Raw genomic sequence first — 57671 nt, 5'->3', positions numbered from 1 at the left:
ACCGAACCGGTCCGGTTGATCAACGAGAACATGGCGCGGTCGCTCGCCGACGGCGGCAGACTCGCCGAGCTACTCGCCGCGCTGCAGCGGGTCGTCGGGGAACCCCCACCCGCACAATCGGATTCGGCGGCATCGGACACCCCGCCATCCGAGACACCGGAGAACCCGGAACCGAGCGCACTGCCCGGTTCGGAGAAGCTCGCCGACAGCATGTGCCTGGCGATCGACCCCGACCTCGTCGTCACGGTGCGCGCGATGTCGCTGGGGTACGAGGTGTCCGACAATCCCGCCGATCCGCGGTCGACGACCCGGCCCGGTAACGGCGTGGACGCCGCCGGTCGCTGGCTCACCGGCCTGCGATGGATCGCGCAGCGGATGTGCGTGGTGGCCCTGCCGTACGCGCAGGCCGATCTGACCTCCCTGACCCGGATCGGCAACACCGGCCTCACCGAGGCCGCGCTGCGGTCACCGGCCGACATCATCGACACCGTGCTCGGCGTCCGGAGCGTGCGCGGTCTCTCGATCCCCGCCCTGGGGGCAATCGACGCCGACGGCGCCGCCGCCCTCACCGAGGCCGAGATGACCGCGACCGCGGTGTCGTCGAACTCCGTCGCGCCGGTCGGTCGCCGCGACGCCGCCGGCCGCTACCGGATCGGTGACCTCGCCGCCCAGACCTACGACGCACCTGTGACCGCCTCGTTCGCCGCGCTCGGTACGGCGCCGTCTACCCCCGCTCTGACGCCTCCGAGTCAGCGCATCGACCTGTCCGACGAGTCCGAGGGAAGCAGGCGCCAGAGCGCGATCGGTGCCCTCGCCTATCCCGCGATCGCCGCGCCGGAACCCGGTCCGACCGCACCCGGGGCACGCCCGTCGCCCGACCCGGTCGTCGGCAGATCGGCGTTCCTGATGCCCCCGACGTACTGGTCGCCCACGTCCGCCGACGCCGAGGCCCTGTTCACCACCGCACGGCTGCTCCTCGAATCGGGTGCCGCGACACCGGCTCCGCTGTCGACGCTGGCCGCCGACCTCGGTTCCGCGCCCGAGCAGGCGCGGCTGATCGACCCGCCCGGGGTCGGTCCGGTGGGCGAGGTGGGCTCGGTGCTGACGAGCGACGCGACCGGATCGATACGACGTAATGTCGAGGACAGCTGGCAGTTCGAGGGCGCCCTGGTGCGCTCGGCGGATGTCGCCGCCACCCCCGAGCGGTACATGTCGCCGCTGCGCGAGGACCAGCTCCGGGCGATCCGCTCCCCGGATGTCCAGGGGTCGGCCGTCTACACCCACCTGCGGCGCGCGCAGACCGAACGCATCGACGCGGTCTCGTCGACCCTGTACCGGATGTCGCAGTCGGTCACCATCCTCGATCCCGGCGGTCGTTACACGCTGGCTTCCGAGCGGAGTCCGCTGCTGCTGGTCGTGAGCAACGACCTCGCGCTCCCGGTGCGTGCCCGGATCACCACGTCCGAGCCGGCGGGCATCGAGATCGGCGACCTCGGGGTGATCGAGATCCCGGCGCGCGGAACCCGGCAGATCCAGCTGCCCACCCAGGGCGACGCCTCCGAGGCGATCAGTGTGCAGATCCGGTTGTCGACGGTCACCGGCGTGCCACTGGGCCAGCCGATCAGCCTGTCGGTGCACACCAACGCGTACGGCAAGCCGCTGTTCTACATCACGATCATCGCTGCGGCAGCGCTGGTCCTGCTCACCGCGCGTCGGTTGTGGCATCGTTTCCGCGGCCAGCCCGATCCCGCCGACGCCGACCGTCCCGAACCCGACGAACTCGAGCGATTGCTTGCCGGAAGCGGGTATCAGGAGCGACGCCGTACCCTGCAGAGCGAGGGTCGGACGTACGGCGAGGAACCGGGCGATGACCCTCCATGACCGACATCACCACGACCCGAGGACGGCGGCAGAAGCGACGTGACCTGGAACGATGAGCCGCGTGTACCGCGGTCGGGGACACCCGGCCCGGTGCCGCCCCAGCGTCCCGAGCGCGCCGCACCCCGGCGGATTCCGCCGAACCGGGTTCCGGGTGGCCGGGTCCCTCCGACGCGGATCCCGCCCGGGTCCCCGGATCCGGGACCCACTGCGCCACGGCCTGCCGCACCAGGATCGCCCGACGCGCGGCCTGCGGCCCCACGACCCGCGCCGCCGCGACCGGGCGGGCGGGCACCCTCGGCCCCGCGTCCGCCCGCGCCATCGGCACCTACTCCACCGGCACCCACGCCGGCCCGGCCGGACGTGTCACCGGCCCAGAACAACACGCGGGTCATGACCGCGTCCGACCCCCGCCGACCGTCGAACGGTCCGGTGGCCGCCGGCGCGGTGTCCGTCCAGAAGGCACCCGACGAGAAGGCGCCCGAGGGGAAGGCGCCCGACGGGAAAGCGTCGTCGACCGGTCTGGCGCGGGACTCGGACTCGAGCATCCTGCGCACCAGCGGGTCGATCGCGATCGCCACCCTGTTCAGTCGCATCACCGGCTTCCTGCGGACCGTGCTCATCCTCGCGATGCTCGGCCCTGCCATCGCCTCGGCGTTCCAGGCGGCCGACGTGCTGCCGAACATGATCGCCGAGGTCGTCCTCGGCGCCGTGCTGACCGCGATCGTCATCCCGCTGCTCGCCCGGGCCGAGGCCGAGGACGACGACGGCGGCGAGGGTTTCATCAACCGGATCTTCACCATCACCGTCGTCGTCCTCGGGACCGCGACGGTCGTGGCGGTGATCGCGGCGCCGCTGCTCACCTATCTGAACCTGGGGGACGGGCAGGTCAATCGCGAGCTGTCCACCGCGCTCGCCTACCTGCTGTTGCCGGAGATCCTGTTCTACGGCCTGTCCGCGTTGTTCATCGCGATCCTCAACCTGCGCGGCTACTTCAAGCCGGGTGCGTGGGCGCCCGTCCTGAACAACGTCGTGCAGATCACCACTCTCGTGCTCTACGCGGTGGTGCCCGGCGAGATCACCCTCAACCCCGTCCGGATGTCCGATCCGCAGCTCCTGGTGCTCGGCATCGGTTGCACGACCGGTGTCGTGCTCCAGGCGCTGATACTGGTGCCGTTCCTCCGCAAGTCGGGGGTGCGGCTGCGCCTGCAGTGGGGCATCGACGCGCGCCTGCGCCAGTTCGGCAACATGGCCGTCGCCATCGTCGCGTATGTGGCGCTGCTCCAGGTCGGCCTGATCGTCACCTACCGGATCGCATCGTCGGCCGACGCGTCGGGCGTCAGCATCTACTTCACCCACTGGCAGTTGTTGCAGCTTCCGTACGGCGTGCTGGGCGTGACCATCCTGACCGCGATCATGCCGCGACTGTCGCGCAACGCCACCGCGGACGACACCAAGGCGGTCGTCGACGATCTGTCCCTGGCGACGCGACTGACGATGGTCGCCCTCGTCCCGGTCGTGTCGTTCATGACGTTCTTCGGACCGGCCATCGCCATCGCCGTCTTCAACTTCGGCAAGTTCGACGCCGCCTCCGCGTCGCAACTGGGTTCGGTGCTGTCGTGGGGTGCGTTCACCCTCATCCCGTACTCCATGACCCTCGTCCAGCTGCGCGTGTTCTACGCCCGGGAGGACGCGTGGACCCCGACGTTCATCGCGCTGGGCATCACCGTGGTGAAGGTGGTGTCGTCGTACCTGGGGCCGGTGCTCTTCGACGATCCCGAACTCGTCGTGCGCTGGCTCGCGCTGTCCAACGGGTTGGGCTATCTGGTCGGTGCCGTCGTCGGTCACTTCCTGCTCCGCAGCCGTCTTCGCGGGGCCCGGCTCTCGGATGTGGCACGCACGTCCGTCGTGACCCTGGCCGTCTCGATCGGGGTCTCCGCCACCGTGTGGGCGGTCGCGAAACTCACCGGTCTCGACGACATGATCGGCTGGCTGGGCAAGGTGGGGTCGGTCCTCTACCTCGGGCTTACCGCCGCGGTGGTGCTCGCGGTGACCTACGCCGGTCTCGCCGCGGCCCGCGTACCGGATGTCGTCGCGATCGGGCTGGCCGTACGCCGTCTGCTCGGCCGGTTCATCCCGGCGCTCGCCCCGCCGCCGCAGCCCGAACGTGAACAGTCACCGGCGATCACAGTTCAGTTTCCGCGCGTCACCGGCGACGAATCGCTCCCGTACTCTGGTCAGGTACAGGTGCTGCGCCGCTTCGACAGAGGTACCGCGACGTGGCAGTCGTACTCCGTACACTCCGGTGGCGCGATCGGCGCGACCCGGGATGTGCGCCCCATCCCCGAACGCGCGCCGGTACCGCGCGACATCAGATACCGCAGGAGAGGAGTCCGTCGCGTGAGTGACAGTGAGGTCGACACCACTGCTGCCACCGGGCCGCCCGCCGAGCCCAGAGCCGGCGACGCACCCACTCCACCGACCCCGACTCCCGCCGCCGAGACCGGTGCGGCCGACAGCGCGGCGAGCCCACGCCGGCGCGGACCACGCCTCATCCCCGGTGCTGCGGTCGCCGGCGGCCGGTACCGACTGCTCGAGCAGCACGGCGGCACCCGCGGTCTGCAGTTCTGGCGGGCCCAGGACATCAACCTCGACCGTGAGGTCGCGCTGACCTTCGTCGACGCCGAGCAGCTCGCACCGCCGCCCGAGCGTGGTCAGGCCGCCAAGATGTCCGATCAGGGACCGCAGGCCGTGCTGTCGCGCACCCTGCGCCTGGGCCAGATCAACTCCGACGGGGTGGCACGGGTCCTCGACGTCGTCCGCGGATCGTCGGGCGGCATCGTCGTCGCCGAATGGGTGCCCGGATCGTCCCTGGCGGATGTCGCCGGGTCGGGACCGTCGCCGATCGGCGCCGCGCGGGCGGTGCGTTCACTCGCCGCGGCCGCCGAGATCGCCCACCGCTCCGGTGGCGCGCTGTCCATCGACCATCCCGACCGCATCCGCATCAGCCACGACGGCAATGCCGTGCTGGCGTTCCCCGGCACCCTCGCCGGGGACGACAAGGCGTCCGATGTCCGCGGCCTCGGGGCCGTGCTGTACGCGCTCCTGCTCAACCGCTGGGCGCTCGATCCCGCGGACGGGTCCCGGCTGATCACCACCGCCGACTCCACCGAGCCCGTGGGTGGGATCCCCGTGGCCACGCCCGGTGAGGACGGACAACCGGTCGAGCCGCGGCTCAGCAAGCCCGACATCCCGTTCGAGATCTCGGCGGTCGCGGCGCGCGCGCTCGACGGTTCGCGCGGGATCCGTACCGCGGCGACGGTGCAGCACGTGCTCGATCAGGCCACGGTCGTCGACCTGAACACCCACATGTTGCCGGCCATCACCGACGCCCCGCCGCCGGTGAGCGTGGCGCCCCGACTGGGTGCCGGCGGCGACGAGAAGCCACCGCGCCGCAACCTGGCGTTGCTCATCGGCGCCGGACTCCTCGCGCTGTTCATCGTCATCGCGCTGATCGTGGGTGCCACCAACATCTTCGGCGGCAGCAGCGGCTCGAGCGACATCGACTCGATCCTCACCACGACCGAGCCCTCGCCTCCGCCCGGCGCCCAGCCGCCGCCGACGCCCGCGGCCCCGGCGGCCCCGCAACCCATTGCGCTGCAGTCGGTCTCGGTCGTCGACTTCTCCGCCCAGACACCGGACAACTCGGCGAACGTACGCAACGTGATCACCGGCGCCGCCCCGCCGTGGCAGACCGACAACTATCGCGGGCGTCCGGACTTCGGCGGGCTCAAGCCGGGGCTGGGCCTCATGTTCGACCTCGGAGCGGAACGCCCGGTGCGGTCGGTCACCATCGAGAGTCCGACGCCCGGGATCAGCGTCGAGATCCGTACGTCGCCGTCGGCGCGTCCGGCGTTCGCCCGGACGACGACGGTGGCGTCGGGTCAGGTGGACCAGGCGTCCACCACGATTCCGATCGCCCAGCCGCCGACCACCCGCTACGTCATGGTCTGGCTCACGAGCCTGCCGAGTTCGGGAAGCGGCTATCAGGCCGAGATCTCGCGCGTCACGATGGCCGGCTGACGCACCGGTCGAGCACCTGACCGCGCCCCGCGATTATCGGCGCGTGCAACTCGAGGTCCGAGTTACGACCAACGAGTATGAACGACGACGGCACTCGCGTACGAGCGGGTCATGACGCAGATCCATCGGCGCGGTCTCCTGTACCGCTGCCCTCGACACCAGTGTCGAAATCCGCAGACATCGCGAGTGCGAAGAGCGCTCGACTGCCCGAACTCCGGCTCGAACACCTGGTCCGAGAGGCGACACGCCTGTTTCAGGAGTTCGGCTATCGCAACGTGAGCATGGAACAGATCGGTGCGACGGTCGGACTGACCGGGCCTGCGTTGTACCGACATTTTCCGTCCAAGCAGGACATCCTCGCGCAGGCGTTGACCGCGCAGGTGCGGACCGTCAGCCGGTTCATGGCCGATGCGCAGGAGCGCGGTGGCACTCCCGAGGAGCAAATCGGGTTGTTCTTCGACGCATTGGGTGACATGACCGCGCATCGAGATGTCTCCATCCTCTGGAACCGCGAACGATTGCACCTGGAGCGATCAGGCCTGTCCGAGTTGAATCGCTCCTTCGGGGGACTCGTGGACACGCTGGCGGCGAAGATCAGCGCCGCCCGACCCGCGGTCGACCCGGCGGGCGCGGAGCTACTCGCGACCGCTGTCCTCAGTGTGTACTCGAGCACGGCCCGGATGCGTGGCTCACTGTCGGCCAAGCGGCTCATGCAGGTCCAGCGAGCGCTCACGGACTCGATTCTCGACTGTGACCTGGCCACGGCTCCGGTTGTGGTGGGGACAGATGAAGCACGATCACGTCGAAGTCCGATCGCCCGACGCGAACGAATCCTCGACGTCGCGACCGAGTTGTTCTTCGTACGCGGCTTCCGGAACGTTCGTATCGACGAGATCGCCGCCCACGCGGGCGTCTCGGTGGCGACCGTCTATCACGAGCACGCAGGGAAGACGGAGATCTTGTGGACGGTCATCCGTCGAGGCATCGAAGGCTTGTTGGGGACGTCGATCGCGGCACTCGACGGAGCCGCCGCCGGTGACACGCTCGACGTGCTCCTGCGCGTGTTCGTCGACTACTCGCTGGGCCCCAATGGGCGGGTGCTGGCCGTGGCAGTTCGGGACGCGGTGTATCTACCGGAAGCCGACCAGATCTCTCTCGGCCGCACCACCTCGGACTACTCCGCCGAGTGGACCACTGCCATCCGTGTGCGTACGCCCAGCCTGTCACAGGCCGATGCCAAGGCTCTGGAGCAGGCTCTGGCCGGGTTCGCCGGCCACGTGATCTCGTCCCCCGAGCTCCGCTCTCGGCCGGGCATCGACGGGCAATTGAGGAAACTGGCATACGCCATCCTGATACCGCGCGCCCGTATCTGACCGTGACGGTTCCCTCGGCCGCCCTACGGTACTCACGCGACAGCCTGACACGCGAGAAGGGTAGGACCGACCCGGGGGCCTCGGGCGCTTCGCCGTTCTCGGGGCGACGGTGGTGGCAGCAGGGCTCGGATACCTGTTCGCGGCAGACTCAGATGCACGCACCAGATTGCGTGAGTTGAGGTCTGGCTCATGAGCTTGGCTATCAGACGGGCGGTGCTCGGCATCCAGACCGCGCTCATCTCACTCGTCACGACGATCGGCACAGTGACCGCATATGGCGCCCGACCGACCTCGCCCTTGAGGTCGCTCCGTCAGATGCGTTCCGAGGATGCGCCAGTCTTCCCCGCCACCTGCTCTCCGACCAGGTCGCGTGGCGTCCATCCCGGCGGCCCGAAGACGTAGCCGAGGCGGGCGCGCCACGTCGACGCACCGCGCACATCCCGCGCGATCGCCGCATATTCGTGCGTCTGCAGTCGCAGGATGTTGTATGTGTCCACCGGTTTGGTCAGGCCGTAGCGGGGCCGGCGGATCTCCGGAGCGAACGTGCCGAACATCCGGTCCCACAGGATGAAGACCCCGCCGTAGTTGCGGTCGAGGTACTCGGGGTCGCAGCCATGGTGTACCCGATGATGCGACGGTGTGTTGAGCACGAATTCGACGGGTGCCCACAGTTTTCCGATCCGCTCGGTGTGAATCCAGAACTGGTAGATGAGATTCAGCGAGTAGGCGGCGAACACCAGTGCGGGCGGGATGCCGAGGAGCGGTAGGGGGATCCACATCAGCACCGCGGCGCTGATGTTCCACTTCTGCCGCAGCGCCGTCGCGAAGTTGAAGTACTCGCTGGAGTGATGGGCCTGATGGGTCGCCCACACCAGGCGGACCCGATGCGAGACGCGATGACTCCAGTAGAAGAGGAAGTCCACGCCCAGGAAGGCGATCATCCACGTGTACCACTCGTCCGCGGGCAGCTGCCACGGGGCGACATAGGCGAACAGCACGCTGTACAGCAGGAGTCCGAGGAATTTCCAGAAGGCGCTGGTCGCGATCGACACCAGTCCCATCGAGACGCTCGAACGCGCGTCCCGCGAGTCGTAGGCGCCCGGCGGCGCTGTCTCGGTGTGATCGTGCTCGAGTTTGGCCGCGGCGAACCACTCGATGGCCAGCAGGGTGACGAAGAACGGGATCGCGAGCACGGTCGGCTCACGCATCGGCTCCGGCAAGAACTCCAGCACGATTGTCCCCTCACAGCGATATCTGACACGATGCCATGTCACTTACTTCTGACAAGGTAACGTGTCAGAATATCTGCTGTAAAGACCCGGGAGGGAGCTCGCGTGACAGCCGTGCCGGACCCGACCCCGTCGACGCCGACCCCGCCCGGACGACGCTATGGCGGAGCCGACCCGACGCAGCGGCGCGAACGCCGTCGCGCCGCCCTGATCGCGGCCGGGCTCGACGCCTTCGGAACCGACGGATACGCGAACGTGTCGGTGAAGGGGATCTGCGACCTCGCCGGACTGACGCAGCGATACTTCTACGAGTCCTTCACCGACCGCGCCGCCCTGCTCGTCGCCGTGTACGACGACTGCGTCGACTTCGTCCGGGCGGCGACCGTCGATGCCGCAGCGGAGATCGCCGGCGCCGCCCCCGGATCATCGGACTCGGCGGAAGGCGTTGCCGCCGAGCATGTTCCGAAGGTCACACGAGCGGCTCTCGGGGCGTTCATGTCCTGCCTCGCCGACGATCCCCGGCGCGCGCGTGTGATGCTCGTCGAAGTGGTGGGTGTGTCCCCGGAGATCGAGCGGGTCCGCATGCGCGCGATCCACGACTGGGCCGCGCTCATCCTGGCACTCGCTCGTGGCTCGCGACCGACGTCGGACCGCGAACGGCTGGCGTCGGTGGGCCTGGTCGGAGCAGTCACCCAGCTTCTCGTCGACTGGTACGTCGCCGGTGCGGGGGAGGCCGACGCGGAACGCTACGCGCTCGACGAGATCCTCGACGTCTGTGTGGAGCTCTTCGTCGCCGCCTATGGCCGGCTTCTGACCTGACCCTTCGAGGCTGCTCCCATATCCGCAAGAACTACAGAACCGCTGCTGTGTGGGGTCAAATCGATGCCCTCCCTTTGCTCCCTGAGGTGCGAGGACCGCAAGCGACGATCCACGAAGGGTTGATGCGCTCGCGGTTGTCGTTCGTTCGGATCGGGGAGCAAGGGCGTGCCGAAAACGCTCCTGAACCCCGTGGTCGGCGTGTAAGTTCTTCTGCAACTGCGCTGCAACCGTCGGACAAAGGTCCGGGAGGTGTCCGGTGAGCACTGCCGAAGAACGTGCGAGACAACTCGAACTCGTTGCGCGACTGCACTCCTCGTATCCCGAGCTGCCGGATGCCCCGACGCCCGATCTTCTCGACCACGATCGCTTCGTCGCCTACATGAAGCCGGTGCACGACGTCGGGGGTGAGCCCGACGCACCGATCACCTACGAGGGCAAGGCGTACGAGGAATGGGAGCACATGACCTATGTCATGTGTGAGGTGCTCGCCTGGCGCGGGATCTGGTTGTCCGAAGAGCGGCGTCGGATCGGCAACGTCGACGTCGGTCGCGCGGTCTACCTCGGAATCCCGTATTACGGACGCTGGTTGCTGGCGGTCGCCAGAATTCTCGTCGAGAAGCACCACATCGCGCTCGGCGAGCTCAGTGAACGCATGCTCGAGGTCCGGGAGCGATACGCGGGCGGACTGGACGGCCGGCGTCTCGAGGCCCGCCCGCGCAGCGTCGGCGACGGATCCGACGTCCCGCGGAACACACACCATCGGCACGCGATCGGAATCGGCGACCCGCAGATCTACGCCGGGCGGGCGGGCGACGCCGCGTTCGGCATCGGGGACCGGGTCCGGGTCCGCGAGCTGCCCGTCCTGTTGTACACGCGGACACCGGAATACGTCCGGGGCGCGGTCGGCGAGGTCGCGGCCGTCGCCTACGAGAGCCCAGCGCCCGAGGACGAGACCTGGGGTCTCTCCGACGCCCAACCGGAGTGGTTCTACGTGGTCCGGTTCACCATGGGCGACCTCTGGCACGGGTACACCGGGCCCGCCGACGACACCCTGCAGACCGAGATCCCCGAACGCTGGCTCGAATCCGCCGGCGGAGAGGACGACCGCCGATGAGCGACGATCACCACGACCACGACCGGACGGTCAAGCCGATGGTCGACGAGATCACCGACTTCGAGGTACTCGAGATCGCGCTGCGCGAGCTGTGCATCGAAAAGGGACTCTTCACCGCCGAGGAGCACCGCCGCTTCACCGAGTTCGCCGAACAGATCGGGCCGACGCCCGCGGCGACGCTCGTCGCCCGGGCCTGGCTCGACCCCGAGTTCGAGCGGTTGGCACTCGACGACCCGATGGCCGCCAGCAAAGAGGTCGGCGTCGACTGGCTCGAACCGACCGGTTTCGGAACACCCAGCGATTTCACGGCTTTCGAGATCCTCGCCGACACCCCCACGATCCATCACGTGATCGTGTGTGCGCTGTGCTCGTGCTATCCGCGCCCGATCCTGGGGAACTCGCCCGAGTGGTACCGAACGCCGAACTACCGTCGCCGGATGGTGCGGTGGCCGCGACAGGTGCTGTCCGAGTTCGGACTCCAGCTCCCGGAGGGTGTCTCCGTACGCGTGCAGGACTCCAATCAGAAGCACCGCTTCATGGTGATGCCGCAGCGCCCGGCAGGCACCGACGGATGGACCGAGCAGCAGCTGTCGGAGATCATCACCCGCGACTGCCTCATCGGAGTCGCGCTCCCCAGACCGGGTGTCACCACCAACGTCGTCTCGACCATCCGTCCGGCCGTCCACCCGGCGGGGGAGTAGCCGATGACCGAGGACGGACGCACCGGATCATCCCACGGACCACTCGAGGAGATCGTCGACCGGAACCAGGTGTGGCACCGGATGGCCGCGAAATACGGTGTGGAGAACCCTGTTCCACCGTGGAAGACGAGCCTCGACGGTCTCTGCGATGCGCTCGACCGGGTCGCCGATGCCACCGCGGTGAACGCGGGTACCCCCGGCGTCGTCGAACGACGCGACGAGGAGGACCGGCTGTCGGCGACCATCTACGCCGACCTGCCCTACCCTGAGAACCAACTGGTCGCCCTGGCACACACACTGCTCGACCGCGGGGTCATCGACGAGAGTGAGTTGCGGACGCGGATGGCTGCGGTGCGCGCCCGCCTGGAGTCCTGACCGGCCGGCCTGAGGACAGATCCGTCATCCGGCGACRGCTGTGCACAGCYGTCGCTCCAACGGATGACGCGGTGTCGGCTCCACTACTCTCAGCCCATGCCCGGGGGGAACGACGCGATCGACACGCGTAGCGACGAGCAGCTTCTGCACGCTCACCTCGCCGGCGACCCACACGCCTTCTCCGATCTCATCAGCCGCCATCTCGATTACCTGTGGTCGGTGGCGCTGCGGACCAGCCAGAATCCCGAGGATGCCGCAGACGCGTTGCAGGACGCCCTCTTCGCCGCGCATCGGACCGCACACGACTTCCGGTCCGATGCCAAGGTGACGAGTTGGCTGCACCGGATCGTCGTGAACGCCGGCCTCGATCGCATCCGACGGAACAAGGTCCGCAGAACCGTGCCGCTGCCGGAATGGGACGTGGTCTCCATCGCCGACACCACCGACGACATCGCCGCCGTCGACCTGTCGGTGTCGATCGGGCGTGCATTGCACGTCCTCCCCGAAGGGCAACGAGCGGCCATCGTCGCCGTCGACATCGAGGGTTACACGGTCGCCGAAGCGGCCGAGATCCTCGGTGTCGCCGAGGGCACGATCAAGAGTCGATGCGCTCGCGGCCGCCTCAAACTCGCCCAGGTCCTGGGACATCTGCGGAGCGGCTGACCCGTCATCACCCCGACTGGTCCATCCCGTTCCCGACAGATCGCGGCCGGGGGGAACCGAACCGGGGCGGGCCGCGTCCAAGTATCCGACGGATCGCGACCAGGAGGCCGCCTCCTCTGACCCGACTCCGCTCGTGAACCACGCCGAACCGAGCCGAACTCCACGAACGCCCGCCATCCCCCGGAATGGAAGACTGACACCATGACCCCTCGGGGACCAGACGACCACGAGACCGGCGATCTACCGGACCCGCCGTATTCGGCGGAGATCCTCGCCGACCTGCACGCCGGTGCACTGCCCGACCGGACAGCCGCACACATCCGTTCCCGCATCGTCGATGACGTTGCCGCACAATCCATCCTGGCCGCGCTGGATCACACCTCCGACGATCTGCGCTCCGCCCGTCCGGCGCCCGCGCCCGTTCCCGACCAGGTCCGCGCCGACGTCGCGACCACCCTCGCCGCGCTCGGCCGGGATCCCGCACCGGTCGACATCTCGGCCGCACGCCGCGGGCGTCGACCCGCCCGCTCCCGATCGCGCGACGACCGTCGAATGGCCGGCCGTCTGTTACTGGCTGCCGCCGCGGTCATCATCGTCGCGGTCGGAACGGTCGGAATACTGCGGCTGGTGTCGACGCCCGACGCGACCAATCCCGGGCAGACACCGCGCGCCCAGTCGTCGTCGGTCCCGACCCCGGCGGGTCCCGCGGGCATCGCGACCGCACTCTCGGTCCTCGGGCGTACCGACGGAGCACCCTTCGGTTCCGTGGAGGCGCTCCGCCGCTGCACCGCCGCGCACCTGGTACCGGTCGAGGTGGTGATCGTCGGGTCCGGTCGAATCCTCGTCGACGGCACCGGAGCCGCCGCCATTCTCTTGTCGACGGGCGTGGCAGGACGTTTCGACGCGCTGATCGTCGGCCTCGACTGTGACCTGGGAAATCCGGCGCTCATCTCACGGGGCATCGTCGGCGGGTGACCGGCACCTCGCGATGCCCGGGTCTGCGCCGACCGGCCGGGGCACGCGTCGCGTCCGCGGGAACATCTCCGCCTACCCTGGTGTTGAAGCAGCCGTGACCCGCCTGGACTGGGCGGGTCTCGCTAAACCCACAGCACGGAGGACAAGTGAGCCAGCCAGAGACCCAGCAGATCCACGAGTTGATCATCATCGGATCTGGTCCTGCCGGGTACACCGCAGCGATCTACGCCGCGCGCGCCGAGCTATCTCCCATCGTCTTCGAGGGCACCCAGTTCGGTGGCGCCCTGATGACGACCACCGAGGTGGAGAACTTCCCCGGTTTCCAGACCGGTATCCAGGGTCCGGCGTTGATGGACGAGATGCGCGAGCAGGCCATCCGCTTCGGCGCCGACCTGCGCATGGAGGACGTGGACACCGTTCGGCTGACCGGCCGGATCAAGGAGGTCGAGGTCGGCGGGGAGATCTACCGGGCCCGCGCCGTCATCCTCGCCATGGGCGCGGCGGCGCGCTATCTCGGCATCGAGGGGGAGCAGCAGCTCCTCGGCCGCGGTGTGTCGGCCTGTGCCACCTGTGACGGTTTCTTCTTCAAGGACCAGGACATCGCCGTCATCGGCGGCGGCGACTCCGCGATGGAAGAGGCCACGTTCCTGACCAAGTTCGCGCGAAGTGTCACGCTGGTCCACCGTCGTGACGAGTTCCGGGCGTCGAAGATCATGCTCGAGCGCGCACGTGCCAACGACAAGATCCGTTTCGTCACCAATGCCGCGGTGCAGTCCGTGGTCGGCGACGGTTCGGTGTCGGGCCTGAAGGTCGAGGACACGCGCACCGGCGAGGTCAGCACCCTCGATGTGACCGGCATGTTCGTCGCGATCGGCCACGATCCGCGCAGCGAGCTGGTCCGCGGGCAGGTCGACCTGGATCCCGAGGGTTACGTCCTGGTTCAGGGACGTACGACCCTCACTTCTCTTCCCGGCGTGTTCGCCGCCGGGGACCTCGTGGACCACACCTACCGACAGGCCATCACCGCCGCGGGCAGTGGTTGTTCGGCGGCCATCGACGCCGAGCGCTGGCTGGCCGAGCAGGGTGAGGCAGCCGACCTCAGCGTGGACGATGCCGAGGCGGCCTCCGTTTCCGAGATCGACGCTGTTCAGGCACCCGCCTGAACCGTCAACCACTTACCACCTGGGCCACCCGGCCCGGTCCGACCAAGGAGATCAGATCATGGGTACACACACCGTTGCCGTCACCGACACCACGTTCAAGGACGCCGTTCTCGGCGCCGACAAGCCGGTTCTGGTGGACTTCTGGGCCACCTGGTGCGGTCCCTGCCGCATGGTCGCTCCGGTTCTCGAGGAGATCGCTCGCGACCACGGCGACAAGCTGACGGTCGCCAAGCTCGATGTCGACGAGAGCCCGTCGACCGCGCGTGACTTCCAGATCATGTCCATCCCGACGATGATCCTGTTCGACAAGGGTCAGCCGGTGAAGACGATCGTCGGCGCCAAGGGCAAGGCCGCCCTGCTTCGAGAGCTCGACTCGGTCGTCGGCCAGTCGGCCTGACGACCTGCGATTCTCCGCACATCGACGCGACAGTCCGACGGGTGAACGACGTTGCCGTTCCACCCGCGGACTGCTTGCGTTGGTAGTGTCGGCCGTGGTCTCGACCGGAGACCCCTGCACGCCGGATCACACCGATTCGGCTCCGTGCAGTTTGGTGTAGTGAAGTCCAGCTGCGAGAATGCAGGCTGACGTTTCACCGGTGTACCGCTTGGCTACATCGGACATCGCGCAGAGCCGCACCTGCCGCGATTCGTACGAGGGGTGACCAGATGCCATTGTTCCGACTTGGTGATCACGGCTCGGCGGTGGCCGAGATCCGCGCCATCCTCGTCGGACGTGGTCTGTTGCCCGACGATGGATCCTCCAGCGCCACACACGGTGGGCCGGCGAACGGGTGGAATCTACCCGAAGCCGTCTTCGACGAGGCGTGTGACCGGGCCGTCCGTGCGTTTCAGCAGGAGCGCGGCCTGATCGTCGACGGCATCGTCGGTCCGGCGACCTACCGCGTCCTGCGCGAGGCGTCCTACCGACTCGGCGCTCGAGTGCTCTCGTATCAGCTGTCGGCGCCCATGGTCGGCGACGATGTCGCCACCCTGCAGAGCCGGCTGCAGAACCTCGGTTACTTCACGTCGCTGGTCGACGGCATCTTCGGCCTGACCACTCACAACGCAGTCTGCCTTTACCAGAGTGAATACGGTCTCGCTTCCGACGGCATCTGCGGTCCGGCCACCCTGCGTTCGCTGGAGCGCCTCGGCACGAGAGTGACCGGGGGTTCGCCGTACGCGATCCGCGAAGAAGAGCACGTCCGTCGTTCCGGACCGCAACTGTCCGGAAAGCGGATCCTCATCGACCCCGGCTCCGGTGGACTCCATGCCCTGTCGACGGGTGAGGTCGCCGATCGCGAGTCGGAACTGCTGTGGGACCTCAGTGCTCGTCTCGAAGGCCGGATGGCGGCCGCCGGAATGCAGACGTTCCTGTCGCATGACGGTCGGGGACGTCCCGGGGACGACGAGCGCGCTCGCGTCGCGAATCTGATGGACGCCGACCTGATGATCTCGCTCCGCTGCGGCCATTACCGGAACGCGCGCGCCAATGGTGTCGCGTCGTTCTACTTCGGCAACAACGACTCGTACTCGACGATCGGGCGCAACCTCGCCGGCTTCATCCAGCGGGAGATCGCGGCACGCACGCCGTTGTCGGACTGCCGGACCCACGAGCGCACATGGGACGTTCTCCGGCTCACCAAGATGCCCGTGGCCCTCATCGACGTCGGTTACATCACGAACCCGAACGACGCTGCAGTGCTTGCTGATTCGGATTGGCGCAACGTCATCGCCGACGCCATCGTGGTGGCGGTGAAGCGACTGTACCTGCTCGATCAGGACGATCGTCCTACGGGCACTTATACTTTCGCGGATCTGCTGGCCGCGGAGAACAGCTCCCGCTGATCCGCTGCGGCCCGGTTCCCACCGGGACCGCCGTCCGCTGCCGACCGGCCAGGTCCATCTCGGCCATCACCACCAGTTTCTGCAGCGCACTCTCGACCTCGACCTTCCAGCCGAGTCCTTCGTCGAGCTCCAGTCGGAAACGCGGGAACCTCTGGTGCGACGACACGACGTCGAACCCGGAATCTTTCAGAAACGACGCGTCATTCATACAGTTCGTGCAGAGGTCGCCCTGTGGGTCGTCGAGAATCTCACGCGCGACTTCGACGATCGCCTCATCCGACCAGAGCTCGAGATCGTCGGCCACCCCACCCGCGCTCCCGGCGAGCACAAAGGGATCCGCGCCGGACCCGTTCCGTACCAGACCGAACGATTCGACCGCCCGGACGCCTCGTCGGATCAGGTCGCCCAGCACCGCGTCCAGCAGGATGGTGGCGACTTCGTCGTGGCCGGGCTCGGTACGGATGCTGGTGAGCAGCACGGCGTCGTGGCTGACCGGCGACGTAGGGAAGTGCTGCGACCGCGGAACACGATTGGGCGGCGCGTAGAAGGCTGTACCGATGACAGTGTTCGTGCTCGACTCGATCGCGACCTGCCCGCACGCACCCCAATCGAGGAGAAGACCCGAGATCCACGCCTCCTTGTCGAACTCGCTTTCGTAGGGTTCGAGATCGCCGGGGCCCGGTACCGTGCCGCGGCTTGTCTGCGCCACGGGCTCGACTTCCCAGAAGACGCAATTGCGGGTGTGGCGGGGGAGCGACGCGAAGGATCCCAGTTCCAACCGAGTGACGGACACACTCATGTCGGTGCGCCCCGGTCGAGAATTCCACGGATGCCGAATGTAGCAGCGCAACAACAGCTTTCGCTGTACAAGCGCCCGCTGGCTACGTCAATCGTCACTGTGACATTACTTCCGCGTCTAGGTGGTACCGGAAATCCCGCGTCGAAATTCACTTCTTCGGATCGATGAACTGGACAATGCGTTCCAGGTCGTCGACCGAGCCGAACTCCACCACGATCTTGCCTTTTCTTTTCCCTAGACTGACTGTAACCCTGGTGTCCAGACTGTCGGACAGTCTCTCCGCGAGATCCTGGAGGCCTGGCATCTGCATCGGACGGCGTTTCGGTGCCGACGGAGATTTCGCTTCCGGACCGTCGCCACGATTGGCGAGCGTGACAGCTTCTTCAGTCGCCCGCACCGACAACCCTTCGGCGACGATCCGCGCCGCGAGAGCTTCCTGAGCGTCGCTTCCGGTCTCGAGGGACAGGAGAGCGCGGGCATGGCCGGCCGACAGCACCCCCGCCGCGACCCGGCGTTGCACCGGAATCGGGAGTTTGAGCAACCGGATCATGTTGCTGATCAGCGGGCGAGAACGGCCGAGGCGAGRGGCGAGCTCCTCGTGCGTCACACCGAACTCCTCGAGCAGCTGCTGATAGGCCGCCGCTTCTTCGAGTGGGTTGAGCTGCGCACGGTGGATGTTCTCCAACAACGCATCGCGCAGCATGTCACCGTCAGGCGTCTCCCGCACGATCGCGGGGATGGCCTCGAGCCCTGCCTCCTGGCTTGCCCGCCACCGGCGCTCACCCATGACGATCTGATAGGCGATCCCATCCGCGGTGGGCTGCTTGAGTCGGCGCACCACGATGGGCTGCATCAGCCCGAACTCTCGAATCGAGTGCACGAGCTCCGCCATCGCCTCGTCATCGAAGACGGTTCTGGGCTGACTGGGATTCGGCTGGATCTCCTTCGGGGGCAACTCGCGGTACACCGCGCCCGCCTCTTCCGGGCTGAGAGGTTGCGTCCCGGTCGCCTGCGTAGCGGCAGTCGACGAGGTCTTGACGCCATCATCAGCTGTCGTCGGACCCTTGCCGATGACGACATCCGCTGCGGCGTTGCCGAGGCGCGGGGCGCCCGATTGGTCGTCGGCAGGCCCCGTCGGAATCAGCGCCGCGAGCCCTCGTCCGAGTCCACCCCGGCGCTGAGCGGCGTCTCGTTGACTCATTGGTGCTCCCTTTCGCGATGATGGTCGTGAGTCGGCGTGTCACGTGAACCGAGGCGATACCGGATCACGCCGGCGCCCCCTCGGCAGCCCGCAACGCCAGTTCGCGTGCGGCATCGAGGTAACTCATTGCGCCGCGAGAGCCGGGGTCATACTCGATGATCGTCATCCCGTAGCCGGGGGCCTCGGACACCTTGACGCTCCGCGGGATGATCGTGCTCAGCACCTTGTCGCCGAAGTGACGCCGCACTTCTTCGGCCACCTGGTCGGCCAGTTTCGTCCTGCCGTCGTACATCGTCAGCACGATCGTGGAGACGTGGAGCTCACGGTTGAGGTGCGCCTGTACGAGTTCGATATTGCGCAGCAGCTGTCCGACGCCCTCGAGTGCGTAATACTCGCACTGGATCGGGATGAGAACCTCACGGGCTGCCACCATCGCGTTGACGGTCAGCAGACCCAGTGATGGGGGACAGTCGATGAACACGTAGTCGATCTGGTACTTGGCAAGCACATCGTCGGCGAGCGCATTACGCAACCGATTCTCGCGGGCCACCAGCGACACGAGTTCGATCTCGGCGCCGGCCAGATCGAGAGTCGCAGGCACGCAGAACAGGCCGCGCTGGCTGGGCGACTCCTGGATCGCTTCCTCGAGGGTCACTTCACCGAGCAACAACTCGTACACCGATGCGATGTCCTCTGCGCGATGATCGATGCCGAGCGCGGTACTGGCGTTGCCCTGGGGGTCGAGATCGACAACCAGAACGCGAAGACCGCGCAGCGCGAGTCCCGCCGCAAGGTTGACGGTCGTCGTGGTCTTCCCGACGCCGCCCTTCTGATTGGCGACGGTCATGATCCGTGTATGCGGCGGTTTGGGTAGTTGCCCCGCACCCCCGGGAGTCAGTACCTGACTCGCGCGCTCGGCGGCCATGGCGATTGGGGTGTCGGCGAAGGGCTGGCCGTCAACTCCGGGGTGACCCCCTGCCGCAGTTTCACGTGAAACATTCGGGTCTTGATCGACCACGCGTGGACTCCTTTGACCGACCTCGTACGGACTCGCGTCCGTACCGCCGGCGGCTGTAGCTGCCGACCCTACGGTCGCGGAAGCGTCCATTGCAGCACCTTCGGGGGTGCCGACAGAACGCTTCCTATTCTGCGCCCTCCGCGGACTCCACACCAATCCGATCGCCTCCTCAGCGCCGTCCGGAACGGCCACCGCGCGACCGCTCGGTCTTCGTTCCCACGATCACGGTCGTCGGCGTCTCGAGAACGCGATCGCCACACGTGTGAACCGTCAGTTCTGTGATCCCAGAGCGCCCGACCACCGCCCGATCGCGTTCGATCTCTTCGGCGGCTGACGACCCCTTGATCGCGATCATCTGGCCTCCGGGACGGACCAGGGGAGCGGACCATTTCGCCAACCGTTCGAGCGGCGCGACTGCTCGCGACGTCACCACATCGGCGGGCTCGACGACGGCGCGTACCGCCTTCTCTTCCGCTCGCCCTCGGATCACGATCACGTTGTCCAACGAGAGCGCGGCAGCAGCACGGTCCAGGAAGGTACTGCGCCGGAGTAGCGGTTCGATGAGCGTGATCGAGAGATCCGGACGTGCAATGGCGAGGGGGATGCCGGGGAGGCCGGCACCGCTGCCGATGTCGATCACGCGCGATCCGTCGGAGATGAGCTCACCGAGTACGCCGCAGTTGAGGATGTGACGATCCCACAGTCGCGGGACCTCTCGCGGCCCCATGAGTCCGTGGTCGATCCCGTCGGTGGCGAGGACGCGCCAGTAGTCCACCGCCAGCGCCACCCGCTCACCGAAGACATCAGTCGCGATGTCTGGCGGAACCGCCAACGCATCAAGATCGTGCTCGTGCCCGGGTTGTGCGTCAGACGGCACTTCGCCTCCGTTCGAGTGGGATACCTAGACAGTGTTTCACGTGAAACCCAACCCTCTGGCAGGTCGGTGCACATCGGGTCCTAGCGCGATGTTTCACGTGAAACACATCGATGTGATTCGACGACAAACCGGCGGAACTGAGCGCAACGTCCCGTCGAACCCGCGATCGACATCTGCGTCGCTTTCGCCCCCTCCCGCTCCCTGGTCCGAGAGATCCGCTAGATCTCTGGCCCTGGGGCCAGACGCAAAAGCCGCCAGGCCCAAACATGCGACGAAGAAGCGCGGTCGAGATCGACGAGCCTCGATAGATTCGCGACGCATCTCGCCAGGACCCTTCGTGACGGCCTCCGCAAGCTCCGGCCTCCTCAGGGAGCGGTGGTTCCCTCGTAGCCCACGACGGCCGCCAGGCCGCAGATACCGAGGAGCGAGCTCGGGAGCGATACCACCTGCTCCCTGAGGAGTGACCTTGCGAGCGTCATCCTGCTCCCTGAGGAACGACTCGCGAGCGGCACCGCCTGCACCCTGAGGAGCGACCTGGCGAGCGGCACCACGCGCTCCCTGAGGAGCGAGCTTGCGAGCGGCACGAAGGGTCTTGGTGGGCCGGGTTGCGAAGACCCTTCGTGACGGCCTCCGCAAGCTCCGGCCTCCTCAGGGAGCAGGGGGTGACGCGCCCTCCGCAAGCTCCGGACGCTCCTCAGGGCACGGGAGGCGACGCGCCCTCCGCAAGCTCCGGGCCCTCCTCAAGGAGCGCAGGTTTGCCGCGCCCTCCGCAAGCTCCGGACACTCCGTAGGGGCGGAACTAGACGCGCCCTCCGCAAGCTCCGGACGCCCTCAGGGAGCAGGTCGTTCATTCGGACCAGGGGAGCACGGACTCGGATGTTCACGAGTGTTCTTCCATGGTCCACAACAGTCGCCAGGCTGAAGATAGTGACGTGCGAGCCCTGCGCCACCCAGCTCCCTGAGGTGCGAGCGAAGCGAGCCTCGAAGGGTCTGATGACGACCGTTTCGATTGACACTCCGGTCCCGGAAGGAAGCGTCACGTGACAATTCGACCAGTTTGCGTCCGGACCGAGCAGCGAGCGGTGTCGTTGGCCAGTGGCGACGCGTGGCGCGGGTATCCCAACCCGCCGGAGAGTCACTGCCGCGGTCCGCGCTGCCAACACCCGGAACTGCCCTGGCGTCACAGCGGCCGCCGAGACTGCAACTCGGCAGCCGCTCGACCGAACGGGCCTCGACCCGGTCCGGGCAATGAACGGCTTTGGGCTCTCTCGTCGCGTCCGGCACACGTGGCCATCCACCGCGCTACGAGGACGTCCATGGTGCGAGTTGGCGCTACCGCCATGTGCAGCAACGTCGCCGACTGAGTCGGTCACCGGGCGCGGGGGATCGAGGCATCCGAAGGTGACGGTTACGCATTCCGCCGGCGACATCCCGGGACGCTCGGCCGCAACCCGAGTTGCAAGGGGCGCCGACCGTCGACTCGATCGTGCACAGCAACGCCCCGCGCGCATCCGTTCTGTTCGCCGACTCAACGGACGGGTCGTGTTTCACGTGAAACAACAACCGTGTAAGTAGCCCACAGCGCGCAACGCCGACGAAGCGCCACCCGCTATCGCGGCACACAACCCAAGCAGTACCCGGAAACGAAGCAGGCCCCGACCGAGACGGTCGGGGCCTGTTCACCTCCGTGGGGGAGGGGAGTACTTGCTACGAGGGGAGGACCACCACGCGACGTTTCGGCTCTGCACCCTCGCTCTCGCTGACGACGCCGTCGACGACCGCGACCGCGTCGTGCACGATCTTCCGCTCGAACGGGGTCATCGGATCCAGCGCTTCGCGCTCGCCGGACGACAGGACTCGCTCGGCGACCTCACGACCGAGGCGAGCCAGTCGATCGCGGCGATCAGCCCGCCAACGGGCGATGTCGAGCATCAGGCGGCTGCGTTCACCTGTCGCCTGCTGGACCGCAAGGCGGGTCAGCTCCTGGAGCGCGTCGAGGACCTCGCCCTTGCGCCCGACGAGCTTCGTCAGGTCGTCGCCGCCATCGATGCTGACGACTGCTCGGTCGCCATCCACATCCAGGTCGATGTCACCATCGAAGTCGAGGACGTCGAGCAGCTGCTCGAGGTAGTCGCCGGCGATCTCGCCTTCTTCGACCAGACGGTCTTCGTCGTCTTCGTCCTCATCCGAGTCGTCGTCATCGGAGTCGTCGTCATCGGAGTCGTCGTCGACGTCGGTCTCGTCCGCGGCGTCATCATCGGCGTCGCTATGCACCGCTTCCGTGACGGCGTTCTCCGCCACCGCACCGTCGTCGCCGGCGGCCGACGAAGACGTGTCGGCCTGGTCCTCGGTCTGGGATCCCGCCGTGGTCTCGGCGTCCGTACCGGCTTGAGTTGCAGTCTCTGCTGTCATCTCATTCACCTAACTTCTGTGCTTCATCGAACAAGTCTGGGGCGGTCATCGTTTGCCACCGCGTTTGTTTCCGCGTTTGGCCGTCGAACGGCTTCCGCGGTTGTGGTTCTGCTTCTTGCCCGGTGCGGCGCCGGCGCCGGGGCGTGTGGGCTTCTGACCCGGCTTGGGTTTGGCTCCCGCCCCGGTGTCCGCTGCGGCGGTCGTCGACTCGTCGGGCGATGCATCTGCGTCGACACCGTCGGTCCCGGCCTTGTCCGACGATCCGTCCTTCGAGAGGGAGACGTTCGTCGAGTCGGCGCCGTTGGTGTTCGTCGCCGCGGGCTTCTTCTTCCGGTCGGGTCGCGCGCCCGGCTTCGGCGCATTGGCCTTCAGCTTCTCCTGCTTGAGGAGCTTGGCCTCTTCCTCTTCCTTGGCGATGTGCCCGAAGACGATGTGCTGCTGACCGTAGGTCCAGATGTTGTTGCTCATCCAGTACAGGAGGATGGCGACCGGGAAGAACGGACCGGTCACGAGGATGCCGATCGGGAAGACGTACAGCGCGAGGTTGTTCATCATCCGGGTCTGCGGATTCTCCAGCGCCGCTTCGGGCTGACGGGCAACCGACGCACGCGAGTTCAGGTGCGTCGCGATGGAGGCGACGATCATCATGGGGATGACGACGAACGCGATCTGCGGGCGCGTGAAGTCGATGGGGGAGCCGGGCTCGACGAAGGCCTGGAACTCGGTCGCCGGCTCGACGAGGTAGGACGACAGCGGGACACCGAAGAGGCGGGCGTCGAGGAAGTTCTGCACCTGTTCGGCGCTGAACACGTAGTTGCCCTGGGACCGGGTCTCTGCCGCACTCATGCCGAGCTGACCCATGCCGGTGCCCATACGGTTGAACGAGCGCAGCACGTGGAACAGACCGATGAAGACCGGGATCTGGAGCAGCATCGGCAGGCAGCCGAGCATCGGGTTGAACCCGTGCTCCTTCTGCAGCTTCTGCATCTCCTCGGTCATCTTGACCCGATCCTTGGCGTACTTCTTACGGATCGCCTGGAGCTGCGGGTTGATCTCCTGCATCTTCTTCGTGGTGCGGATCTGCTTCACGAAGGGCTTGTAGAGAATCGCACGCAGGGTGAACACGAGGAACACCACCGACAGGGCCCAGGCGATGCCGTCGCCACCGGGGGAGTTCGGTGTGACATGGCTGAAGAGCCAATGCCAGACCCACATGATCCCGGAGACCGGGTAATAGATGAAGTCGAGCACGGGTCAGTTACCCCTCACTTGTTGTACTCACAGAGCACGCGTCTCGCCGGACGCGTGCTGATGGTTTCGAGGTCGGTGTGTGCCGGTCGCCGAGCGCCACAGGTCGCGGCACAGTTCGCCGAAGCCGCGTTCGGGAACCGGGTCGTAACCGGGTTTGTGCCAGGGCCCGCACTTCGCGAGCCGGATGACCGACAGCAGCGAGCCGTAGAGGAAGCCGTGCCGGTCCAGTGCCTCGACCGCATATCCCGAGCAGGTGGGTTCGAACCGGCAGGACGGCAGACGCATCGGCGACACCCAGGTGCGGTACAGCTCGATGAGGAAGATGACGGTGCGGCGGGGGAGGAGGCGGACTCCGCGCCACAGGCGCGCGCCGGTTCCGCTCGAGGCCGCGTGCGGAGTCGTCGAATCCGCCTCGGTCTCAGGTGACGGCGTGGTGTCGGTGTTGCCCATCACCGCGGTCCCGCTCCGTCGGCCGACGCCGCGACGGCCTCGGACAGGGCGAGGACACGACGACTGGTGAACGCGTCGCGGAGCTGGTCGGCGAGCTCGTCGCTGGATCGCTCGGCCGCGCTTCGGCGGGCACGGACGACCACATAGGTCTCGTCGGGAAGCAGATGCGATGCGCCGGCGAATGCCGCGCGCAGTCGGCGGGCGACGAGATGGCGCGTCACCGCATTGCCGACGGATTTGCTGACCACGAGACCGAACCAGGGACCACCGGACATCGCCACGTCCCGTCGAAGGCTGCGGGGGTCGGGCCATTCACGACCGACCATCGCGAGATGGACGACGAAGTCACGACTGTTCACCCGCGCACCGGACTTGAGGGTGCGAGAGAAGTCGGATCCCCGTGAGATCCGATGAAGGGGCGCAGTCATCGAACAGCTGACCGGGCCCCGTACGGGACCCGGTGAGAGCCGACGATCAGGCGGTGAGCTTCGCGCGGCCCTTGGAACGACGGCCGCTGACGATCGCACGTCCGGCGCGGGTCCGCATGCGCAGACGGAATCCGTGCACGCGCGCGCGACGACGATTGTTCGGCTGGAAAGTACGCTTGCCCTTGGCCACGGTGACTCCTTGTGCTCCCTGTGGGCACGCCGGTTACCCGGGCATGACCCACATGTTGTCGTTGGTCTGTTGATCCAGGACGGTGCCGAACTGGTGTCGGTGATGACTCGGCGAACACGGAAGTTCGCCGCGCAAATCCGCAACCTGGATGACCAGTCGAGACTACTGACACCGGGCGTCCAAATCAAACGACGACGTCCGTTCTCGGTGACCGTTCCCGACCAGTGTGTTCTGGGCCACGAAAGCAAGATTGTCAGCAGAATCGAGTCAAACGTCCTGATCGCTTTGTGGCCCTCCCCGACCTCTGTTACGTTCACTCACAGCGTCGGCCACCCCTCCCGTCGAGGTAGATCCTCGAGGACCTGGCTCCGACCGAAGTCCCCAGTTCGTCACCTTTGTACACAGGTGTGGATAACCCTGTGGAGAGACGGGGACTCCGGCGCAGATGCCACCGCTCTCGTGAACGCTGGTAGTTTTCCGGACCAGGAGGCCAGCCCCGTGACTTCAGACCGAGACACTTTCGGCGAGGTGTGGCAACAGGTCGTCGCCGAACTCAACGACGACGAAGCCGCACGCGACCACGAACCACTGACACGCCAGCAGAAGGCGTGGCTGTCACTGGTTCGACCCCTGACCCTCACCGAAGGCTTCGCCCTGCTGACCGTGCCGACGGCGCTGGTCCAGGAACAGATCGAGCGCAATCTCCGAGAGACCATCCGATCGGTCCTCAGCCGCCACCTCGACGAACCCGTCGATCTCGGCGTCCGTATCGCCACCCCGCGTAACGACGAGCCGGTGGCGGAAACACCCGTTCCCGACGTACGGCCCATCGCCGGAGCGGCCGCAGCGGTCGACTACACGGCCGCCCCCGTCGGCGCGGGCCGCGCGCCGTCCCCGATGCCGGAGTCGACGCGCCCGTCCGGCGACTGGGCGTCGTACTTCGCCGAGCGGCCCACCTCGACGCCGCCGGCCACCGGCGCAAACCTCAACCCCAAGTACACCTTTGACACCTTCGTCATCGGCGCGTCGAACCGGTTCGCGCACGCCTCGGCGGTGGCGGTCTCGGAAGCCCCCGCCCGGGCCTACAACCCACTGTTCATCTGGGGCGAGTCCGGACTCGGCAAGACGCACCTGCTGCACGCCGCGGGCCATTACGCGCAGCGCCTCTTCCCGGGCATGCGGGTCAAGTACGTGTCCACCGAGGAATTCACCAACGACTTCATCAACTCGCTCCGCGACGACCGGCGGGTGGCGTTCAAGCGCCGGTATCGCGACGTCGATGTGCTGCTGGTCGACGACATCCAGTTCCTCGTGGGCAAAGAAGGTATCCAGGAAGAGTTCTTCCACACCTTCAACACCCTGCACAACGCGAGCAAGCAGATCGTCATCTCCTCTGACCGGCCGCCGAAACAGCTTGCGACACTGGAAGATCGGCTCCGTACACGGTTCGAGTGGGGCTTGATCACCGATGTCCAGCCACCCGATCTGGAGACCCGGATCGCGATTCTGCGCAAGAAGGCGCAGATGGACAACATCGCGGTTCCCGACGACGTCCTCGAACTCATCGCGTCGAAGATCGAGCGCAACATCCGCGAACTCGAGGGTGCACTCATCCGCGTGACGGCGTTCGCGTCGCTCAACGACGCTGCTCTCGACAAGTCCCTGGCCGACGTCGTCCTGCAGGCCCTGCTGCCCAACTCGGGGACCCTGGAGGTCAGCGCGGCGAGCATCCTCGCGATCACCGCCGAGTACTTCGACATCTCTGTCGAGGAACTACGAGGTCCCGGTAAGACACGGTCGATCGCCCAGGCCCGCCAGATCTCCATGTACCTGTGTCGTGAGCTCACCGACCTCTCGCTGCCGAAGATCGGCGAGACCTTCGACCGCGATCACACGACGGTCATGTACGCCGAACGGAAGATCCGCAAGGAGATGGCCGAGCGCCGCCGGGTGTACGACCACGTCCAGGAACTCACCGCCCGCATCAAGCAGCGCGCCGTGGGCTGACACGCGCACACCTACAGCTCTCCGCACCCCCGAGGCCACGACGGCCCGGGGGTGCGGTCGTCCGGGGGTGTTCCGCCGCCCGCAGTGGCATCCGATGGCGACTGCGATGGCCCCTCCGAATGCCAAGTCTGGTCCTCGGGTCGAGAGTCTTCGACACCGTGGACCGCCTTCCCGCAGTCGGATTCGGCCGACATCGACCCTGCTCACGATCGATCACCAGCTGTGCACAATCCTTGGGATAAGCGGGGTCGGCATGTGCATCGCCGGTGGACGCCGCGCGAACAACATGAGAACTCCACATCCCCGGACGGATCCGCTCGACGTTGCTCCACCGGTCATGCACACGTCCACACCCGCCCGGACTGGCCCGATGTCATGGTTGTCCACAGATTGCACAACTCCTATTACTGAGATGGATCCCTCTAGAAAGAGATTCTTTTGTAAGAAGGTCTGTGCACAGACCGTCGCCGATCGGGTCGCCCGCAGCCGGCTCCGACGACGGTCTGACTTGGCCCCAACCACTCCGGCTCGGGCGGCGGCGTTCTACAGTGGGATTCCCGGATGCGGGATCCCACTCCAGGCCGGCCGACCCACTGCGGCGCCGACCCGGCGATCCAGGCGGGAACGAGAACGAGAGAAGGGCAACCTCCCAGCATGAAGTTTCGTGTCGCGCGTGACGAGTTCGCTGATTCCGTCGCCTGGGTGGCCCGCAGTCTCCCGTCTCGTCCGCCCGTCCCGGTTCTCGGCTGTGTGGTGCTCAACGTCGGCGAAACCGGCCTGACCGTCTCGGGATTCGACTACGAAGTCTCGGCCCAGGAAAATCTGGGCGCGGAGGTCGCCGAGCCCGGACAGGTCCTGGTCTCCGGCCGGCTCCTCGCCGACATCACCAAGGCCCTGCCGAACAAGCCGGTCGACGTGACCCTCGACGGCGCACGCGTCGCGATCACCTGCGGCAGCGCGAAGTTCTCGCTCCCGACGATGCCGGTCGAGGACTACCCGCAGTTGCCCGACGTGCCCTCCGTCACCGGAACGATCCCGTCGCAGCTCTTCGCCGAGGCGATCTCGCAGGTGGCCGTGGCGGCCGGCAAGGACGACACCCTGCCCATGCTCACCGGTGTCCGCGTCGAGATCGAGGGCAACTCCGTCGTCCTCGCCGCGACCGACCGTTTCCGCCTCGCGGTGCGTGAATTGCAGTGGGAGCCTTCCGATCCCGACACCAAGGGGGCCGTCCTGGTGCCCGCGAAGACGCTCTCGGAGAGCGCCAAGACCGCAGGTGCCGAGGGCACCGGCGTCGTCTCACTGGCGTTCGGTGGTGGCGCGGCCATCGGATCCGACGGCATTCTCGGCATCCTCGGCGAGACCAAGAAGACCACCACCCGCCTGCTCGACGCGGAGTTCCCGAAGTTCCGTCAGCTGCTCCCGGCCAGCCACACCGCCGTCGCCACCATCGACAGCGGCCCGCTGATCGAGGCGATCCGGCGTGTGGCCCTGGTCGCCGAGCGCGGCGCGCAGGTCCGGATGGAGTTCTCCGAGGGATCCGTGCTACTCACCGCGGGCGGCGACGAGGCCGGCAAGGCCGAGGAAGAGCTGCCCGTGTCGTTCCAGGGTGAGCCCCTCACGATCGCGTTCAACCCCGGGTACCTGCAGGACGGATTGTCGGCGATCAACGCCGACGCGGTGGACTTCGGATTCACCACCCCCAGCCGGCCTGCCGTCCTCCGCCCGGCCAGCGGAGAGGATCCGGTCGCGGACGAGTCCGGCGCCTTCGTCGCTCCCGAGAGCGCGTTCAGCTACCTGTTGATGCCCGTCCGCCTCCCGGGCTGACGGCCGCCACGGCCTCACCGTCCTCAGGATCGACGCCGACTCGTGTTCGTCCGTGAGCTGCATCTGCGCGATTTCCGATCGTGGCGGGCCGTCGACCTCGATCTCGCACCCGGGCCGACGGTCTTCACCGGCCGCAACGGCTTCGGCAAGACCAATCTGCTCGAGGCGCTGTTCTATCTCTCGACGCTGCGCTCACACCGGGTGAGTTCCGATGCACCGCTCGTACACGCGGGATCCGCGTCGGCGTCGGTGACCGCGACGGTCGAGAACGACGGCCGTGAGCTGACCGCCGAGCTGCGGATCAATGCCGAGGGCGCCAACAAGGCGACCATCAACCGGAGCCCGGCGCGGCGGCCCCGCGACCTGCTCGGCATCCTCCGTACGGTGCTGTTCGCGCCCGAGGACCTGTCCCTGGTGCGTGGTGACCCGAGCGACCGCCGACGCTTCGTCGACGAACTGGTCGCCCAGCGGGGTCCCCGTTACGCCGCCGCCCGCGCGGACTACGACCGGGTCCTGCGTCAGCGGTCGGCCTTGCTCAAGACTGCCGCCGCGGCGCTGAGACGTGGTGGGCAACAGGCAGATTCGGTGGTCAGCACACTTGATGTCTGGGATGGTCAGCTCGCGGATCTCGGCGGTCAGGTGATCGCCGCACGGTTGTCGGTGCTCGCCGAGCTCGAGCCGCACTTCACCGGCTCATACGCCTCGATCGCGCCGCATTCACGGCCGGCCGTGCTCCGGTATCGTCCCGCCGGCGGTGTCGAGATCGAGGAGCACACACCCGAGGCGATCGCCGACGTGCTGGCACTACGCCTGACGGAGTTGCGCGACAAGGAGATCGAGCGGGGCCTGTGTCTCGTCGGTCCGCATCGCGACGACATCGACATCGTGCTCGGCAGCGATATCGCGAAAGGCTTTGCCTCACACGGGGAATCCTGGTCGTTGGCACTGGCTCTGCGCCTCGGCTCCGTCGAGCTCACCCGCGCCGAAGGTGTCGAGCCGGTGATCATGCTCGATGACGTGTTCGCCGAACTCGACGCCAAGCGGCGCGCGCAACTCGTCGATTTCACCGCCGACGCCGAGCAACTCCTCATCACCGCCGCCGTCGCCGAGGACATCCCCGGGCGGATTGGTGGCCGGCGGATCGGCGTCGATGTGGTCGACGACGACGCGGGCCGGCGGTCGCACATCGTCGACGAAGCGCTCGACGATGTGACGGCAGCGGGGGGAGGACACCCATGAGTGACGATCGCCCGTCCGGGTCCCCGGATCCCGCCGACCCCGCACCACGGCCGACACCGCCCGGCGAACTCGGCGGGTACGAGCGTGCCCGCAAGGCGCTCGAGGAGGCCCGGGCACAGGCCCGTGCCGCGGGTAAGTCGGTCGGCCGGGGCCGGGCGTCGCCCGTCCGTCGGGTCCCGCGCGGATCCCAGGGGCGTCGACGCTGGTCCGGCTCCGGTCCGGATCCGCGGGATCCGCAGCCGTTCGGCCGGCTCGTCGGAGGTCTGGCGAAGGATCGCGGGTGGCAGGAGAAGATCGGCGAAGGCACGCTGTTCGGGATGTGGGAGCAGATCGTGGGTTCGGACATCGCCGCTCATGCGAAGCCGGTTGCGTTGCGCGACAACGTCCTCCACGTGCAGGCCGAGTCGACGGCGTGGGCGACGCAACTTCGCTACATCCAGTCCCAGATCCTCGCCAAGATCGCGGCCGCCATCGGCAACGGCCAGGTCACCTCGTTGCGGATCAGTGGTCCGAAGGGCCCGTCGTGGCGTAAGGGTGAACGGCATGTGCGCGGGCGCGGCCCACGCGACACCTACGGCTGACGCGCCGCTAGCAGACTCGACCGCACTTTACTAGTTGCAGAGCCTCGTGGGCCGTTTTCCATCCCCAAGCCACGATCGAACCGGGATCGAGGCAAAAAAATCGTTCTGAGGGCCTGTTAGCGGCCCCGGATGCGCGTTCCAGGGCGAGTCAGGCAGTACACTGTGGAGAGTTGTCCCGACAGGGGTGCACAACAGCAGACAGACAGCGCCTCCAGGCTACCCGGATGTACCCACCGGGTATTCCTGTGCGCGCAACCGCCGTGTGCCCCGTCGAGAAGGATCGACGACGGATCCGGAGACCACCTGATCCGTCGATGAGCAGAACAGGAGCGGACGCACCTCGTGGCCGACACCAACGACACCGGACCGAAGAAGAACAAGAAGAAGCCGTCAGAGTATGGCGCCGATTCGATCAACATCCTCGAAGGTCTGGAGGCCGTCCGCAAACGGCCCGGCATGTACATCGGATCCACCGGTGAGCGAGGCCTGCACCACCTGATCTGGGAGGTCGTCGACAACTCGGTCGACGAGGCGATGGCCGGCTTCGCCTCGCGCGTCGACGTGACCCTCCTGGCCGACGGAGGTGTCCAGGTCGTCGACGACGGCCGCGGCATCCCGACCGGCATGCACCGCACGGGCGTGCCGACCGTCGAGGTCGTCATGACCCAGCTGCACGCCGGCGGCAAGTTCGACTCCGACGCCTACGCGGTGTCCGGTGGTCTGCACGGCGTCGGCATCTCGGTGGTCAACGCGTTGTCCACCAAGGTGGAGCTGGAGATCCAGAACGACGGATACAACTGGGAGCAGACCTACACCTACGCGACACCCGGCGCCCTCGAGAAGGGGACCCCGACGCGCAAGACCGGCACCACGGTGCGGTTCTGGCCGGACCCCGAGATCTTCACCGAGACCACACGATTCAACGCCGAGACCGTGGCGCGTCGTCTGCAGGAGATGGCCTTCCTGAACAAGGGCCTCACCATCACGCTGACCGATCAGCGTCCACAGGCCATCGAGCCGCCGGGTGACGCCGACGGTGACGAGGAGAGCGGCACCACCGAGGCCGCCGAGGCGGTGAAGTCCGAGGAGGAGAAGGCCGCCGCCGCGGCCAAGCCGAAGACTCGGACCTATCACTACCCCGACGGGCTCGTCGACTACATCAAGCACCTCAACCGGACCAAGCAGTCGATCCACACCACCGTCGTCGGCTTCACCGGCCAGGGCACCGGCCACGAGGTCGAGGTCGCGATGCAGTGGAACGCAGGCTATTCCGAATCGGTCCACACCTTCGCCAACACCATCAACACTCACGAGGGCGGTACTCACGAAGAGGGTTTCCGCGCCGCGCTGACCCTCACCGTGAACAAGTACGCGGTGGACAAGAAGCTCATCAAGGACAAGAAGGAAGACCGCCTCTCGGGTGACGACATCCGCGAGGGCCTCGCCGCGGTGATCTCGGTGAAGGTCGGGGATCCGCAGTTCGAGGGCCAGACCAAGACCAAGCTGGGCAACACCGAGGTCAAGGGATTCGTCCAGCGGGTCTGCAGTGAACACCTCGGGCACTGGCTGGAGGCCAACCCGGCCGAGGCGAAGACGATCATCAAGAAGATCGTCGAGTCGCAGCGGGCCCGGATGGCAGCGCGCAATGCCCGCGATCTGGTGCGCCGCAAGACCGCCACCGACATCGGTGGTCTCCCCGGCAAGCTCGCCGACTGCCGCAGCAACGATCCCGGCAAGTGCGAGGTCTACATCGTGGAGGGCGACTCGGCCGGCGGCAGCGCCAAGTCGGGCCGTGACTCGATGTATCAGGCGATCCTGCCGTTGCGCGGCAAGATCATCAACGTCGAGAAGGCGCGAATCGACCGGGTGCTCAAGAACACCGAGGTCCAGTCGATCATCACCGCCTTCGGCACGGGCATCCACGACGAGTTCGACATCAGCAAGCTCCGGTATCACAAGATCGTGCTGATGGCCGACGCCGACGTCGACGGTCAGCACATCTCGACCCTCCTGCTCACCTTGCTGTTCCGCTTCATGCGGCCGCTCATCGAGCACGGTCACGTGTTCCTCGCGATGCCGCCGCTGTACAAGCTCAAGTGGCAGAAGTCGGCTCCGGAGTTCGCCTATTCCGACCGCGAGCGGGACGGACTGCTCGAGGCCGGTCGTGCGGCGGGCAAGAAGATCAACCCGGACGACGGCATCCAGCGGTACAAGGGTCTCGGTGAGATGAACGCCAAGGAACTGTGGGAGACCACGATGGACCCGGCCGTGCGTGTCCTGCGCCAGGTCACCCTCGACGACGCCGCGGCCGCCGACGAACTGTTCTCCATCCTGATGGGTGAGGACGTCGCCGCCCGACGCAGCTTCATCGCCCGCAACGCGAAAGACGTTCGCTTCCTCGATGTCTGATCGCGGGTTCCTGCGATTCCGCTCCGATCGGAGAAAGTACACACATGACTGACACCACCCTGCCGCCCGCCGGCGGTGAAGGCGATCGCATCGAGCCCGTCGATCTCGGGCAGGAGATGCAGAAGAGCTACATCGACTACGCGATGAGCGTCATCGTGGGTCGCGCTCTTCCCGAGGTCCGCGACGGTCTCAAGCCGGTGCACCGCCGCCTCCTCTACGCGTCCTTCGACGCGGGGTTCCGCCCGGACCGCAGCTACGTCAAATCGGCGAAACCCGTTGCGGAGACGATGGGTAACTACCATCCGCACGGCGACACCGCGATCTACGACGCCCTGGTGCGCCTCGCCCAGCCGTGGTCGATGCGGTACCCGCTCATCGACGGTCAGGGCAACTTCGGCTCGCGGGGCAACGACGGCGCCGCGGCGATGCGTTACACCGAGGCCCGGCTCACCCCGCTGGCCATGGAGATGCTGCGCGACATCGGCGAGGAGACAGTCGATTTCGTCCCCAACTACGATGGCAAGACGAATGAACCGACGGTCCTGCCGTCGCGTATCCCGAACCTGCTGATCAATGGTTCCGGCGGTATCGCCGTCGGTATGGCGACGAACATGCCCCCGCACAACCTCAACGAGGTTGCCGATGCGGTGTTCTGGGCGCTGGAGAACCACGACGCCGACGACGAGACCACCCTCGCCGCGTGCATGGAGTGCATCAAGGGCCCCGACTTCCCCACGGCCGGACTGATCGTCGGCAGCCAGGGGATCAAGGACGCCTACACCACCGGGCGCGGCAGCATCCGGATGCGCAGTGTCGTCGACATCGAGGAGAACAAGGGATCCACCACGCTGGTGGTCACCGAGTTGCCCTACCAGGTCAACCCGGACAACCTGATCCAATCGATCGCCGAGCAGGTCAACGAAGGAAAGCTGAAGGGCATCAGCCGGATCGAGGATCAGTCCTCGGACCGCGTCGGCATGCGGATCGTGGTGACGCTGCGTCGCGACGCCGTCGCCAAGGTCGTCCTGAACAACCTGTACAAGCACAGCCAGCTGCAGACCAGCTTCGGTGCGAACATGCTGTCCATCGTCGACGGCGTGCCCCGCACGCTGCGTCTGGACCAGATGATCCGTTACTACGTGGCGCATCAGATCGACGTCATCGTGCGACGGACGCGGTACCGGTTGCGCAAGGCCGAGGAGCGCGCGCACATCCTGCGTGGTCTGGTGAAAGCCCTTGACGCGCTTGACGAAGTGATCGCGCTGATCCGCCGCTCAGCCAACACCGAGACCGCGCGTACCGGCCTGATCGACCTCCTCGACATCGACGAGATCCAGGCCGATGCCATCCTCGCGATGCAGTTGCGCCGACTGTCGGCACTGGAACGCCAGAAGATCGTCGATGAACTCGCCGAGATCGAACTCGAGATCGCCGATTACAAGGACATCCTTGACCGGCCCGAGCGTCAGCGCGCCATCGTGCGCGACGAGCTCAAGGAGGTCGTCGAGAAGTACGGTGACGAGCGTCGGACCAAGATCATCGCGGCCGACGGCGATGTCAGCGACGAGGATCTGATCGCCCGCGAGGACGTCGTCGTCACGATCACCGAGACCGGCTACGCCAAGCGCACCAAGACCGACCTGTACCGCAGCCAGCGTCGCGGCGGCAAGGGTGTGCAGGGTGCCGGGCTCAAGCAGGACGACATCGTCAAGCACTTCTTCGTGTGCTCGACCCACGACTGGATCCTGTTCTTCACCACCAAGGGACGCGTCTACCGCGCCAAGGCCTACGAGCTGCCCGAGGCGAACCGCACCGCACGCGGTCAGCATGTCGCCAACCTCCTGGCCTTCCAGCCGGAGGAGCGGATCGCCCAGGTCATCCAGCTGAAGACCTACGAGGATGCGCCGTATCTGGTGCTTGCCACTCGCAACGGCCTGGTGAAGAAGTCGCGACTGGTCGACTTCGACTCCAACCGCTCCGGCGGCATCGCGGCGATCAACCTGCGTGGCGAGGACGAATTGGTCGGCGCCCAATTGTGCAGCGCCGACGACGATCTGCTCCTGGTGTCGCAGAAGGGACAGTCGATCCGGTTCCACGCCGACGACGAAGCCCTGCGGCCGATGGGCCGGCAGACCTCCGGCGTCCAGGGCATGCGGTTCAACACCGACGACACGCTGTTGTCGCTCAACGTCGTCCGCGAGGGCACCTACCTGCTGGTCGCCACGTCCGGCGGGTACGCCAAGCGGACCGGTATGGACGACTACCCGGTGCAGGGTCGCGGCGGCAAGGGTGTGCTGACGATCGCCCACGATCGTCGACGCGGTGAACTGATCGGCGCGCTCATCGTCGACGACGACTCCGAGCTCTACGCCATCACCTCGGGGGGCGGCGTCATCCGCACCACGGCGAAATCGGTGCGCAAGGCCGGACGCCAGACCAAGGGTGTCCGTCTGATGAACATCGACGAGGGCACCACGGTCATCGCCATCGCCCGCAACGCCGACGAGCCGGACGAGACAGAGGTCTCTTCCTAGGCGTTAGGGTGAAGGCCACTGTTGCTCGACCCGTCGCGAGTCGACGGGTCGGGAACGGTGGGTTCGGACCCGGCGCCGAGCGAGCAACGTCAGGAACGCCTGAGTGAGGGAATGTCTGTGAGCACACCGAACGAGCCGCATCAGGACCAGAACGGGCGCCCCGCCGGGGGACCGGCGGGACCCGGAACGGGAACCCCGACCGGGGGACTGGTGCCGCCGTGGCAGCGGGGGCCGGCCGACGATCCGTCAGCCGCCCCGACCGAGACGTTCAACCGCGACGCCGCCCAGCGTCCGAGCACCGGTGAGGGCCCGGCCGGCCCGCCGCTGAACAACCCGGGCGGCCCGCCGCTGAGTAACCCGGGCGGCCCGCCGCCGCGCGGCGTCGTGACCAACAGCGGTACCGCCGCTGCCAGCATGAGTGGCCAACAGGCCCCGGTGACCAAGCTCGAGAGTCCGCGCCGATCGGGTACGGCGACGGCGACCGAGGAACCCGGCTTCGTCGAGTCACCCACCAGCACGATCGACCGCGGACACCTTCCGGAGAACGATCTGCCCGACCTCGATCAGATCCACCACACGGCGGACCTGAAGCGACCCGAGACGGCACAGGCGCCGGGATCCAAGCCCTCCGCACCGCGGTCGGCGCCTCGCCAGGTACTCGCCGCCGGGACCGCGCTGCGCGCCTCGGTGCAGGTGCGTCGGATCGACCCGTGGGCGACGTTCAAGGTCGCGGCCGTGCTGTCGGTGGTCGGGTTCTTCATCTGGATGATTTCCGTCGCCGTGCTGTACCTCATCCTCGACGGCATGGGCGTGTGGGATCAGGTGAACAACAGCTTCGGAACGCTCATGGCGGAGGAATCGGCCGCGAGTAACGACGTGATCGGGGCGGGCACCGTCTTCGGCGCCGCGGCGCTCCTGGGCGCCATCAACGCGATCCTGCTGACCGCGCTCGCGACGATCGGCAGCTACATCTACAACATCTGTGCCGACCTCGTCGGCGGCGCCGAGGTGACTCTCGCCGACCTCGATTGAGCGAGCCCCTGACCAGCCGTTTTGTTTGTTGGGGCATCGGTCGGGTAATCTCACTCCTCGGTTCAAGGGCCTATAGCTCAGGCGGTTAGAGCGCTTCGCTGATAACGAAGAGGTCGGAGGTTCAAGTCCTCCTAGGCCCACTGCGACAGATGTTTTCGGACATCGGAATCTCGCATCCCGCCGAACCGATCGGTACGGCACGGGGCCTTAGCTCAGTTGGTAGAGCGCTGCCTTTGCAAGGCAGATGTCAGGAGTTCGAATCTCCTAGGCTCCACCACTGGCATATTTGGCAAAGCCAGCGTCCCTAGTTTGGATAAGTGGTGGGTAGGCGTCGACCTCCCTACGGAGAACCCTAATTTTTGGGATCGATTTGCAGTAGCGCGGGCACCGGCGCTTCTATACAGCACAAATTCTGCGATTACCCGTAGTTGAATCGGGATTCGCGATTTCCGGGCAGCGGTCAACCGCAGAGCGTGGTGCGGGGGCATTTAGGTGCTGGTAACGCTTGGGTGGACCGGAATTAGCGGCCTGGGGTGACTGGCTGCGGTTCGTGATCGTGGCCTGTTTCGCTGAGTCTTTGGGTGCTGGCGATTTGCGCGGTGCCATCTTGACGATCGGATACTCGGCGGGCACGGTGAGTCCTCGGCTGCGGAAGTGACTGGTAATGCAGTCGTAGTTGTAGGCGAAGATCGTGAAGGCGAGGAGGAAGGCGTTCTTGACCCGGCCGAAGACGCGCGTGTAGCCGCGGTCCAGGTGGAACTGGGTTCTTAGGGCGCTGTTGGCGGCCTCGACGGCGTTGCGTCGGTGGTAGTCCTTGTTCCAGTCGGTGGTGCCGTAGATGCTGCGTTGGCGGATGTTCGGCATATAGTCGTCGGCCAAGATGGTCGATCGAGAGCATCCGCAGTCTTTGTCGTCGCACTCGGTGACCGGGTGGGTCAGACGGTTCTTCATGGAGACATCGTTGTTTGGACAGCAGACCTTAGAGGGAGAGTCAGTTCGGACTGGTCCTCGGAAGCGCTGCTTCCCGCCGGCGGCTTTCCCCATCGAGCGAAATGCGTAGGGTTTTCGTTCGTCGTAAAGGGACATCAATGTTGCCCGCGCTTCGGTAGTCATTCCGATTGCGTAGGCGGGCAGTTCACGCAACCGTTGTGGAAGGGCGACGCTGAACAGGGTTCCGTCGATGATGATCGTTCCGGGTTTGGGGCCGGGTCGTTGCCTGCGCTGCACCAGGGTGAGGTCGAACACGGGCGCGATTCCCATAGCGCGCAGGGCGCCGGTCCAAAACTCTGTCTTGGCGTTGTTGTAGGCGCGGTCAGCTACCACGTCGGCGATTGTCTGGCCCTTGTTGTGGAGCGTCTCGATGAGGCCTATGGCTGCTCGAGCGTGGTGGCTGCCGGCGGCTGTCAGGTTGGCGGCGGCGATGTAGCCGGGAACCGTGTCTTTGCTGCGGAAGAGTCGTGTGTTGACCGCCAGTGTGAGGTCGTATCCAACGAAGGGTCCTGACGGTTTGTTGTCGCGGGCTGATCGGTGGCCGTCTCGTGCGTCTGGATCTGCTGTCCGCTGCAACCGATTGTCCGGTCGAAGAATTGGCCACGTGCCCCTTCTGCTGGATGCTCCGAGATCAGCTTCGGGTTCCGCCTCGATTTCGTGGCTGGTGGGAGCTTGATCGCTGGTGCGGTTCCAATATGCCCTGATCCGGGCGTGTGTCTCATAGTCGGTCGAGTCGACGGCGAGGGAGATAACCGGCAGGTCAGGGGCCGTGTGTTGGAACACGCCATTCATCAAATCGACGCCATCGAGCAGTTGGGCGTCTACGAGGTCCTTGACGCGGGCGGCGAAACCGGCTACCTGGTCGTAAGACAGAGATGTCATGCCAAGCGCGCGCCGTTGGTTTTCCGTCAAGCCCAGGAACGTGTCGTAGATCTTGGTGAACAGCATCGGCCGCTTCTCAAGCGCGTTGATGAAGGCGAGCGTGAAGAACTGAAGCGGTGTGAACTCACGGGGGCGCCCCCTGTTGTTCTCGATCATGAGCACATCGAGTTGATGGCGAGCGGGCGCGTACACAGCGCCGTCGAAAGCGGCCTTGAAAGTTCTCGCGCTGCAGGCGGGTCCGTCACCCAGCTCCTGCGTCAGGTGACGCGGCCTCCTTGTCTGTCCCGACACGAGATCAGAATTCGTAGAGACGCGCGTCAGCTGTGGCGTCGACCTGTCCGGCGAGGTCAACCAATCGGGGCAACAGTACGTCGGTGAAATGAAGGGATCGACTGCCGTAGGCGGTCATGACCGCGGGCAGGGGTACCGACGCGAGCGCTTCCAGTGCCCACGTCTGTCGTAGACGCGACATCGTGAGCGGACGAAGCTTTTCCGGGATGTCGCAACGCATGATCAGGTTGGAGACCATCTCGACTCGGGGTACGGGCTTGTCTCGGATGAGGTGCGTTCCGGCCGGCAATTCACGGGCAAGGGACTCTAGCGGTGGCGCGTAGAGTGTCCGCACAGGAACAACCCGACTGGGGAGCTGGACGGCAACGCGTCCGGGTGCTAGCTGAACGACGTGATCTGTTGTAAGAAAGGCGATCTCGTCGGGAGCCAACCCCGCTCCGAGCCCGAGGCCCAGCACGGCCTGGAGTACACGGCGCCTCATGGGGCTCGACTGCATCTCAACACAGGTCAGCAGCCAGCGGCATTCGTCTGGGGTATACGGTGGCTTACTCCTCGAGGAGGGATACGCCGGCGCGGGTGAATCCCAGCGAGCCTTACGAGTCACCCGACGTCCAACTGTTCGTAAGACCGACCGCCGCGTTCCACGACTGACCGGCGAGAGATGGTCGCAGGCCGTTGACACGTAGTGCTCGACAACCTCTGGGGTAAACAAGCGCTCGCGGTCGCGAGATCGCTGTTGATCGACTGCCCAAGCAAGGAAATGGGTGACTGCCAGCCTGTGGTGGTCGGCCGAGGTCCCGGTCGTCGGCTGCGAGTCGCGGACAATCTGACGCACTTCGTCCTTGATGACGTCCCACGTCGACTTCGGAACTAGACGAGGAACGTAACCATCGATAGCGATGTCGACCGGCAGGTTCCTCATGCCTGGACCACCAACCAGACGGCGCAGGTCGAGATGATCGACACGCACATAGCGGTGCCATGGGCGCGCGAGACGACAGCAAGTAGCATCAAGAAGACTCCGTGCTAGGGGTTCGATGAAGCAGCGGCGCCAACCGCTGTGAGATGTCAGGCGCTGAACCAACAGGTCAGCGTCTGACGTCGTATTCGGGCTTGTTCGCCCACGCGGTCAGGTCATTCGCCGTCGTCCAATCCGCGCGCCAGAGCGTCGGCGCCCACTCGCGAAACGGACTGACCACGAGTCTGTGCCGCCGTATAGAGGCGAGCCGCGAGCGGAAGTTGGCAAGCGCAGTTCGACGCGCGTGACGGGCCCCGGTTTATGGACACGTGGCGAACCGAACTGAGCGGCCGGGACCTCGTCACTCAATTTGCTCTCCTACCGGATCGTTCCGGGTACTTCCGGGACTAATGCCACCACATGCGCCTGCTCACGAATCGGCATCGAACCGGGTGCGGGGTATGAGTGGTGCATGGCATACACGCACACCCCATAGACCACTGGGTGTGCGTGTATTGGGCGACGTATGGAGGTGAAACCGCAGGTGGGAGCGATGAAAGGGTGGCTGCGCGCATACTTCGGGGCCGCTCCCGCCATCCGGGGGTGGGTGAAAGACCTCCAAGGTCGCGCGCCAGATCTGCGGAAAATGCGATCTCGCTTTGAGCGTGTCGCACCGCCGGAGAGGGGTAATTGTCCGACCTACCCGCTATACAGTTCTGTTCGGGTTCATGACGACGACTTGATGGGGTACGCGGTGATCACTGGAGAGCAGAAGAGCAAGGTAGACGCCGTCTGGGACGCGTTCTGGTCCGGCGGCATCGCCAACCCCCTGGAGGTGATGGAACAGATCACCTACCTGCTGTTCATCCGCCGCCTCGATGACGAGCAGCAACTCGCTCTCAACCGCGCCAACCTGACCAAGAAGCCGATCGTCGGCAATCCCTTCCCCGTCGACCGCGATGAGTTGCGCTGGTCGGTGTTCAAGAACTATGCCCCCGACGAGATGTTCCGGACCGTCGAGCAGGAGGTGTTCCCGTTCATCCGCACGATGCGCGACGAGGACTCCACCTACGCCCATTTCATGAAGGACGCGCGGCTGTCCATCCAGAACCAGGGGCTGTTGACCAAGGTGGTGGATCTGCTCGACAAGATCGAGATGCGCGATCTGGACACCAAGGGCGACGTGTACGAGTACATGCTCGCCAAGATCGCGAGCTCGGGACAGAACGGCCAGTTCCGCACGCCTCGCCACATCATCAAGCTGATGGTCGAGATGATGGCGCCCGAACCCGGCGACACCATCGTCGATCCCGCGTCAGGCACCTGTGGATTCCTGGTCGCCGCCACCGAGTACATGCGCGACCACCACGCCGGCGACATCAACTCCGGCACAGGCGCCCAGCACTTCCACCACGGCATGTTCCACGGCTTCGATTTCGACACCACGATGCTGCGGATTGGCTCGATGAACATGCTGCTGCACGGTGTGGAGCAGCCCGACATTCGCTACCGTGACTCGCTCGCTGAGGCCAACACCGGAGATGCCGGCGCCTACTCGCTGGTGCTCGCCAACCCGCCTTTCGCCGGCAGCCTGGATTACGAGAACACTGCCAAGGACCTACAGCAGATCGTCAAGACGAAGAAGACCGAGCTGCTCTTCCTCGCACTGTTCCTGCGCCTGTTGAAGCCCGGTGGCCGCGCAGCCGTGATCGTGCCGGACGGCGTGCTGTTCGGATCGTCCAAAGCCCACAAGACCCTGCGGAAGATGCTCGTCGACGACCACAAGCTCGATGCGGTCGTGAAGCTGCCCTCAGGCGTGTTCAAACCCTATGCGGGTGTGTCTACCGCGATTCTGTTCTTCACCAAAACCAATTCGGGCGGCACCGACCATGTCTGGTTCTACGACATCCGGGCCGACGGATTCTCGCTCGACGACAAGCGAAACGCGCTGCTCGACGGCGAAAAGCTCGGGCCGCTCGCCGAACTCGCGGACGATGAGCACGCCAAGAACAACCTGCCCGACGTCCTGACACGCTGGGCCGAACGCGACGGCGAGGAACTTGAGCGCGAGCGAACCGAGCAGTCCTTCTGCGTTCCGCGGAACGCCATCGAAGAGCAGGGCTACGACCTCAGCCTCAACCGCTACAAAGAGATCATCCACGACGAAGTCGAACACCGAGCCCCCGAAGAGATCCTCGACGAACTCGACAAACTCGAACTCGACATCCAATCCGGCCTCGCCGAGCTCCGTCAGATGCTGGCCGGTGGTGCTGAATGAACTGGCCTACTGCGGAACTCGGAGACCTCTGCGAGTTCCTAGACGGGCAGCGCCGGCCGGTTAAGGAGTCGGAGCGAAAAGCAGGGTCGTATCCGTACTACGGTGCGAATGGGCAACAGGGGACAATAGACGGATACATATTCGACGAGCCGCTCGTCCTCCTTGCTGAGGATGGAGGGCACTTCAGCGAACCTCATCGGGGTATTGCGTACTCGATCGAGGGACGTACATGGGTTAACAACCATGCGCATGTTCTCAGGCCGCGTACGAATGTCGATCTTCGATACCTAACTCGCGTGCTGGAGAACCATGACGTATCGAGGTATGTCACTGGCACTACCCGTGCGAAGCTAACGAAAGCAGGAGCCTCTCGCATCGAGATCCCTCTCCCTCCCCTCCCCGAACAACGCCGCATCGCAGCTATCCTCGACCACGCCGACACCCTCCGCGCCAAACGCGACCTGGCTTTGCGACGAATTCAAGACTTGAAGACCGCGATCTTCTTCAACTTCTTCGGTGACCCCGGTAGTACAAAGCGCTGGGTCCGAATGCCGTTGGCCGAAGCGTGTCAAGCGATCATCGATTGCCCACACTCGACTCCGAAGTGGACAGAGGCAGGAGAGATATGTTTGCGCACACCGAACCTGGGTAAGGGCCGGTGGGTGTGGAACGAAACCCGATTCGTCTCGAAGGAAGATTTCGAAGAACGTTCCAAACGAGGACAACTTCAGCACGGCGATATCGTCCTCAGTCGCGAGGGAACTGTGGGGATCGCAGCCCTTGTCCCATCGGAAGTGAGAATGTGCATGGGGCAGAGGCTTGTTCAGGTTCGTCCGAACCCTGAGATCGCCCTGGGACCCTACCTACTCGACCTTCTCCTGTACGAGCTCGATCCCAGGAGAATTGCCCGGGTCATGGTTGGATCGACGGCTACACATCTCAATGTCAAAGAGCTACGATCGCTCTCGATTCCAGTCCCTCCAATTGATATTCAGCAGGCGTTCCTTGAGGCGCGTTCCGGTGTCGAGCGCATGCAGGATGCTAACGAGCACAGCGTGAACCACCTGGATGAGGTGTTTCGGTCGCTCCAGAGTCGTGCTTTCGGAGTAGACCTATGACTTCGGCGAGTCGAGTATCGGAACTTCCTGTCTGGCAGGGCTTCCTGCGCCCGATCCTAGAGGTCATGTCCGATCGCAAGACGCGGTCACGTCGTGAACTGGTGGCTGATGTCCTCGCGTACATGCAGCTCACGGACGAGCAGCTGGGTGAGCACGTTGCCACGGGTGGAAATCGAGCCGAGGGCCGCTGTGGCTGGGCGCTCTCGGATCTGGTGCGCGCGGAGTTTGTCGATCGGCCTCGTCGGGCGACTTATCAGATCACCGACCCTGGAATCGCTTTCCTCGCTGAGCACACCGGAGACATCAGCGATGCTCATCTGAAGCTGATCCCGGCTTACCAGGCGTACACGCCGTCAACGTCCACAGGTCAGCCCAGGACCCCGGTCATTCACGAGTCGGCCATCGAACCGCTTGAGCAGATCAACGAGGGCGTCGCCCGACTCCATGATGAGGTCAAGACAGACCTGATCAAGCGGATACGCGAACAGACGCCGGACTTCCTCGAGAGCGCCGTCCTCGAGTTGCTCGTGGCGATGGGATACGGCGGCACCGAGCAGAAGGCCACCAGACTTGGCGGGACGGGTGATGGCGGCGTCGATGGCGTGATCGATCAGGACGCCCTCGGCCTCGACCAGATCTACGTGCAGGCGAAGCGGTACGGGCAGGGCAACACGGTTGGGCGCCCTGACATCCAGGCCTTCGTTGGAGCGCTGCACGGTATGGGGGCATCGCGCGGGATCTTCATCACGACTAGCTCGTTCTCACCCGGTGCCCGCGAGTACGCCAACAGTGTGAGCACACGCATCATCCTGATCGACGGTGAACGGTTGGCGGCGTTGATGATTAAGTACGGCATCGGTGTTCAGACCAGGGACGTGTTCACCATCGTTGAGGTCGATGAGGACTTCTTCGACTGATTTCGCCATTTAGCCCCACTACCGCTTGATCCCGAGGATTGCGTTCACCAAGACGGGATTGTGTGATTCCCTGATCTTGCCGGGACTGGCCTTCCGCATGAGATGTAGGGCTGCGGTCGCGGCTGCGCGGGTGACTGCGGTGTCATCGAGGAGGTCAGCGACCGATTCGAGGTCTGGTGCCCAGAGCATCAGATTGAAGGGGCCGGCGGCCTGATAAGCGGATTGCGTGACACTCACTCCGGGGTGTTGACGCATGAACCTGACCAGGGCGTCGTCGGACATGTCTTCGCCGAGGAGTTCAATCCCGTTGACGTGCAGCATGCCGCTCAAGTGTCCGTCTTTGCCGATCATCGTTCTAAAGGCCTCAGTCCAGCCGATGCTGAGGTTCGACAACGTGCGGTGGCGTGGGACGACCTGGGGCGAGCTGAGTACCCAATGCACGTACTCGGTGTGCAGCGGGAGTGGCAGGCAGCGCGCCATGTAGGTCCGCAACAAGGACCGCACGGTGTCGGCGTGCTCTGCTGTCCGGTCAAGCCAGCGCTTGTACGCGGCCTCCCCGGCCGCCAGTTGGTCCGTGCTCGGCGTGAGGGCGCGGCCAGCTTCTCCGTCACAACGGTTGCAGGCGATGGGGTCGGAGAGCCAGTCTGCAGCCGTGGTTCCGTTCGACTTGAAGATCTCGTCGATCGGTAGTCCGTCGCCGGTCAGGTACGTCATCTGCGCCTTGTTACGCGCGGGCAGCCTAGCGGTTTGGAGGCTGTGGATGAGGCCTGCTTCGCGGTCGAGTAGATGCCTGAGCGGATTGACGAGGCTTCGTGCGGCGGGGTCAGGCAACAGGCGAATGCTGCTGATGTCCTTGTGTAGCGTGCGGTGTCCTTTGAGTCGATCTGCGATCGAAATCGACTGGCCAAGATAGCAATCCCCGTTGGTGAACTCGAGGAGGTAGTAGCCAACGGTTCCTTGGTCGAGCTTGTCGAGGGCTCGCTGAACGTCAGCGGGTTTCGCCGGTTCAATCGTCGGCCCGAACTCGTTGTTCGATGCCCACGTGTCCACTGCTTTCCGGCATTCGTCGGTCTCGGCCTGTGTGGGGGTCGGAGGGCTGGGCGGCTGGATGAGGGCCGAGCCCTTCATGGCGCTGCCTGCGGTGTGGCGCTGGATCGCGGTATCGGTGCCGGGATGGAGTGTCCACATCGGCGCGGCGCTGACCGCATAGGTTTGTACAGCGTTGATCTTCACGGGGTGGCGTTCGCCGCTTGCGGTGATGGCCACGGCCGAGTTGTCGGCGAACCGCCACCGTGCCGGGCCGTCCCTCACGTCTTCCGGCGCATACGTCGCCTCCAGTTGCGAGAAGTCCGCTGGTAAACGCAGCGCGCGGAGCGCCGTCGCCGCGCGGTCCGCATCGCTGCCTGGGGCCTCCGCTTCGAGGCGGATGTGAGGGGTACCGGTCGTCGCATCCTTTGAATCGACGTGGCGTACGGCTACCTTCCAACCGCTCGTAACCAACGCCGTGAACAGTTCCACCAGCTCGGCATGGGCATCTTCGGTGGCGATGAACTGGTCTGCGCACGCGTCCTCGTCACTCGAATCGATGTCCTTCACATGGTCGGGAATCAATGGAGCCCAGGGCGTGCCCGTGGACGAGTCGGCATCACTTTCGAGACCGGGATCATCGTCTGTCCACCGCTCACCGCCGTACGTCATCACGAAATCGTCGTCGTCAACGTCGAGCGACGACGCGGTCAAGCGCAACCCCGAGTCGCAGGGATGGAGCGCGATGGAGAAGTCGTAGTCGAGGAGTGCGAACACCGTGAGCTCGTCGAGCTGGTCAGCGATGAACGCAGTTCTTTTCATCTCGAGCGACATCGGCCCTCCGTCGTGGTGGTGATCGAGCGAGTCGATTGTGCCCGGCGGGACCGACAGTGTCCTGGCGAAGTCGGCTCATTCAGCCTGTCGGAGGAGCGATGTAATCTGTCCGGCTTACGTAAATCGGCTTGAGTCGTGTGCCAAGATCAGACAGGCTAGAGAGGAGGCACGGTGGCCAGCAACTTCGACTTCCTGCAGGGCGAGTGGCCGCAGATTCATGCGTCGGCGAAGAACGCCGAACGCGATGCACTGTTCGACAGCCGTTCTACCTGCTTCTACGCCCGCCGCACTGTCGAGGCTGCGGTCAGATGGCTGTACACGGTCAACGGCCTGGACAAGCCATACAAGGATGACCTGTCGGCGCGCATCCACGACCCCGCTTTCCAGGCGATCGTGCCGGGCAACGTTCAGACGAAGCTCGACCTGATCCGCCGCGCCGGCAACCATGCCGTCCACGACGATCGCTCGATCGGGCAGGAGTCAGGCATCCGCCTGCTCGAGGAACTGTTCCACGTGCTGTCGTGGCTCGCCCGCACCTACGCCACCCAGCCAGAGTCAAAGCCAACCCCGGAGCAGAAGCTCGACCGGGCGAAGCTACCCAAGCCGGGTGGCGGGGCCGCGGTAGCCAAGACGATGGCCCAGCTGCAGAAACTCGGCGCGGAGCTCGAGCGCAAAGACGCCCAACTCGAAGAAGCCGCCGGCGCACGGGCCGACTTGACCGAGCAGTTGCTGGCGCGCGACGAGCAGCTCAAAGCGGCCGACGCCGCCCACGCCAGTTTGGAGGAGCTGGTCGCCAAGCTGCGCGCCGAGGTCGCCACCGCGCAGGCGGCCGCTGCCCGACAGACGGACACTCACGACTACGACGAAGCCCGCACCCGCTCCGACATTATCGACCTGCTGCTGCGCGAAGCGGGCTGGGATGTCGACGCGCCCCGCGTCCGCGAATACCCGGTCACGGGCATGCCCGACGACAAGAACGGATTCGTCGACTACGTGCTCTGGGGCACCGACGGGCTGCCGTTGGCGCTAGTGGAGGCCAAACGAACCTCCAAAGAAGCCACCATCGGCCAGCATCAGGCCAAGCTGTACGCCGACTGCCTGGAGACGATGCACGGTCAACGTCCGATCATCTTCTACACCAACGGCTTCGACACCTGGCTGTGGGATGACACCAACTACCCACCCCGACAGGTGGAAGGCTTCTACACTTGCGACGAACTGATGCTGGAGATCCAGCGCCGCGCCACGCGCAAGAAGCTTGGCGACGTCGACATCAACCGAACGATCGTGGAGCGCCCCTACCAGACACGGGCAATCCGCAACGTCACTGAAGGTTTCGAAATCAACCGGCAGCGAGCCGCGCTGCTGGTGATGGCCACCGGGTCGGGCAAGACTCGCACAGTGATCGCCCTGTCGGACATGCTGATGCGCGCGAACTGGGCCAAACGCATCCTGTTCCTCGCCGACCGCAAAGCCTTGGTCAAGCAGGCCGTCAACGCCTACAAGACCTTCCTGCCCGACGCATCGCCGGTCAACCTCCTCACCGAGAAGAACACCGACGGCCGCATCTACGTCTCGACCTATCCGACCATGATGGGCCTGATCAACGATCTCGACAACGGCCGCCGCCGCTTCGGTCCCGGCCACTTCGACCTCGTCGTCATCGATGAAGCCCACCGGTCGGTGTACCAGAAGTACCGCCGCATCTTCGAGTACTTCGACTCCTACCTCCTCGGGTTGACCGCAACCCCCAAGGACGAGATCGACTACAACACCTACCAGCTGTTCAACCTCGAAACTGGGGTCCCCACAGACGATTACAGCCTCGACGAGGCCATCAAGGATGGCTACCTCGTCCCACCACGCGCCGTAACGGTGCCGCTGGCGTTTCCGCGGTCGGGCATCAAGTACGACGACCTCTCCGACGAGGAGAAGAAGCGCTGGGAAGGCGAGGACTGGGGCGAAGACGTCGACCCCGACGAGTTCCCCGACGAAGTGTCCTCCGAAGCGGTCAACAAATGGCTGTTCAACACCGACACTGTGGACAAAGCCCTCGAAGTCCTCATGACCCGAGGCCATCGCGTCGCCGGCGGCGACCGCCTCGGCAAGACCATTATCTTCGCCAAGAACCAGAAACACGCCGACTTCATCGCCCAACGCTTCGACCACAACTACCCGCAGTACAACGGCAAGTTCGCCGCCGTGATCACCCACGCTGTTTCCCACGGCCAAGACCTCATCGACCAGTTCTCCCAGCCAACATCTGACCCACACATCGCGATCTCCGTCGACATGCTCGACACCGGCGTCGACGTCCCCGACGTCGTCAACCTGGTGTTCTTCAAACCCGTCCGGTCCAAGACCAAGTTCTGGCAGATGGTCGGCCGCGGCACCCGCCTACGCCCCGACCTCTACGGACCAGGACAAGACAAGACCGACTTCTTCATCTTCGACCTCTGCGGCAACGTCGAGTTCTTCAACGCCCACCCCGCGCCAGCCGAGGCACGGTTGCCGGCTTCGCTCTCGGAGCGCCTATTCACCGCCCGAACGGATTTTGTTTGGGCGCTCGACCGCTCACGCACAAGTTCTGAACTGCGTGAACAGGTCACCGACGTTCTGCACACTCAGGTTGCCGGTATGGACCTCGACAACTTCCTCGTCCGTCCCCGCCGCCGACAGGTTGAGGTCTACCGCGACCGCAACGAATGGGAATCGCTGACCGAACAGAAGGTCCGCGACATCGTCGACAACCTCGCTGACCTCCCCACCACCGTCCGCGACACCGATGAAATGGCCAAACGGTTCGACCTCATCGTCCTGCGCGGCCAGCTCGCCGTCATCGAAGCCGACGACACCACCCTCGAACGGCAAGAAGACAAGGTCCGCGTCATCGCCGAAGGACTGCTCGAGCAACTCACCATCCCCAAGATCAAAGCCAAGGAAGAACTGCTCCGGGAAGTTGCCTCCGAGGAGTGGTGGGAAGACGTCACCCCCGAGATGCTCGAAGACGCACGCAAGGAGTTGCGCTCTCTCGTTGGGCTTCTCGAGAAGACGAAGCAGCCGGTCATCTACACCGATCTGCAGGACACCTTCAACGGCGACGTCACCGAGGTCGACATGCCGAACATGGCGACCGGCACCGACAAGGAACGATTCAACGCCAAGATCCGCGACTATCTACGACGACAACCGGACAACCTCGCGCTGCAGAAGCTCAGAACCGGAAAGCCATTGACGCAGAACGATCTTGATTCGTTGGACGAGCTACTGGCCCGTTGTGGCGCGGGATCACAGAAGGAAATCCAACAGGCGATCGACGATGCTCGCGGACTTCCGCGGTTTGTACGGTCGTTGGTGGGGCTTGAGCGGGACACTGTTAATGAGACATTTGGCGAATTCGTCAGCGATACCAACGCAACCGCCGATCAGATCCACTTCATTGGGCTCATCGTGGACTTCCTCACGCGCCACGGCGAGATGGAGCCTGCACAGCTTTTCGAGCGCCCGTTTACGGACAGCGCGCCGCAAGGTCCGACTCAGGTCTTCGATACAGAGAGGGTGTCTCGCCTGGTGCAGGTTATTGAACATCTGAGTTCGTCCGCAGATCAGAAGCCTGCGTAGCGGAGTCATCGAAGTGCCGAAGCAATTGGAAGTGATTCAGACGGACATAACGTTGGGCGTGTCACAGGTAGAACAAGACCAGGGTCTGGTTCTGCTGCTAATGTCGGGAGCATTGGTAGGCGTGGGAGGGTTTCCGCACATGTCAGAGCCGTTGTTCGATCGCCACAGCGAAACTTTGCTAAACACATCTGTTGCCGAGGGCAACGCAGTCAACGATGATTGGCCACAGCCTGAGATCCATCAGCTCGTCAGTGCAATGTCGAGCCGGTGGTGCTTGGGGTAGCGAGCCCGGCGAAGCGAGAGGTAGGCAGTCCTTTGGCTGTTTCGTACTTGAAGGATGGCACAGTACCTGAGCATGACCCGGACCTTCCGCTGCCTGGGACTGACAAGTTTTGGCGGGTATCAGGGCGATCCGGTGACCTTCTCGTCTACCAACTGAAAAGTGCGATCGGGGCTAAGCCAGAGCATCGCGATGCCTTGCGTGCCTTGGGACTGAAGGGACCGCATTCAGCTTCACTACGCAGCAGCACGAGTGCTTCCGACCGCGGACTCATCCGCGCAGCACGTACATACGTAGCCGTTGTGGACTTGCAGTCGGTTTCCTTCAAGAATGAGACGGGATCGACTGAAGACGGCGAACTTGTTTTCGAGCGGGTGCAGTATGGATCGAACACACGTCCGGGTGAGTTGCTGCGAGACAACTACGGAAATTATGCGGGATTCGAAACTGGACGCGAGGGCACCCTGGTCTACTGGAGCACTTTCTTCTCTTTGGACGACCTAATCGATAAAGCCCGCTCGGAGGGAATTGGTATCGATCGTTCGGCAATGTGCACGACTTTCTTCGACGGCGGTGATCCGGATGGGGTCGAGTTGGAGCTATCTGAAGTTCTTGATATTACTGGGAATCGTGAAGCCGTCCAATCCATTGCTGTACCTATCGGAGAAATTGGCAATCAGGAGCTCTGCTGGCAGGCGCCCTATCTAAGATTTGAGGACAGAGACAGTATTCGGGCCGAGGCGAGCTTTTTTTCGACTGACTTCGACTCGAGTACGGCGAAGAGCCTAATCGCGATTAGTGCGGACGATCAGTTACTCGCTGGCGCTGGATTCACGGTGATCTTCAACAGTCGCGGTAAGTTTAGGAAGGCGACACTCTTGCCACGCGACCCCAATATCTCTGTGAACATTGCCCGTGCGCCGGTGTAGGAATTATGTTCGGATTAGTCGAGTGAGCGATAATAAGGACAATTGTTGAATAAGAAGACTTTGGATGTACCTGGAATGCGTGGACAAGTGGTGGCTATCGCTAGCAGCAGGAACTCCCGCGCAGCAAGAGATCTCGAGCATTTCCAGACGATTCAGTATCGTGATCGACTGCATCGTCGGCTCGAGTTTACGTTCACCACTACGGTTAGCGACGGCTTTGGTACGGTTTATACACAAGCTAACTCAAAGCGTGGTGCTGACACCATCCTTGGTGACGGACGGACGTGGAAGCACATAGGGGAAACCACGGAAGGTTCACGGAGACGCGAGAGTGCGCGTGCGGTATTGCGCTGTGATGCGACCAGAATGTGGGGAACGGGGCAGGTGGAGTACACGTGTAGAGGGTCCGCTCCGTTTAGCAGACTCCATCGCCATACGACCTATGTCTCGTTGTAGATTGATCTGAGCCAAGGGGCGACACGGGTGTACTGGGTGCCATTTGTGTGTGCTCTTGCGGCTTGGGTTATTTCTGTGCTGGTAAATGGCAAGCTGGTCGCGCTGTACAGCGAGTTTGTTGCAGAGGCCGAGGGAGTTCCTGATCCCTCGCAGGATTCTGCGGCTGTCGCGAGTTGGTTCTTTCACGCAACCGATTTCGCCTCGTGCATTCCCTCGGTGATGCTGACAGCTGTGTCGTGGATTTTGTTGCCATGGGAGCATCCTGAGCTCGCCGCAGCGATTATTCTCGCGATTGCGGCCGTGCCCCTTGTCGCGCTGCTCGTGAAAGCCCGAGATCCTGAGAATGCTGCGGTCTATATCGATTACTCGATGCGCGGAATATCGGTGATATCGGCGCTAGTGTTCGTGACAAATGCTGCCGGTCTGGTTGCGGCCTTATGTGCATTCTGAAGAATACAGCTAATGTTCGCGTGGCTAGTTAGGCGACTAGCAATTTAGCGGCTTCTGGTGGTCGTGAAAAACTTCATCCACTGACTTTGCGAGTGGGTCGAGAAAGTGCGATCCCTTCTCCAGTCGGCTCGGATACGAGATTGCGGACCGTTTCAGTCGGCGTAGTAGGTGGCGGCTCGATCCGAGGTCATGGGTTCATCCTTGCACGCGGCACTTTGCTTGATCTGGTGTTCTGAACGCCGACGTCGCCCGTGGCGAGGCTGCCAACCGCGCGATCGGAGTCGCTATCTGTGCCAGAGTCGCGGATATCCTGTGCCAGAGCCAAGGATCTGGGTCTTGGCCTCCTGATCAGCGCCATTGCCAAACAAGCCCCACTTCACCTCGAAGGCGACGAGCGGCTCGACGAGCCCTCGTCGCCTTTCGTGTTTCCGCTGCCGGGTGTGCCAGCCCCGGCCGGGGATTGATGATGTGGGTCGCGCGGTTCCGGTTATGTACCCCTTCCCGCGCACGTCCCGGATAGCGGGTGAGCGGAACGATGACACCCCCCGGACACAACCGACCCCAGGTGCGACGCGTACGCGAGGATCACCGTTGAACGAGACTGCTGTCCGCGAGGATGGTCCTCGGCAGTCGGTATCGACGAACTGGGTGAGGGATGAACGAATCGAACGAGCACGCGAACCCACGGGTCCTCCTTCTCGGTGGGCGGGGTGCGGTGGGCACCGTCGTTGCCCGCGAACTCGAGCAGGACGGTCACGTCGTGACCGTGACGAGTCGCGCGGCGAGCGGGGACGCCCGGATCGATCTGCGCGGCGACCTCGCGACCCTGCGCGACCTCGCTGCCGAAAACGATGTCGTCGTCAACGCCTCCGGCATCGAACGCCCGGAGCTGGGAGCCGCGATCGTGCAGACGCCGCTGGTCGACATCTCGGCCTCCGGCGCCTATCTCGACCGACTACGCGCCACCGCCACCGGACCCGTCGTCCTGGGGGCAGGCCTCGCGCCCGGGCTCAGCACGATCCTGACCGCCGCACTCGACTCGCGCCCGGACGACGACCTCGATGTGCTCGTGATGCTCGGAGCCGGGGAGAAACACGGTCCCGCCGCGGTCGCGTGGACCGTCGGACTGGTCGGCTCCGACGTCCACTGCCCGCCGGAGACTCGGCCGGTGCGGAATCTCCGGGAAAGCCGGCAAGCGACCGGACCCGACGGCCGGACCCGGCGCTACCTACGCGCGGACTTCCCCGACCATGTCCTTCTCGGCGACAGACCCGGCGTGGTCCGGTCGTATCTCACTCTCAGCTCGGCCCCGATGACCGCGGCACTCGGCGTGATCGGGCGGGTGCCGGCGCTGCGCAACACGCTGACGTGGGCGCCTCCCCTCGGGTCGGACGCCTGGCACGTCGTCGCGGAGAGTCGGCGTGCCGGCGAGCGTCGGGAGGCCTCGGGCTCCGGGCAGTCCGAGGCCACCGGCCGACTGACGGCGCTGGCCGCCATCCGCGCCGCGACGGAACTCCATGGCGCCAAGAGAATAGTGACGATGGCCGACCTGGTCTCACTCGACGACGCGCTCTCGGTGCTGGGGTAGGTCCGCTCCTACGCTGCGGCGTATTCGACGATCGACACGCCGGTGTCGAAGTCGTGTGCGCTGACGCGTCGAAACCTCCTGGGCGCGTACCGGCCGGGCGCCATCAGCGGAATGCCGCTCCCGAACATCACCGGCTGACGCTTGAGGACAAACCGGTCGATCTCGTCGGCCAGTTGAGTCGCGAGATCGCCGCCTCCGCAGAGCCAGATGTCTTTTCCCTTGCCCTGTTTGAGCTCACGCACCACCTCGACCGGGTCGCGATCCGTGAACGTCACGCCGTCCACCGGGTCGCGTCGACGATGGGTGAAGACGTACTGGTCGAGGTGGCGATACGGACTCGTCACCTCTGGCAACCCGGCGGCATAGGTACCGGCTCCCATCAGGACGGTGTCGAAAATCCCTGTGCTCTGGTCGATCCCGAGTGCGGCGGCGTAGTCCGTCGGGATGGTGTCGGCGAACCGCTCGTTGATGCCGTCCATGTGATCGCCCTCCATCAGAAAGGCGTCGAACTGGCCGTCCGGACCGGCGATGTACCCGTCGAGACTCACGGCCACGTAGTACACGAGTTCACGCATGCTGTTCCCCAATCACTTCAGATGTAGTGGTTCAGAAACTACATCACATGTAGTGGTTGCGCTATCGTTTTTCCATGGCTCGCAACGATGACCGCCGACGTGCGCTGGCCGACGCGGGTCTCGAAGTGCTCGCCGACGCCGGCGCGCGTGGACTCACCCACCGCGCGGTGGGCCGTGCCGCCGGCGTGCCCCTCGGTACGACGACGAACTACTTCCGTTCTCGCTCAGCGCTTCTGACAGGCCTCATGGAGCGTATTCACGAGCGGCTGGCACCGAGCGATGACTTCGTCGCGCAACGGGCCGGACTCCCGCCCTCCCGGGACTTGTTCGCCGAGTACCTCCGCAACATCGTGGACCGTCTCATGGCGAACCGGGACGTGACGATCGCACTGTTCGAACTCCGACTGGAGGGCATCCGGCGCCCCGAGGTCGCCGAGATCATCGGTGAACAACGCCGTTCCGGGTTCGCGGTCGACGTGGCGTTCAACGAGCAGGCAGGCCTGCCGGGGTCGGCGCGAGAGATCGCACTGTTCCACTACGCCGTCGACGGCCTCCTGCTCGATCAGCTGACCGGCCCACTGTTGCCGGGCGTGCCGCTCGACGACATCGTCAACGCGCTGGTCGACGGGTTGCTCCCGGGCTGACGTTGCCACACCCTTTGTGGCTCGCTTCGCCCGCACCTCAGGGAGCATGAAATCCGGACGCTGACGAAAGAACCTCTGCTCCCTGAGGAGGCCGGAGCTTGCGGAGGCCGTCACGAAGGGTCTTGGCGACCGACGTTGCCAAGACCCCTCGCGACGCACGACCGGAGTTCGCGTCCGATTGGTCAGGACTGGCCGCGCTCCAGGTGCGCGTAGCGCCGACGGAACTTCTCGACCCGGCCGGCGACGTCGGGGATCGTGTTGACCCCGGTGTAGAACGGGTGCGAGTCGCTGGTGACATCGACGGTGATGAGCGGGTACTCGTTGCCGTCGGACCAGGTGACGGTCGTCGACGATGTCGCCGTCGATCGGGTGAGGAACTCCTTGCCCGTCGAACCGTCGCGGATGACGACGGGGTGGTAATCGGGGTGGATGCCCTTCTTCATGTGGGTGCCTTCCGGTGAGATGTGGGTCGGTGCGGGTTCAGTTGTCCCGGGGATCAGCGTCGACGCCGGGGAGTGCGTCCACGGTCGGCTCGCCGACGTCGAGGTCATCGCACGGGTCGGCGTGGAACTGCCCGAACGGATCGTCGAAGGTCGACCAGAACTGTTGTCCGGCAGCGAATTCGACCTCGTTCAGGCAGGCGCCACGGAGGGCCTCCTCGATCTCGGCGGGGTCGCCCTGATGGACGAGCGCGACGAGCGAGGTGTGCCGGTCGCCGAATGTCTCGTCCCAGCGCAGTGCACCGAGAGCCCGACGCTCGTCGGGTACCTGCGCGAGTTCGTCGTCGGTCATCGAGGCGAGCCAGGGACCGCCGTGCGCGACGCGCAGTCCGCCGCCGGCCGACTCGAGCCAGAGCGCCTCGTCGGGCTGAGTGGCGATCCAGAGTCGCCCGCGGGCACAGACGACCCCGTCGAGGAGGGCGTCGATGGCCTCGTGAAAGCGATCCGGGTGCAGCGGTCGATCACTGTGGAACTCGACCCACGTGACCCCGCAGTCGGATTCCAGTGGAGGTTCGCCCGCCAGGAGAGGGTCGTGCGGACCGTCGATGCGTCCGCGACGTGAACGGGGCGGAACGGCGGCGAGCAGTTGTTCGGCGAGGACGGGTGTGATCGGGCGCTGCGGCAACTCGAACATCATCGGGACGTTCGGCGCGAGCCGTTTGAGGACGGCGACGAGTCGCGCGGACGCCCAGGCGTCGCGGGCGGTCGGGTCGCATGCCGCGACCACCAGCGCGTCGGCGAAGGCGACCTGACCGACCGCCACCTGAGCGAGGGTGCGGTCGTCGTCGAGTGCGACGTGGCCGCCCTCGGCGAGTGAGAGATCGCCGGTCGCCGACGTCAGCCAATCCTCCTCGGCCACACAGGCAACGGTGAGATCGACGCGGACGTCGGCCGCCGCCGGGGCGTCGTCGAATCCCGGCATGTCCGAGACGATGACGTTCTCGATCGACCAGGCGACCTGCTCGGGTTCGAGGACGGGATCGAGTGTGAGGACGATCCGGTTCACCGACGGTCGACGGTGCAGCCGCCGCAGCAGAGGGAGCAGGTCTTCGCGCAGGGTGCACGAGATGCAACCGTGGGCCAGTTCCACGATGCAGACGTCATGGTGGCTGCGACCGTCGGGACCCCGCCAGCTGAGGGTCCGGACGACGCGGCCATCCTCGACCTGTGTGAGGTCGTGGTGGACCTGGACGCTGCCGACGCCGCCGCACTCCAACGCGTCGCCCACCCGGTGGATCGACGACGCGTCGAGCCCGGTGACCAGCACGACCGGGGTCCGTTGGTCGCCCGGGGCGTCCTGCGGGTGGTTCGCGGATTGATCGTCGAGCACGACTCCACTCCGTTCTATTGAGAATGATTTCCATTTGTGCTTCGACGACGGTACCGTGGCCGCACAGTTAATGCCAATCATTGTCGATAAGAACAGGAGGCAGCATGTCCAAGAGGTGCCAGGTCACCGGTCGGGTACCCGGCTTCGGCAAGCAGGTGTCGCATTCGCACAAGCGGACGTCGCGCCGGTGGGACCCGAACATCCAGCGCCGTCGCTACTACGTGCCCAGCGAGGGGCGGTACGTGACGCTGCGCGTCAGCGCCAAGGGGATCTCGACGATCGACAAGCACGGCATCGAGTCGGTGCTGCGCAAGATCCGTGCCCGGGGGGAGAAGGTCTGATGGCGCGCAACGAGATCCGGCCCATCGTCAAACTGCGGTCCACCGCCGGGACCGGATACACCTATGTGACCCGGAAGAACCGCCGCAACGATCCCGACCGGATGGTGCTGCGCAAGTACGACCCCATCGCCCGCGCCCACGTCGACTTCCGAGAGGACCGCTGATGGCCAAGAAGTCCAAGATCGTCCGCAACGAACAGCGCCGCGAGGTCGTCGCGCGGTATGCCGACCTCCGCGCCGAACTGAAGCGCGCGAGCGTCGCAGCCAGTTCGACGCCCGAGGAGCGTTCGGAAGCGCTACGACGCCTACAACGGCTGCCGCGCAACGCAAGTCCGACTCGGCTGCGCAACCGGGATGCCGTCGACGGCCGGCCCCGCGGGTACATCGGCAAGGCGGGCCTGTCGCGCGTGCGGTTCCGCGAACTCGCGCACCGCGGCGAACTACCCGGAATCCAGAAGTCCAGCTGGTGATCCGGACCCACGAGAACGAGGAACAGTGATGGCCAACAGAAGACAACGTCAGCGCGAGGAAGTGCCGGCGAAGCGCAAGCGGAACCTTCTCATCGCACAGGGCGTGCGGGTCGACGGGCGGAATCCCGTGGACTACAAGGATGTCGCATTGCTGCGGCAGTTCTTGTCCGACAAGGGCAGAATCCGCAGCCGACGCCTCACGGGGCTGAGCCCGCAGGAGCAGCGCCAGGTCGCCACCGCGATCCGCAACGCGCGAGAGATGGCGTTGCTGCCGTACGACTCTCGGCATTGACAATTGCGCTCGGAGGTGCGAGCGGAGCGCCCCTCACCGCTCGCTGATCCGAGAGAACTACTCACCCACTGGTCCCTGAGGTGCGAGGAGCGCAAGCGACGAGCCACGAAGGGCCTGGTGAGACGCCTTGCGAGACCCTAATGGGGGTGGATCGGCGTCCTGCAGGGGATGCTGGTTTGTGTGAGCCTTCCCGGCCGGTGACCACTCCGAGACCCTGAAACGGTGTCGGATTTCTACACGAAGACCGTGGCCCGGCCGGGTAAGGATCACCCGCTAGAACGCTTCTGGGATGTCGTGCCCCCTGAACCATGTGGGGTGAGCACTGATCCATTAGGCCGCGTCAAGGGTGATCACCCCAAGGTTCACACCGACGATCGATCGAGACGACCGAAGACGAGGTGAACGACCGACATGATCTGTGTGGGCAACGAA

At 65.3% G+C, this 57671-nt stretch carries 47 protein-coding genes, 2 tRNA genes and 1 pseudogene (1 of these 50 running past the window's edge); 34 read left to right on the top strand and 16 right to left on the bottom strand.

Features of this window, described 5'->3' with window-relative positions; genetic code table 11:
• The 3 genes from A9310_RS12300 to A9310_RS12290 form a co-directional block, all read left to right on the top strand.
• On the top strand, positions 1-1881 hold the 3' portion of the coding sequence (locus A9310_RS12300; RefSeq protein WP_065630879.1) for a DUF6049 family protein. Its footprint begins 714 nt before the window's first position; 1881 of the gene's 2595 nt are visible here — the last part of the coding sequence; its start codon lies off the left edge, out of view; its stop codon occupies positions 1879-1881.
• A 390-nt stretch (positions 1882-2271) separates the two neighbouring features.
• Positions 2272-5961 (top strand): murein biosynthesis integral membrane protein MurJ, encoded by a 3690-nt coding sequence (locus A9310_RS12295; RefSeq protein ID WP_083207357.1) that lies wholly within the window; start codon positions 2272-2274, stop codon positions 5959-5961.
• Between the two features lie 161 nt (positions 5962-6122).
• Entirely contained in the window at positions 6123-7334 is a 1212-nt protein-coding gene (locus tag A9310_RS12290) for a TetR/AcrR family transcriptional regulator (protein WP_254661243.1), read from the top strand.
• A gap of 311 nt (positions 7335-7645) precedes the next feature.
• Here the strand turns inward: A9310_RS12290 and A9310_RS12285 are convergent, their stop codons facing one another.
• A complete protein-coding gene (locus tag A9310_RS12285) occupies positions 7646-8566 on the bottom strand; it encodes a sterol desaturase family protein (RefSeq protein ID WP_065630856.1) in 921 nt (306 codons plus the stop codon).
• A 102-nt stretch (positions 8567-8668) separates the two neighbouring features.
• Here A9310_RS12285 and A9310_RS12280 point away from each other — a divergent pair, with 102 nt between their 5' ends.
• The 9 genes from A9310_RS12280 (at position 8669) to A9310_RS12240 (ending at position 16218) form a co-directional block, all read left to right on the top strand.
• On the top strand, positions 8669-9382 hold the full coding sequence (locus A9310_RS12280) for a TetR/AcrR family transcriptional regulator (RefSeq protein WP_065630855.1): 714 nt from the start codon (positions 8669-8671) through the stop codon (positions 9380-9382).
• Positions 9383-9638: 256 nt separating this feature from the next.
• Positions 9639-10496 (top strand): SH3-like domain-containing protein, encoded by an 858-nt coding sequence (locus A9310_RS12275; RefSeq protein WP_065630854.1) that lies wholly within the window; start codon positions 9639-9641, stop codon positions 10494-10496.
• On the top strand, positions 10493-11197 hold the full coding sequence (gene scnC, locus A9310_RS12270) for a thiocyanate hydrolase subunit gamma (protein ID WP_065630853.1): 705 nt from the start codon (positions 10493-10495) through the stop codon (positions 11195-11197). The genes A9310_RS12275 and scnC overlap by 4 nt, the downstream gene beginning before the upstream one ends.
• Before the next feature lie 3 nt (positions 11198-11200).
• Positions 11201-11572: a thiocyanate hydrolase gene (locus A9310_RS12265; RefSeq protein ID WP_065630852.1), complete on the top strand. Its 372-nt coding sequence runs from the start codon at positions 11201-11203 to the stop codon at positions 11570-11572.
• Between the two features lie 96 nt (positions 11573-11668).
• Positions 11669-12235: an RNA polymerase sigma factor SigM gene (gene sigM, locus A9310_RS12260; protein WP_058252981.1), complete on the top strand. Its 567-nt coding sequence runs from the start codon at positions 11669-11671 to the stop codon at positions 12233-12235.
• A 201-nt stretch (positions 12236-12436) separates the two neighbouring features.
• Positions 12437-13210 (top strand): hypothetical protein, encoded by a 774-nt coding sequence (locus A9310_RS12255; protein ID WP_065630851.1) that lies wholly within the window; start codon positions 12437-12439, stop codon positions 13208-13210.
• 146 nt (positions 13211-13356) lie between these two features.
• The gene (trxB, locus tag A9310_RS12250; RefSeq protein WP_065630850.1) at positions 13357-14373 is read left to right on the top strand and encodes a thioredoxin-disulfide reductase; all 1017 of its coding nucleotides are present in this window, start codon (positions 13357-13359) and stop codon (positions 14371-14373) included.
• A 58-nt stretch (positions 14374-14431) separates the two neighbouring features.
• Positions 14432-14770, top strand: a complete 339-nt coding sequence (gene trxA / locus A9310_RS12245; protein WP_065630849.1) for a thioredoxin — start codon at positions 14432-14434, stop codon at positions 14768-14770.
• Positions 14771-15039: 269 nt separating this feature from the next.
• Positions 15040-16218 (top strand): N-acetylmuramoyl-L-alanine amidase, encoded by a 1179-nt coding sequence (locus A9310_RS12240; RefSeq protein ID WP_065630848.1) that lies wholly within the window; start codon positions 15040-15042, stop codon positions 16216-16218.
• On the opposite strand, the gene A9310_RS12235 is transcribed toward A9310_RS12240, so the two are convergent.
• The 9 genes from A9310_RS12235 to rpmH form a co-directional block, all read right to left on the bottom strand.
• Positions 16163-17017 (bottom strand): hypothetical protein, encoded by an 855-nt coding sequence (locus A9310_RS12235; RefSeq protein WP_065630847.1) that lies wholly within the window; start codon positions 17015-17017, stop codon positions 16163-16165. The two genes, A9310_RS12240 and A9310_RS12235, sit on opposite strands and share 56 nt — an antisense overlap.
• Positions 17018-17165: 148 nt before the next feature.
• The gene (locus tag A9310_RS12230) at positions 17166-18218 is read right to left on the bottom strand and encodes a ParB/RepB/Spo0J family partition protein (RefSeq protein WP_065630846.1); all 1053 of its coding nucleotides are present in this window, start codon (positions 18216-18218) and stop codon (positions 17166-17168) included.
• A gap of 64 nt (positions 18219-18282) precedes the next feature.
• The gene (locus A9310_RS12225) at positions 18283-19236 is read right to left on the bottom strand and encodes a ParA family protein (protein ID WP_065630845.1); all 954 of its coding nucleotides are present in this window, start codon (positions 19234-19236) and stop codon (positions 18283-18285) included.
• 169 nt (positions 19237-19405) lie between these two features.
• Complete coding sequence (gene rsmG, locus A9310_RS12220) at positions 19406-20113, bottom strand: 16S rRNA (guanine(527)-N(7))-methyltransferase RsmG (protein WP_065630844.1); 708 nt, start codon at positions 20111-20113, stop codon at positions 19406-19408.
• Between the two features lie 1707 nt (positions 20114-21820).
• Positions 21821-22525, bottom strand: a complete 705-nt coding sequence (locus A9310_RS12210; protein ID WP_065630842.1) for a R3H domain-containing nucleic acid-binding protein — start codon at positions 22523-22525, stop codon at positions 21821-21823.
• Positions 22526-22570: 45 nt separating this feature from the next.
• Entirely contained in the window at positions 22571-23776 is a 1206-nt protein-coding gene (yidC, locus tag A9310_RS12205) for a membrane protein insertase YidC (RefSeq protein ID WP_058252991.1), read from the bottom strand.
• 27 nt (positions 23777-23803) lie between these two features.
• Positions 23804-24229, bottom strand: a complete 426-nt coding sequence (yidD, locus tag A9310_RS12200; RefSeq protein ID WP_254661242.1) for a membrane protein insertion efficiency factor YidD — start codon at positions 24227-24229, stop codon at positions 23804-23806.
• The gene (rnpA, locus tag A9310_RS12195) at positions 24226-24654 is read right to left on the bottom strand and encodes a ribonuclease P protein component (protein WP_065630840.1); all 429 of its coding nucleotides are present in this window, start codon (positions 24652-24654) and stop codon (positions 24226-24228) included. Before rnpA ends, yidD begins: the two co-directional genes overlap by 4 nt.
• A 46-nt stretch (positions 24655-24700) precedes the next feature.
• Positions 24701-24844, bottom strand: a complete 144-nt coding sequence (gene rpmH, locus A9310_RS12190) for a 50S ribosomal protein L34 (RefSeq protein ID WP_004020968.1) — start codon at positions 24842-24844, stop codon at positions 24701-24703.
• Positions 24845-25342: 498 nt separating this feature from the next.
• On the opposite strand from rpmH, the gene dnaA reads away from it, so the two are divergent.
• From dnaA to A9310_RS12145, 9 genes are all read left to right on the top strand, one after another.
• Positions 25343-26851, top strand: coding sequence for a chromosomal replication initiator protein DnaA (gene dnaA, locus A9310_RS12185; RefSeq protein ID WP_065630839.1), 1509 nt, complete (start codon positions 25343-25345; stop codon positions 26849-26851).
• Positions 26852-27505: 654 nt separating this feature from the next.
• A complete protein-coding gene (dnaN, locus tag A9310_RS12180; protein ID WP_058252995.1) occupies positions 27506-28675 on the top strand; it encodes a DNA polymerase III subunit beta in 1170 nt (389 codons plus the stop codon).
• A 42-nt stretch (positions 28676-28717) separates the two neighbouring features.
• Positions 28718-29914, top strand: a complete 1197-nt coding sequence (gene recF, locus A9310_RS12175; RefSeq protein WP_065630838.1) for a DNA replication/repair protein RecF — start codon at positions 28718-28720, stop codon at positions 29912-29914.
• The gene (locus A9310_RS12170) at positions 29911-30495 is read left to right on the top strand and encodes a DUF721 family protein (RefSeq protein ID WP_065630837.1); all 585 of its coding nucleotides are present in this window, start codon (positions 29911-29913) and stop codon (positions 30493-30495) included. Before recF ends, A9310_RS12170 begins: the two co-directional genes overlap by 4 nt.
• 342 nt (positions 30496-30837) lie before the next feature.
• A complete protein-coding gene (gene gyrB / locus A9310_RS12165; protein ID WP_065630836.1) occupies positions 30838-32904 on the top strand; it encodes a DNA topoisomerase (ATP-hydrolyzing) subunit B in 2067 nt (688 codons plus the stop codon).
• A 44-nt stretch (positions 32905-32948) separates the two neighbouring features.
• On the top strand, positions 32949-35438 hold the full coding sequence (gyrA, locus tag A9310_RS12160) for a DNA gyrase subunit A (RefSeq protein WP_058252999.1): 2490 nt from the start codon (positions 32949-32951) through the stop codon (positions 35436-35438).
• 117 nt (positions 35439-35555) lie between these two features.
• Positions 35556-36470 carry a DUF3566 domain-containing protein gene (locus A9310_RS12155; RefSeq protein WP_065630876.1) on the top strand — a complete coding sequence of 305 codons (915 nt, stop codon included), beginning with the start codon at positions 35556-35558 and terminating at the stop codon, positions 36468-36470.
• 66 nt (positions 36471-36536) lie between these two features.
• Positions 36537-36610: transfer RNA gene (locus A9310_RS12150), tRNA-Ile, on the top strand.
• Positions 36611-36671: 61 nt separating this feature from the next.
• Positions 36672-36747: transfer RNA gene (locus tag A9310_RS12145), tRNA-Ala, on the top strand.
• A 119-nt stretch (positions 36748-36866) separates the two neighbouring features.
• Here A9310_RS12145 and A9310_RS12140 read toward each other — a convergent pair.
• Together A9310_RS12140 and A9310_RS26335 are read right to left on the bottom strand one after the other, a co-directional pair.
• Entirely contained in the window at positions 36867-38498 is a 1632-nt protein-coding gene (locus A9310_RS12140; protein WP_139104604.1) for a hypothetical protein, read from the bottom strand.
• Positions 38499-38637: 139 nt separating this feature from the next.
• Positions 38638-38871 (bottom strand): hypothetical protein, encoded by a 234-nt coding sequence (locus A9310_RS26335; RefSeq protein ID WP_254661241.1) that lies wholly within the window; start codon positions 38869-38871, stop codon positions 38638-38640.
• 1474 nt (positions 38872-40345) lie between these two features.
• On the opposite strand from A9310_RS26335, the gene A9310_RS12130 reads away from it, so the two are divergent.
• The 3 genes from A9310_RS12130 to A9310_RS12120 are packed head-to-tail and all read left to right on the top strand — an operon-like array spanning position 40346 to position 43904.
• Positions 40346-41869: a class I SAM-dependent DNA methyltransferase gene (locus tag A9310_RS12130; RefSeq protein ID WP_065630875.1), complete on the top strand. Its 1524-nt coding sequence runs from the start codon at positions 40346-40348 to the stop codon at positions 41867-41869.
• Positions 41866-42987, top strand: coding sequence for a restriction endonuclease subunit S (locus A9310_RS25190; protein WP_083207354.1), 1122 nt, complete (start codon positions 41866-41868; stop codon positions 42985-42987). The genes A9310_RS12130 and A9310_RS25190 overlap by 4 nt, the downstream gene beginning before the upstream one ends.
• Complete coding sequence (locus A9310_RS12120; RefSeq protein WP_065630832.1) at positions 42984-43904, top strand: restriction endonuclease; 921 nt, start codon at positions 42984-42986, stop codon at positions 43902-43904. The genes A9310_RS25190 and A9310_RS12120 overlap by 4 nt, the downstream gene beginning before the upstream one ends.
• Before the next feature lie 18 nt (positions 43905-43922).
• On the opposite strand, the gene A9310_RS12115 is transcribed toward A9310_RS12120, so the two are convergent.
• Positions 43923-45764, bottom strand: a complete 1842-nt coding sequence (locus A9310_RS12115; RefSeq protein ID WP_065630831.1) for a GIY-YIG nuclease family protein — start codon at positions 45762-45764, stop codon at positions 43923-43925.
• A 171-nt stretch (positions 45765-45935) separates the two neighbouring features.
• Between A9310_RS12115 and A9310_RS12110 the strand changes: the two genes are divergently transcribed.
• From A9310_RS12110 to A9310_RS12100, 5 genes and pseudogenes are all read left to right on the top strand, one after another.
• On the top strand, positions 45936-49385 hold the full coding sequence (locus A9310_RS12110) for a DEAD/DEAH box helicase family protein (RefSeq protein ID WP_065630830.1): 3450 nt from the start codon (positions 45936-45938) through the stop codon (positions 49383-49385).
• Positions 49386-49652: 267 nt separating this feature from the next.
• Positions 49653-49949, top strand: a pseudogene (locus tag A9310_RS26585) (uL30 family ribosomal protein); the annotation flags it as partial.
• 18 nt (positions 49950-49967) lie between these two features.
• A complete protein-coding gene (locus tag A9310_RS25615; protein ID WP_139104603.1) occupies positions 49968-50594 on the top strand; it encodes a hypothetical protein in 627 nt (208 codons plus the stop codon).
• 483 nt (positions 50595-51077) lie between these two features.
• The gene (locus tag A9310_RS25610; protein ID WP_139104602.1) at positions 51078-51500 is read left to right on the top strand and encodes a hypothetical protein; all 423 of its coding nucleotides are present in this window, start codon (positions 51078-51080) and stop codon (positions 51498-51500) included.
• A gap of 655 nt (positions 51501-52155) precedes the next feature.
• Entirely contained in the window at positions 52156-53088 is a 933-nt protein-coding gene (locus tag A9310_RS12100) for a saccharopine dehydrogenase (RefSeq protein WP_065630828.1), read from the top strand.
• An 8-nt stretch (positions 53089-53096) separates the two neighbouring features.
• On the opposite strand, the gene A9310_RS12095 is transcribed toward A9310_RS12100, so the two are convergent.
• Positions 53097-53663 (bottom strand): dihydrofolate reductase family protein, encoded by a 567-nt coding sequence (locus A9310_RS12095; RefSeq protein ID WP_065630827.1) that lies wholly within the window; start codon positions 53661-53663, stop codon positions 53097-53099.
• Between the two features lie 74 nt (positions 53664-53737).
• Here A9310_RS12095 and A9310_RS12090 point away from each other — a divergent pair, with 74 nt between their 5' ends.
• Positions 53738-54307 carry a TetR/AcrR family transcriptional regulator gene (locus tag A9310_RS12090; protein WP_065630826.1) on the top strand — a complete coding sequence of 190 codons (570 nt, stop codon included), beginning with the start codon at positions 53738-53740 and terminating at the stop codon, positions 54305-54307.
• Between the two features lie 182 nt (positions 54308-54489).
• Here A9310_RS12090 and A9310_RS12085 read toward each other — a convergent pair whose 3' ends face one another.
• Complete coding sequence (locus A9310_RS12085; protein ID WP_065630825.1) at positions 54490-54750, bottom strand: type B 50S ribosomal protein L31; 261 nt, start codon at positions 54748-54750, stop codon at positions 54490-54492.
• A gap of 37 nt (positions 54751-54787) precedes the next feature.
• Positions 54788-56137, bottom strand: a complete 1350-nt coding sequence (locus A9310_RS12080; RefSeq protein WP_065630824.1) for a GTP-binding protein — start codon at positions 56135-56137, stop codon at positions 54788-54790.
• A gap of 104 nt (positions 56138-56241) precedes the next feature.
• On the opposite strand from A9310_RS12080, the gene rpmB reads away from it, so the two are divergent.
• The 4 genes from rpmB to rpsR are packed head-to-tail and all read left to right on the top strand — an operon-like array spanning position 56242 to position 57239.
• Positions 56242-56478: a 50S ribosomal protein L28 gene (gene rpmB, locus A9310_RS12075; RefSeq protein ID WP_004020952.1), complete on the top strand. Its 237-nt coding sequence runs from the start codon at positions 56242-56244 to the stop codon at positions 56476-56478.
• Positions 56478-56642, top strand: a complete 165-nt coding sequence (gene rpmG, locus A9310_RS12070; RefSeq protein ID WP_058253004.1) for a 50S ribosomal protein L33 — start codon at positions 56478-56480, stop codon at positions 56640-56642. The genes rpmB and rpmG overlap by 1 nt, the downstream gene beginning before the upstream one ends.
• Positions 56642-56947, top strand: a complete 306-nt coding sequence (rpsN, locus tag A9310_RS12065; RefSeq protein WP_058253005.1) for a 30S ribosomal protein S14 — start codon at positions 56642-56644, stop codon at positions 56945-56947. The genes rpmG and rpsN overlap by 1 nt, the downstream gene beginning before the upstream one ends.
• A 28-nt stretch (positions 56948-56975) precedes the next feature.
• A complete protein-coding gene (gene rpsR, locus A9310_RS12060) occupies positions 56976-57239 on the top strand; it encodes a 30S ribosomal protein S18 (protein ID WP_058253006.1) in 264 nt (87 codons plus the stop codon).
• Positions 57240-57671: the final 432 nt, after the last annotated feature.

The sequence above is a fragment of the Gordonia sp. UCD-TK1 genome, from assembly GCF_001691435.1.
Lineage (GTDB): Bacteria > Actinomycetota > Actinomycetes > Mycobacteriales > Mycobacteriaceae > Gordonia > Gordonia hongkongensis.
The sequence above is the reverse complement of the archived record's forward strand: the minus strand, read 5'-3'. Positions and strand labels throughout refer to the sequence as shown.

Excerpts from the sequence above, each read along its gene's own strand:
- A9310_RS12210 (WP_065630842.1), bottom strand. The coding sequence starts at position 22,525 with ATGACAGCAGAGACTGCAACTCAAGCCGGTACGGACGCCGAGACCACG.
- scnC (WP_065630853.1), top strand. The coding sequence starts at position 10,493 with ATGAGCGACGATCACCACGACCACGACCGGACGGTCAAGCCGATGGTC.
- A9310_RS12100 (WP_065630828.1), top strand. The coding sequence starts at position 52,156 with ATGAACGAATCGAACGAGCACGCGAACCCACGGGTCCTCCTTCTCGGT.
- A9310_RS12170 (WP_065630837.1), top strand. The coding sequence starts at position 29,911 with ATGAGTGACGATCGCCCGTCCGGGTCCCCGGATCCCGCCGACCCCGCA.
- gyrA (WP_058252999.1), top strand. The coding sequence starts at position 32,949 with ATGACTGACACCACCCTGCCGCCCGCCGGCGGTGAAGGCGATCGCATC.
- A9310_RS12240 (WP_065630848.1), top strand. The coding sequence starts at position 15,040 with ATGCCATTGTTCCGACTTGGTGATCACGGCTCGGCGGTGGCCGAGATC.
- A9310_RS26335 (WP_254661241.1), bottom strand. The coding sequence starts at position 38,871 with ATGGTCTCCAACCTGATCATGCGTTGCGACATCCCGGAAAAGCTTCGT.
- A9310_RS12120 (WP_065630832.1), top strand. The coding sequence starts at position 42,984 with ATGACTTCGGCGAGTCGAGTATCGGAACTTCCTGTCTGGCAGGGCTTC.
- A9310_RS12265 (WP_065630852.1), top strand. The coding sequence starts at position 11,201 with ATGACCGAGGACGGACGCACCGGATCATCCCACGGACCACTCGAGGAG.
- sigM (WP_058252981.1), top strand. The coding sequence starts at position 11,669 with ATGCCCGGGGGGAACGACGCGATCGACACGCGTAGCGACGAGCAGCTT.
- rpmG (WP_058253004.1), top strand. The coding sequence starts at position 56,478 with ATGGCGCGCAACGAGATCCGGCCCATCGTCAAACTGCGGTCCACCGCC.
- A9310_RS12085 (WP_065630825.1), bottom strand. The coding sequence starts at position 54,750 with ATGAAGAAGGGCATCCACCCCGATTACCACCCCGTCGTCATCCGCGAC.
- A9310_RS12095 (WP_065630827.1), bottom strand. The coding sequence starts at position 53,663 with ATGCGTGAACTCGTGTACTACGTGGCCGTGAGTCTCGACGGGTACATC.
- A9310_RS12235 (WP_065630847.1), bottom strand. The coding sequence starts at position 17,017 with ATGAGTGTGTCCGTCACTCGGTTGGAACTGGGATCCTTCGCGTCGCTC.
- trxA (WP_065630849.1), top strand. The coding sequence starts at position 14,432 with ATGGGTACACACACCGTTGCCGTCACCGACACCACGTTCAAGGACGCC.
- A9310_RS12140 (WP_139104604.1), bottom strand. The coding sequence starts at position 38,498 with ATGATCGAGAACAACAGGGGGCGCCCCCGTGAGTTCACACCGCTTCAG.
- rnpA (WP_065630840.1), bottom strand. The coding sequence starts at position 24,654 with ATGACTGCGCCCCTTCATCGGATCTCACGGGGATCCGACTTCTCTCGC.
- rpsN (WP_058253005.1), top strand. The coding sequence starts at position 56,642 with ATGGCCAAGAAGTCCAAGATCGTCCGCAACGAACAGCGCCGCGAGGTC.
- rpsR (WP_058253006.1), top strand. The coding sequence starts at position 56,976 with ATGGCCAACAGAAGACAACGTCAGCGCGAGGAAGTGCCGGCGAAGCGC.
- A9310_RS12115 (WP_065630831.1), bottom strand. The coding sequence starts at position 45,764 with ATGTCGCTCGAGATGAAAAGAACTGCGTTCATCGCTGACCAGCTCGAC.
- A9310_RS12090 (WP_065630826.1), top strand. The coding sequence starts at position 53,738 with ATGGCTCGCAACGATGACCGCCGACGTGCGCTGGCCGACGCGGGTCTC.
- A9310_RS25190 (WP_083207354.1), top strand. The coding sequence starts at position 41,866 with ATGAACTGGCCTACTGCGGAACTCGGAGACCTCTGCGAGTTCCTAGAC.
- rpmB (WP_004020952.1), top strand. The coding sequence starts at position 56,242 with ATGTCCAAGAGGTGCCAGGTCACCGGTCGGGTACCCGGCTTCGGCAAG.
- A9310_RS12255 (WP_065630851.1), top strand. The coding sequence starts at position 12,437 with ATGACCCCTCGGGGACCAGACGACCACGAGACCGGCGATCTACCGGAC.
- A9310_RS12295 (WP_083207357.1), top strand. The coding sequence starts at position 2,272 with ATGACCGCGTCCGACCCCCGCCGACCGTCGAACGGTCCGGTGGCCGCC.
- dnaN (WP_058252995.1), top strand. The coding sequence starts at position 27,506 with ATGAAGTTTCGTGTCGCGCGTGACGAGTTCGCTGATTCCGTCGCCTGG.